This is a genomic window from Streptomyces drozdowiczii, assembly GCF_026167665.1.
In the GTDB taxonomy this organism is placed as follows: Bacteria; Actinomycetota; Actinomycetes; order Streptomycetales; family Streptomycetaceae; genus Streptomyces; species Streptomyces drozdowiczii_A.
Genome location: NZ_CP098740.1, coordinates 513,703 through 569,219, shown reverse-complemented (window position 1 = coordinate 569,219; position 55,517 = coordinate 513,703). Strand labels below are relative to the sequence as shown.

Annotated in this window: 51 protein-coding genes and 4 pseudogenes (1 of these 55 running past the window's edge); 30 read left to right on the top strand and 25 right to left on the bottom strand. The window is 72.2% G+C overall.

The genetic code is table 11. The features are described from left to right. Nucleotides 1-578: the 3' end of an ammonium transporter gene (locus NEH16_RS02595; RefSeq protein ID WP_265538878.1), read on the top strand. It extends 772 nt beyond the left edge of the window; 578 of the gene's 1,350 nt are visible here — the last part of the coding sequence; its start codon lies off the left edge, out of view; the stop codon is at nucleotides 576-578. A 4-nt stretch (nucleotides 579-582) separates the two neighbouring features. Here the strand turns inward: NEH16_RS02595 and NEH16_RS02590 are convergent, their stop codons facing one another. Beyond that, nucleotides 583-1,986, bottom strand: coding sequence for a lipase maturation factor family protein (locus NEH16_RS02590; RefSeq protein ID WP_265538877.1), 1,404 nt, complete (start codon nucleotides 1,984-1,986; stop codon nucleotides 583-585). Nucleotides 1,987-2,457: 471 nt separating this feature from the next. Here NEH16_RS02590 and NEH16_RS33600 point away from each other — a divergent pair. Both NEH16_RS33600 and NEH16_RS02585 read left to right on the top strand, forming a co-directional pair. Beyond that, nucleotides 2,458-2,805, top strand: a pseudogene (locus NEH16_RS33600) (DUF6777 domain-containing protein); the annotation flags it as partial. Nucleotides 2,806-3,071: 266 nt separating this feature from the next. Beyond that, nucleotides 3,072-3,254 (top strand): hypothetical protein, encoded by a 183-nt coding sequence (locus tag NEH16_RS02585; protein WP_265538876.1) that lies wholly within the window; start codon nucleotides 3,072-3,074, stop codon nucleotides 3,252-3,254. 63 nt (nucleotides 3,255-3,317) lie between these two features. Here NEH16_RS02585 and NEH16_RS02580 read toward each other — a convergent pair whose 3' ends face one another. Further along, entirely contained in the window at nucleotides 3,318-4,751 is a 1,434-nt protein-coding gene (locus tag NEH16_RS02580) for a carotenoid oxygenase family protein (RefSeq protein WP_265538875.1), read from the bottom strand. Nucleotides 4,752-4,929: 178 nt separating this feature from the next. Between NEH16_RS02580 and NEH16_RS02575 the strand changes: the two genes are divergently transcribed. Continuing rightward, nucleotides 4,930-5,526, top strand: a complete 597-nt coding sequence (locus NEH16_RS02575) for a hypothetical protein (protein ID WP_265538874.1) — start codon at nucleotides 4,930-4,932, stop codon at nucleotides 5,524-5,526. A gap of 125 nt (nucleotides 5,527-5,651) precedes the next feature. After that, on the top strand, nucleotides 5,652-6,704 hold the full coding sequence (locus NEH16_RS02570; RefSeq protein ID WP_265538873.1) for a chitinase: 1,053 nt from the start codon (nucleotides 5,652-5,654) through the stop codon (nucleotides 6,702-6,704). 71 nt (nucleotides 6,705-6,775) lie between these two features. Here NEH16_RS02570 and NEH16_RS02565 read toward each other — a convergent pair whose 3' ends face one another. Beyond that, nucleotides 6,776-8,143: an FAD-dependent oxidoreductase gene (locus NEH16_RS02565; RefSeq protein ID WP_265538872.1), complete on the bottom strand. Its 1,368-nt coding sequence runs from the start codon at nucleotides 8,141-8,143 to the stop codon at nucleotides 6,776-6,778. A 271-nt stretch (nucleotides 8,144-8,414) separates the two neighbouring features. Between NEH16_RS02565 and NEH16_RS02560 the strand changes: the two genes are divergently transcribed. The 10 genes and pseudogenes from NEH16_RS02560 (at nucleotide 8,415) to NEH16_RS02515 (ending at nucleotide 19,062) form a co-directional block, all read left to right on the top strand. Next, complete coding sequence (locus NEH16_RS02560) at nucleotides 8,415-10,481, top strand: SpoIIE family protein phosphatase (protein WP_265538871.1); 2,067 nt, start codon at nucleotides 8,415-8,417, stop codon at nucleotides 10,479-10,481. 150 nt (nucleotides 10,482-10,631) lie between these two features. Next, nucleotides 10,632-12,010, top strand: a pseudogene (locus NEH16_RS02555) (wax ester/triacylglycerol synthase family O-acyltransferase). Between the two features lie 117 nt (nucleotides 12,011-12,127). Beyond that, entirely contained in the window at nucleotides 12,128-13,111 is a 984-nt protein-coding gene (locus NEH16_RS02550) for an aldo/keto reductase (RefSeq protein WP_265547034.1), read from the top strand. Nucleotide 13,112: 1 nt separating this feature from the next. After that, entirely contained in the window at nucleotides 13,113-13,424 is a 312-nt protein-coding gene (locus NEH16_RS02545) for an L-rhamnose mutarotase (protein ID WP_073967252.1), read from the top strand. 1 nt (nucleotide 13,425) lies between these two features. Continuing rightward, nucleotides 13,426-14,283: an amidohydrolase family protein gene (locus tag NEH16_RS02540; protein WP_265538869.1), complete on the top strand. Its 858-nt coding sequence runs from the start codon at nucleotides 13,426-13,428 to the stop codon at nucleotides 14,281-14,283. 33 nt (nucleotides 14,284-14,316) lie between these two features. Then, nucleotides 14,317-15,177: an Fpg/Nei family DNA glycosylase gene (locus NEH16_RS02535; RefSeq protein WP_265538867.1), complete on the top strand. Its 861-nt coding sequence runs from the start codon at nucleotides 14,317-14,319 to the stop codon at nucleotides 15,175-15,177. 38 nt (nucleotides 15,178-15,215) lie between these two features. Next, a complete protein-coding gene (locus NEH16_RS02530; protein ID WP_073967249.1) occupies nucleotides 15,216-15,971 on the top strand; it encodes a LytR/AlgR family response regulator transcription factor in 756 nt (251 codons plus the stop codon). A 64-nt stretch (nucleotides 15,972-16,035) separates the two neighbouring features. After that, on the top strand, nucleotides 16,036-16,398 hold the full coding sequence (locus tag NEH16_RS02525; RefSeq protein WP_073967248.1) for a hypothetical protein: 363 nt from the start codon (nucleotides 16,036-16,038) through the stop codon (nucleotides 16,396-16,398). Then, entirely contained in the window at nucleotides 16,395-17,876 is a 1,482-nt protein-coding gene (locus NEH16_RS02520; RefSeq protein ID WP_265538864.1) for a cation acetate symporter, read from the top strand. The genes NEH16_RS02525 and NEH16_RS02520 overlap by 4 nt, the downstream gene beginning before the upstream one ends. Next, nucleotides 17,873-19,062, top strand: a pseudogene (locus NEH16_RS02515) (sensor histidine kinase). Before NEH16_RS02520 ends, NEH16_RS02515 begins: the two are co-directional and overlap by 4 nt. 11 nt (nucleotides 19,063-19,073) lie before the next feature. Here NEH16_RS02515 and NEH16_RS02510 read toward each other — a convergent pair. From NEH16_RS02510 to NEH16_RS02500, 3 genes are all read right to left on the bottom strand, one after another. Further along, complete coding sequence (locus NEH16_RS02510; RefSeq protein ID WP_265538862.1) at nucleotides 19,074-19,580, bottom strand: hypothetical protein; 507 nt, start codon at nucleotides 19,578-19,580, stop codon at nucleotides 19,074-19,076. Between the two features lie 133 nt (nucleotides 19,581-19,713). Continuing rightward, nucleotides 19,714-20,271 (bottom strand): sigma-70 family RNA polymerase sigma factor, encoded by a 558-nt coding sequence (locus NEH16_RS02505; RefSeq protein ID WP_265538861.1) that lies wholly within the window; start codon nucleotides 20,269-20,271, stop codon nucleotides 19,714-19,716. Nucleotides 20,272-20,454: 183 nt separating this feature from the next. After that, nucleotides 20,455-20,916, bottom strand: a complete 462-nt coding sequence (locus NEH16_RS02500; protein ID WP_026171102.1) for a universal stress protein — start codon at nucleotides 20,914-20,916, stop codon at nucleotides 20,455-20,457. 163 nt (nucleotides 20,917-21,079) lie between these two features. Here NEH16_RS02500 and NEH16_RS02495 point away from each other — a divergent pair, with 163 nt between their 5' ends. After that, the gene (locus tag NEH16_RS02495; RefSeq protein WP_265538858.1) at nucleotides 21,080-21,922 is read left to right on the top strand and encodes a polysaccharide deacetylase family protein; all 843 of its coding nucleotides are present in this window, start codon (nucleotides 21,080-21,082) and stop codon (nucleotides 21,920-21,922) included. Between the two features lie 9 nt (nucleotides 21,923-21,931). Here the strand turns inward: NEH16_RS02495 and NEH16_RS02490 are convergent. Then, nucleotides 21,932-22,590: pseudogene (locus NEH16_RS02490) on the bottom strand (class F sortase). Between the two features lie 313 nt (nucleotides 22,591-22,903). Here NEH16_RS02490 and NEH16_RS02485 point away from each other — a divergent pair. Further along, the gene (locus NEH16_RS02485; RefSeq protein WP_265538856.1) at nucleotides 22,904-23,560 is read left to right on the top strand and encodes a hypothetical protein; all 657 of its coding nucleotides are present in this window, start codon (nucleotides 22,904-22,906) and stop codon (nucleotides 23,558-23,560) included. Between the two features lie 94 nt (nucleotides 23,561-23,654). Here NEH16_RS02485 and NEH16_RS02480 read toward each other — a convergent pair whose 3' ends face one another. Together NEH16_RS02480 and NEH16_RS02475 are read right to left on the bottom strand one after the other, a co-directional pair. Further along, nucleotides 23,655-24,209 carry a hypothetical protein gene (locus NEH16_RS02480; protein WP_265538854.1) on the bottom strand — a complete coding sequence of 185 codons (555 nt, stop codon included), beginning with the start codon at nucleotides 24,207-24,209 and terminating at the stop codon, nucleotides 23,655-23,657. 162 nt (nucleotides 24,210-24,371) lie between these two features. After that, nucleotides 24,372-25,142, bottom strand: coding sequence for a DUF4239 domain-containing protein (locus NEH16_RS02475; protein WP_265538852.1), 771 nt, complete (start codon nucleotides 25,140-25,142; stop codon nucleotides 24,372-24,374). 1,136 nt (nucleotides 25,143-26,278) lie between these two features. Between NEH16_RS02475 and NEH16_RS02470 the strand changes: the two genes are divergently transcribed. Together NEH16_RS02470 and NEH16_RS02465 are read left to right on the top strand one after the other, a co-directional pair. Then, on the top strand, nucleotides 26,279-27,097 hold the full coding sequence (locus NEH16_RS02470; protein WP_073967238.1) for an SAM-dependent methyltransferase: 819 nt from the start codon (nucleotides 26,279-26,281) through the stop codon (nucleotides 27,095-27,097). Further along, nucleotides 27,094-29,268 carry a putative bifunctional diguanylate cyclase/phosphodiesterase gene (locus NEH16_RS02465; RefSeq protein WP_265538849.1) on the top strand — a complete coding sequence of 725 codons (2,175 nt, stop codon included), beginning with the start codon at nucleotides 27,094-27,096 and terminating at the stop codon, nucleotides 29,266-29,268. Before NEH16_RS02470 ends, NEH16_RS02465 begins: the two co-directional genes overlap by 4 nt. Nucleotides 29,269-29,321: 53 nt before the next feature. Here NEH16_RS02465 and NEH16_RS02460 read toward each other — a convergent pair whose 3' ends face one another. Then, nucleotides 29,322-30,224 (bottom strand): LysR family transcriptional regulator, encoded by a 903-nt coding sequence (locus tag NEH16_RS02460; protein ID WP_265538847.1) that lies wholly within the window; start codon nucleotides 30,222-30,224, stop codon nucleotides 29,322-29,324. A 94-nt stretch (nucleotides 30,225-30,318) separates the two neighbouring features. On the opposite strand from NEH16_RS02460, the gene NEH16_RS02455 reads away from it, so the two are divergent. The 3 genes from NEH16_RS02455 to NEH16_RS02445 are packed head-to-tail and all read left to right on the top strand — an operon-like array spanning nucleotide 30,319 to nucleotide 33,720. Next, entirely contained in the window at nucleotides 30,319-31,026 is a 708-nt protein-coding gene (locus NEH16_RS02455) for a succinate dehydrogenase (protein WP_073967235.1), read from the top strand. Between the two features lies 1 nt (nucleotide 31,027). Next, nucleotides 31,028-32,977 (top strand): fumarate reductase/succinate dehydrogenase flavoprotein subunit, encoded by a 1,950-nt coding sequence (locus tag NEH16_RS02450; protein ID WP_265538844.1) that lies wholly within the window; start codon nucleotides 31,028-31,030, stop codon nucleotides 32,975-32,977. After that, the gene (locus NEH16_RS02445) at nucleotides 32,974-33,720 is read left to right on the top strand and encodes a succinate dehydrogenase/fumarate reductase iron-sulfur subunit (RefSeq protein WP_265538842.1); all 747 of its coding nucleotides are present in this window, start codon (nucleotides 32,974-32,976) and stop codon (nucleotides 33,718-33,720) included. The genes NEH16_RS02450 and NEH16_RS02445 overlap by 4 nt, the downstream gene beginning before the upstream one ends. Before the next feature lie 55 nt (nucleotides 33,721-33,775). Here the strand turns inward: NEH16_RS02445 and NEH16_RS02440 are convergent, their stop codons facing one another. Then, entirely contained in the window at nucleotides 33,776-35,545 is a 1,770-nt protein-coding gene (locus tag NEH16_RS02440; protein WP_265538841.1) for a glycosyl hydrolase family 18 protein, read from the bottom strand. Between the two features lie 247 nt (nucleotides 35,546-35,792). Next, nucleotides 35,793-38,207 carry an excinuclease ABC subunit UvrA gene (locus NEH16_RS02435; RefSeq protein ID WP_265538839.1) on the bottom strand — a complete coding sequence of 805 codons (2,415 nt, stop codon included), beginning with the start codon at nucleotides 38,205-38,207 and terminating at the stop codon, nucleotides 35,793-35,795. A gap of 72 nt (nucleotides 38,208-38,279) precedes the next feature. Here NEH16_RS02435 and NEH16_RS02430 point away from each other — a divergent pair, with 72 nt between their 5' ends. Further along, nucleotides 38,280-38,765, top strand: a complete 486-nt coding sequence (locus tag NEH16_RS02430; protein ID WP_265538837.1) for an LNS2 domain-containing protein — start codon at nucleotides 38,280-38,282, stop codon at nucleotides 38,763-38,765. A gap of 36 nt (nucleotides 38,766-38,801) precedes the next feature. On the opposite strand, the gene NEH16_RS02425 is transcribed toward NEH16_RS02430, so the two are convergent. Next, nucleotides 38,802-39,017: a dodecin gene (locus tag NEH16_RS02425; protein WP_073967229.1), complete on the bottom strand. Its 216-nt coding sequence runs from the start codon at nucleotides 39,015-39,017 to the stop codon at nucleotides 38,802-38,804. A 201-nt stretch (nucleotides 39,018-39,218) separates the two neighbouring features. Here NEH16_RS02425 and NEH16_RS02420 point away from each other — a divergent pair, with 201 nt between their 5' ends. Then, nucleotides 39,219-40,475, top strand: coding sequence for an extracellular solute-binding protein (locus tag NEH16_RS02420; protein ID WP_265538834.1), 1,257 nt, complete (start codon nucleotides 39,219-39,221; stop codon nucleotides 40,473-40,475). Nucleotides 40,476-40,532: 57 nt separating this feature from the next. On the opposite strand, the gene egtD is transcribed toward NEH16_RS02420, so the two are convergent. Genes egtD through egtA form a run of 4 tightly spaced genes read right to left on the bottom strand, consistent with a single transcriptional unit; the run spans nucleotide 40,533 to nucleotide 44,894 of the window. Beyond that, nucleotides 40,533-41,495: an L-histidine N(alpha)-methyltransferase gene (gene egtD / locus NEH16_RS02415; RefSeq protein ID WP_265538832.1), complete on the bottom strand. Its 963-nt coding sequence runs from the start codon at nucleotides 41,493-41,495 to the stop codon at nucleotides 40,533-40,535. Further along, entirely contained in the window at nucleotides 41,492-42,247 is a 756-nt protein-coding gene (gene egtC, locus NEH16_RS02410; protein ID WP_265538830.1) for an ergothioneine biosynthesis protein EgtC, read from the bottom strand. Before egtC ends, egtD begins: the two co-directional genes overlap by 4 nt. Beyond that, complete coding sequence (egtB, locus tag NEH16_RS02405; RefSeq protein ID WP_265538828.1) at nucleotides 42,247-43,581, bottom strand: ergothioneine biosynthesis protein EgtB; 1,335 nt, start codon at nucleotides 43,579-43,581, stop codon at nucleotides 42,247-42,249. The genes egtC and egtB overlap by 1 nt, the downstream gene beginning before the upstream one ends. Next, nucleotides 43,578-44,894, bottom strand: coding sequence for an ergothioneine biosynthesis glutamate--cysteine ligase EgtA (egtA, locus tag NEH16_RS02400; RefSeq protein ID WP_073967224.1), 1,317 nt, complete (start codon nucleotides 44,892-44,894; stop codon nucleotides 43,578-43,580). Before egtA ends, egtB begins: the two co-directional genes overlap by 4 nt. Nucleotides 44,895-45,041: 147 nt before the next feature. Between egtA and NEH16_RS02395 the strand changes: the two genes are divergently transcribed. Next, nucleotides 45,042-45,869: a TIGR02452 family protein gene (locus tag NEH16_RS02395; protein ID WP_265538825.1), complete on the top strand. Its 828-nt coding sequence runs from the start codon at nucleotides 45,042-45,044 to the stop codon at nucleotides 45,867-45,869. Nucleotides 45,870-45,915: 46 nt separating this feature from the next. On the opposite strand, the gene NEH16_RS02390 is transcribed toward NEH16_RS02395, so the two are convergent. After that, nucleotides 45,916-46,380: a type II toxin-antitoxin system PemK/MazF family toxin gene (locus NEH16_RS02390; protein WP_073967222.1), complete on the bottom strand. Its 465-nt coding sequence runs from the start codon at nucleotides 46,378-46,380 to the stop codon at nucleotides 45,916-45,918. Nucleotides 46,381-46,509: 129 nt separating this feature from the next. Here NEH16_RS02390 and NEH16_RS02385 point away from each other — a divergent pair, with 129 nt between their 5' ends. Then, on the top strand, nucleotides 46,510-46,845 hold the full coding sequence (locus NEH16_RS02385) for a hypothetical protein (RefSeq protein WP_073967221.1): 336 nt from the start codon (nucleotides 46,510-46,512) through the stop codon (nucleotides 46,843-46,845). Between the two features lie 34 nt (nucleotides 46,846-46,879). Here the strand turns inward: NEH16_RS02385 and trxA are convergent, their stop codons facing one another. Continuing rightward, entirely contained in the window at nucleotides 46,880-47,266 is a 387-nt protein-coding gene (gene trxA / locus NEH16_RS02380; RefSeq protein WP_073967220.1) for a thioredoxin, read from the bottom strand. A 119-nt stretch (nucleotides 47,267-47,385) separates the two neighbouring features. Between trxA and NEH16_RS02375 the strand changes: the two genes are divergently transcribed. Next, nucleotides 47,386-48,822 (top strand): dihydrolipoyl dehydrogenase family protein, encoded by a 1,437-nt coding sequence (locus NEH16_RS02375; protein ID WP_265538821.1) that lies wholly within the window; start codon nucleotides 47,386-47,388, stop codon nucleotides 48,820-48,822. Between the two features lie 49 nt (nucleotides 48,823-48,871). Here the strand turns inward: NEH16_RS02375 and NEH16_RS02370 are convergent, their stop codons facing one another. Together NEH16_RS02370 and NEH16_RS02365 are read right to left on the bottom strand one after the other, a co-directional pair. Continuing rightward, entirely contained in the window at nucleotides 48,872-49,750 is an 879-nt protein-coding gene (locus tag NEH16_RS02370) for a glycoside hydrolase family 16 protein (protein ID WP_265538819.1), read from the bottom strand. Between the two features lie 171 nt (nucleotides 49,751-49,921). After that, entirely contained in the window at nucleotides 49,922-50,524 is a 603-nt protein-coding gene (locus NEH16_RS02365; protein ID WP_265538817.1) for a histidine phosphatase family protein, read from the bottom strand. Between the two features lie 261 nt (nucleotides 50,525-50,785). Here NEH16_RS02365 and NEH16_RS02360 point away from each other — a divergent pair, with 261 nt between their 5' ends. After that, on the top strand, nucleotides 50,786-51,001 hold the full coding sequence (locus NEH16_RS02360; RefSeq protein WP_265538815.1) for a CbtB domain-containing protein: 216 nt from the start codon (nucleotides 50,786-50,788) through the stop codon (nucleotides 50,999-51,001). A gap of 32 nt (nucleotides 51,002-51,033) precedes the next feature. After that, nucleotides 51,034-51,804: a CbtA family protein gene (locus NEH16_RS02355; RefSeq protein WP_265538813.1), complete on the top strand. Its 771-nt coding sequence runs from the start codon at nucleotides 51,034-51,036 to the stop codon at nucleotides 51,802-51,804. Nucleotides 51,805-51,860: 56 nt separating this feature from the next. On the opposite strand, the gene NEH16_RS02350 is transcribed toward NEH16_RS02355, so the two are convergent. Together NEH16_RS02350 and NEH16_RS02345 are read right to left on the bottom strand one after the other, a co-directional pair. After that, complete coding sequence (locus NEH16_RS02350; RefSeq protein ID WP_265538811.1) at nucleotides 51,861-52,355, bottom strand: GNAT family N-acetyltransferase; 495 nt, start codon at nucleotides 52,353-52,355, stop codon at nucleotides 51,861-51,863. A 51-nt stretch (nucleotides 52,356-52,406) separates the two neighbouring features. Then, the gene (locus NEH16_RS02345; protein ID WP_073967216.1) at nucleotides 52,407-52,754 is read right to left on the bottom strand and encodes a tetratricopeptide repeat protein; all 348 of its coding nucleotides are present in this window, start codon (nucleotides 52,752-52,754) and stop codon (nucleotides 52,407-52,409) included. A 122-nt stretch (nucleotides 52,755-52,876) separates the two neighbouring features. Between NEH16_RS02345 and NEH16_RS02340 the strand changes: the two genes are divergently transcribed. Beyond that, nucleotides 52,877-53,842, top strand: coding sequence for a pirin family protein (locus tag NEH16_RS02340; RefSeq protein WP_265538808.1), 966 nt, complete (start codon nucleotides 52,877-52,879; stop codon nucleotides 53,840-53,842). Between the two features lie 284 nt (nucleotides 53,843-54,126). Here NEH16_RS02340 and NEH16_RS02335 read toward each other — a convergent pair whose 3' ends face one another. Both NEH16_RS02335 and NEH16_RS02330 read right to left on the bottom strand, forming a co-directional pair. Then, entirely contained in the window at nucleotides 54,127-54,789 is a 663-nt protein-coding gene (locus NEH16_RS02335) for a choice-of-anchor M domain-containing protein (RefSeq protein ID WP_265538806.1), read from the bottom strand. Then, a complete protein-coding gene (locus NEH16_RS02330) occupies nucleotides 54,786-55,331 on the bottom strand; it encodes a choice-of-anchor M domain-containing protein (protein WP_265538804.1) in 546 nt (181 codons plus the stop codon). Before NEH16_RS02330 ends, NEH16_RS02335 begins: the two co-directional genes overlap by 4 nt. Nucleotides 55,332-55,517 lie beyond the last annotated feature (186 nt).

Below are 55,517 nucleotides of genomic sequence, written 5' to 3'. Positions count from 1 at the left end.
TGGTCGAGAAGTGGCGCACGGGCCGGGTGACCACCATGGGCGTGGTGTCGTCGGCCGTCGCGGGCATGGTCGCCATCACCCCGGCGTGCGGCGAGATCAACACGCTGGGCGCGGTGGTCACGGGACTGGTCGTCGGGGCGGTGAGCGCGTACGCGGTCACCCTCAAGTTCCGCTTCAACGTGGACGACACGCTCGACGTGGTCGGGGTGCACGGCGTCGGCGGACTCATCGGCCTGGTCATGGTCGGCCTCTTCGCCACGGCGCGCATCAGCGGCAAGGAGGGCCTGTTCTACGGCGGCGGTTGGGGCCTCCTGGGCAAACAGCTCGTCGCGATCGTGTCCGTGATCGCGTTCTCGTTCATCCTGACCTGGCTCATCGCCAAGGCCGTCGACCTGACCGTCGGCTTCCGGGCGGGGGAGGAGTACGCCAACGTCCCGGGCGAGGAGGCGGAGCGCGCGTACGACTTCCGGACCGCCGAGCGCCTGGGCGCGCTGGCCTCCGAGCGGCGGGTGGCGAGCGACGACGAACTGGTCGAGCAGATCAGCCGGCTGCTGCGGGCCCGCGAGAGCGGGAAGTAGCCGCTCACGCCCTGGTCGGACGCAGGAAATCGCGGACGAGCGTGCGGTGCCACCAGCAGCCGGTGGCCCGCAGTTCGGACCAGGTGGTGAACCGGTAGCGGAAGACCCTGGCCCGCACCTGCGCGGGCGGGGCGTCCGGGAACGGGTTGTGCCGCAGCAGCCGCAGCGTGTCCCGGTCGTTCTCCAGCAGCCGCTCCACGAACGGCCCGAACCAGGACCTCGCGTACGCGGGGGAGAGCGCCGCGAACCACATCATCCAGTCGAGCCGCAGATGGTACGGGGCGAACTGGCGCGGCATCCGGCGCGGATCTCCCGGTTTGCCCCGGAAGCCGTACTCCTTCCACACCGTGCCCGGACGCACCACCGCGTCGTCCGTGCCCTCGACCACCACTTCGAGGCGGACCCGGCTGATACTGCCGAACGCGCCGTACGTGTTGACCAGGCGCAGCGGGTCGAAGGACCGGTTCATCACCTGGCGGCGCGAGACCAGATTGCGGGCCGGACGACAGCTGAGGACCAGGATCAGCGCGGTGACCGCGATGACCACCACCTCGTACCAGACGGGCGCCCCCCGCTGGGCGGGCGGTTCGGCCACCGGCGACCAGTCGATGGCCGGCAGCGCGAGCGTGATGGTCAGCCAGTTCAACCAGGCGAAGTTCCCCGAGAGCACCAGCCACAACTGCGTGACGATCATCAGCCCGGCCGCCGCGCTCGCCACCGGCTGCGGGGTGAACAGCAGCACCGGGACGAGCAGCTGGGTCACATGGTTGGCCGCCACCTCGACCCGGTGCACGGGCCGGGGGAGATGGTGGAAGAACCAGCTCAGCGGGCCCGGCATCGGCTGCGTCTCGTGGTGGAAGTCCAGACAGGTGAGGTTCCGCCAGCAGGCGTCGCCGCGCCACTTGATGAGCCCGGCGCCGAACTCCACCCGGAACAGCAGCCACCGCAGCAGCCAGAGCACCAGCACCGGTGGCGCCGTGCCCGCGTTCCCCAGGAAGACGGCGAGGAATCCCGTCTCGAGCAGCAGCGATTCCCAGCCGAAGCCGTACCAGACGCCGCCCACCTGCACGATCGACAGGTACAGCAGCCACGGCACCGCCCAGAGCGCCATCGCGGCCCCCAGCGGCACCTGGTTGTCCGCCCCGGCGATCAGCGCGACGGATACGGCGCACCCCGTCCAGGCGACCGCGGCGAAGAAGCGGTCGGAGTAGTGCAGCCGGAAGAGCCCCGGGGCGCTACGCCAGGACGTACGCCGCAGCTCCCCGGTCGCGGGCAGCATGCCGCGCTCCCCGATCAGCGCCCGGAACTGGAGCGCCGCGGTGAGGAAGGCGGTCAGGTAGACGACGGCGAGGGCCTTCTGGAAGACCAGCCGGCCGAGCCAGTACCCGTCAGCGGTGAACCACTCCATCGCTACCAGTATCGGCCGTGCGCCCGCCGCGCGCCGGATCTCTCCGGTCCCCGTCCGTTTGCGGCGGACCGGGAAGTGCGGCAGACATGAGGGGAGCGACCGGGAGACCGGTGACCAGGCAGGAGACCCGCCCGTGCCCTCACGCATACGACTGCGCCGCACTGTCCCCGCCCTGCTCTGCGCCGGCCTCCTCCTCGGCGCGGGCTGCGCCGGGGGCACCCCCGCCCGCCGCTCTGCCACGCGGACGGCCGACGCCGCCGACCTCGTCCTCCAGCCCGCGGCCGATCCCGGAACCGCACCCTTCACCGCCTCCACCGCGGGCGGCCCGGCCCTGCCCCCGGACGCCGTGCCGACCGGGTCACCCCGCTCCCCGTCGACGCCCGGGCAGGCGCTCAAGCGCACCGGATCGACGCCCGGCCTGTACGCCGGAACACGCGCCGTCCCTCCTGCGACGTGGAGGCGGAGATCCGGATGCTTGCCGTGGACCCGGCGCGGGAAGAGGCGTTCGCGCAGACCGTGTCCGTCGCACGCGAGAAGGTCGCCGGCTTCCTGCGCGGCCTGACGCCGGTCCTGCTGCGCGCCGACACCCTGGTCACCGGGCACGGCTTCCGGGACGGCTCCGTCACCGCCTACCAGGCCGTGTTGCAGGCCGGGACCGCGGTCATGGTCGACGCACGGGGGCTGCCCCGGGTCCGCTGCGCCTGCGGCAACCCGCTGGACCCGCCGGACCGCCCGGGTGACGCGACGGCCGGGACGGGGAAGCGGTGGGAGGGGTTCGACCCGGCGCGGACCGTCGTGGTCGAGCCCGCCGCCCGGCCCGTGGCGGAGCTGGTGATCGCCGACCTGGCCCACCACAGCTGGATCGCCCGTCCGGCCGGCGACGAGGGGACCGGCGACCGCGTTCCCGAGAAGCCGCCGCCCTACACCCCCGACACCGACATCACCGGCCCGCTCCCCGACGTACCGCCCCCGCCTCGAAGCGGCCGGAGAAGCCGTCGGAGCCCACGCCGTCGCGGTCTCCGGAGGACTGCCCGACGCCCGGCGTACCCACACCGGAGACGCCCACACCACCCGGTGAGCCGGCGGTGGCCGGCCGCGTACCCGCCCGGGTGCCGGGGGAAACGCGCTGCCCGACGCCGACCGGTGAGCCCACGGACGAGCCCTCCGAGGTGCCGCCGGTCCCGGACGAGCCGCCCGGGTCCGACGAGCCGCCGACGTCCATCCGGCTGCCCCGGGGCGCCGACGAGGGTCCGGCCGGGCGGTGGTGAGGGGCGGCGGGCCTCACCCCCGGCGGGCCTCACCTGTCGGCGGCCCTCACCTGTCGGCGGCCTTCACTCCTCGGTGGGCAGCCAGTTGCCGTGGAGGCCCAGGGGGACGCGGACCGGGATGCGGACCCGGGCCACCGGGCCCGACGCCGGGTCCTCGGACGGGATGACGAGCAGCCAGCTGGTCCCGTCGGTGCGGTCGGTGGCGTACGTCATCCAGTAACCGCCCTCGCCCGGCCCGGTGCCCGGGACGGGGGCGAAGACCGGCTCGCCCACCGACAGGTCCCCGGCCCGCCAGGCCACATGCGGGCCGGAGGGGTCGTTGCCGTCGTACCAGCGCAGCGTGTCGTACTCGCCGGGCAGCAGATCCAGGCTGCCGGAGTCCGAGGCCACGGCCAGCTGGTGGTGGCGCCTGCCGATCAGCCGGTCGTCGGTGCGCGGGAGCTCCATCCGGACGTCGTCCAGCACCGTCCGGCGCATCGTGCCCGCGACGGGATCGATGACCGCGCGCACCAGGCCCGCGTGGTTGGGTTCCGCCCCCTCGGCGGGGGCGCCCATGGACAGGCGGGTCCACTGCACGTAGTCCAGCACCACATCGCCGCCGCCGGGCTCGGTGTCGTACGCGTTGACCGTGTGCCACAGCCAGAAGGCGTCGTCCGACGCCCAGCGCACCGGGCCGCCGTCGCGCGGGATCAGGGCGAGACGGGTGCCGCGTTCGGGGCGCCAGTCGATCATCGAGCCGCCGTTCATGGCCGCCGCGATGTCGAAGAACACCGGTGCCAGCACGATCACCAGGAAGCGCGGGGTGATCGCCATGTCGTGGATCATCATCGGCTCGTCGACCCCGTCCACGGGGGTGGGGCCCCGGAGCACGCCGCCCAGGGGGCCGATCGCGGACCAGGTGAGGTAGGGCGGCTCCAGGCCGTAGCAGAAGACCAGCATCTCGCCCGTGACCGGGTCCGTCTTCGGATGCGCGGTGATGCCCGCCGGCAGCGCCCCGCCGAACGTCTCCTTGCCGACGGTCGCCAGCTCGGGCGTCATGAGGAACGGGCAGTCGGACTCGGCGAGCGCCAGGAGCCGTCCCGCGTGGCGCACCACGTTGATGTCCGGCATGTCGCGGAAGGTCCCGGCCAGCTCGGGGCCGACGTCCGGCTCCTGCGGCAGGATCATCGACTCGATGCCGCCCCAGAGCGCCCGCCCGGCCCGCTCCTCGGCCACCACGGCGGGTGTCCGGACGAACCGGTTGCGGTAGCGGGCCCGGCCGCCGGAGATCCACACGCCGTGCAGCATGCCGTCGCCGTCGATCGGGTAGAGGTACGAACCGATCGGCGTGAAGCGGGGATTGGGGCCGTTGCGCAGGAACACCCCGTCCAGCTCGCCGGGCAGCGCGCCCGACACTTCAAGGTCCGCCTCGTCGACCTCTTCGGTCACCGGGGCGAAGCGCCCCGAGAGGTGGACGACCCGGCTCGGGTCGAAGGCGTGTGCGGCATGTGCGGCCATGGCGGCCTCCCTTGCCGGGACGTGGAGGGCGCACCCGGACGGGGCCGGGCTGACTCCTCATTCAAGCCCCGGCCCGGGACCGCCGCAACGCGGTCGCGGAGTGCGGAGGGCCGCCCCCGGGCCCACCATGGAAGACGCGGCAGATCGCCGCGCCGGGCCACACCTTCGGAGGTGTCCGGTGTCCGAAACCCGCTCCGGGCGGCGGACGGGGAACCTGTTCTTCGCGTTCGCGCCCTGGATCATCTTCGTCGTCGTCGCCTCTCCCAGCACCTGGGAGTACGCCGCTCTGGCCGGCCTGGTGGCCGCCGTGGTGCTGAACCTGCCGGACATGCGCCGGGGTTCCTTCAAGATCCTGGAGGTCACCGGCATCGTCTTCTTCGCGCTGCTGAGCGTCCTGGCACTCTTCCTGGACCGTCAGGACCTGGACTGGGTCGAGAGGTACGCCCAGGTGCTGTCCAGCGCCGTCATCGCCGTGGTGGCGCTCGGCTCGCTGGCGTTCGTCCCGTTCACCGAGCAGTACGCGCGTGAGTCGACGCCCCGAGAGGTGTGGGGGACGCCGGTGTTCCGGCACGTCAACCGGGTGCTGACGCTGCTGTGGGGCGCCGTCTTCGCGGCCACCGCCCTGCTGGGACTCCTCGCGCTGCACACCTCGTCGGGGCGCGACTGGTTCAACTGGATCATCCCGGTGGTCCTGCTGGTGCTGGCGGTCCGGTTCACCGAGAGGTATCCGGACCGGGTGCGCGAGCGGTCCCGTGACGCGCACGCCTCCCCATGAAGCACAGCGGTGCCACTTTGGTCCAGACCTATTGACGGAAGGTCTGGACCACTTTACGTTGGGCGGCGTTCACGATTCCGCTTGCGTGTTGTCAGGGGCATGCCATTCCAGGAAGAGGTCCCGCCATGTTCGGTCGCACATCACGTCTGCTGGGGGTCGGCCTGGCGGCGGCCTGCATCGTCCAGATGCTCGTCGGCGCGACGCCGAGTTCCGCGCAGGAGGAGACCTGTGCGGTCAAGTCGAAGCCCGCGGGCAAGGTGCTCCAGGGCTACTGGGAGAACTGGGACGGCGCGTCCAACGGGGTGCACCCGCCGCTGGGCTGGATCCCCGTCACCGACAGCCGCATCCCGCAGCACGGCTACAACGTGATCAACGCGGCCTTCCCGGTCATCCGCTCGGACGGCACCGTCCTCTGGGAGGACGGGATGGACTCGACCGTCAAGGTGCCGACCCCTGCCGAGATGTGCCGGGCGAAGGCGTCCGGGCTCACCACCCTCCTGTCGATCGGCGGCGCCACCGCCGGCATCGACCTCAGCTCCACCGCCGTCGCCGACCGTTTCGTGGACACGGTCGTGCCCATCCTGAAGAAGTACAACTTCGACGGCATCGACATCGACATCGAGACCGGTCTGACCGGCACCGGTACCATCAGCCAGCTGTCCGCCTCGCAGTCCAACCTGATCCGCATCATCGACGGCGTCCTCGCGAAGATGCCGTCCAACTTCGGCCTGACCATGGCCCCCGAGACGGCCTACGTCACCGGCGGCAGCGTCGTGTACGGCTCGATCTGGGGCGCGTACCTCCCGATCATCAAGAAGTACGCGGACAACGGCCGGCTCTGGTGGCTGAACATGCAGTACTACAACGGCAGCATGTACGGCTGCTCCGGCGACTCGTACTCCGCCGGCACCGTGCAGGGCTTCACCGCGCAGACCGACTGCCTCGACAAGGGCCTCACCATCCAGGGCACCACGATCCGGGTGCCCTACGACAAGCAGGTCCCCGGTCTGCCCGCCCAGCCCGGCGCGGGCGGCGGCTACATGTCGACCGGCCTCGTCTCCCAGGCGTGGAACCACTACGGCAACAGCCTCAAGGGCCTCATGACCTGGTCGCTTAACTGGGACGGCTCGAAGAACTGGACCTTCGGCGACAACGTGAAGGCGCTCCAGGGCCGCTGACCCCGCAGACCCCCCTCAGGGCGACGGCCCCGCACCCCCCTTCCGGGAGGTGCGGGGCCGTCGCCGTGGTGTCAGTGGCCGGCCTCCGAGGCGTCCAGCATCGCCTCGCGCTCCACGACCTTGACGCGCTCGCGGTCCTGCTCGGCCCCGAGGGCGCGCTCGTGCGCGTCGAGCCGGTACCAGCCCTCTCGGGTGGTGTAGCGGATGCCGCGCTCCTCCAGGAAGGCGGTGACGGCCTCCGGCTCGGGCCGCGCCGGGGCGGGCAGCCGGCCGGCCGCGTGGTCCTCCAGGAGGCAGGCGACCGTCTCGTTGGCGTCGCCCTTGGTGTGGCCGATCAGGCCGACCGGGCCGCGCTTGATCCAGCCGGTGACGTACACCGACTCCATCGGCTCGTCGCCTTCGAGGACCCGGCCCGCGGCGTGCGGGACGGTGCCGGACGCGACGTCGAACGGCAGCTTCGGCAGCTCGCGCGAGTAGTAGCCGACCGCCCGGTAGACGCTCTGGACGTCCCAGTCGTGGAAGGTGCCGGTGCCGCGCACGTTGCCGGTCCCGTCCAGCTCGGTGCGCTCGGTGCGCAGACCGGTCACCCGGCCGTCCTCGCCGGTGATCTCGACGGGGGACTCGAAGAAGTGCAGGAAGAGCTTGTGCGGCCGGTCGCCGACGTCGCGGATCGCCCAGTTCTCCAGCGTGGAGGCGACCATGTTGGCCTGCTTGTTCCCGCGCCGGGTCTCGATCGAGCCCTCGTCGTAGTCGATGTCCTCGGGGTTGACGATGACCTCGATGTTGGGCGAGTGGTCCAGCTCGCGCAGCTCCATCGGGCTGAACTTCGCCTGCGCCGGGCCGCGCCGCCCGAAGACGTGCACCTCCAGCGCCTTGTTCGCCTTCAGGCCCTCGTAGACGTTGGCCGGGATCTCGGTCGGCAGCAGCTCGTCGGCGGTCTTCGCGAGTATGCGGGCCACGTCCAGGGCCACGTTCCCGACGCCCAGCACGGCGACCTTCTCGGCCTCCAGCGGCCAGGTGCGCGGGACGTCCGGGTGGCCGTCGTACCAGGAGACGAAGTCGGCGGCCCCGTAGGAGCCGTCCAGGTCGTGGCCCGGGATGTCGAGCGCCCGGTCCGCGTCGGCGCCGGTGGAGAAGATCACCGCGTCGTAGAACGTGCGCAGCTCGTCGAGGTCCAGGTCGTTCGGGTAGTCGACGTTGCCGAACAGGCGCAGCTGCGGCTTGTCCAGGACCTGGTGCAGCGCCTGCACGATGCCCTTGATGCGCGGGTGGTCGGGCGCCACGCCGTAGCGGATCAGGCCGAAGGGGGCGGGCATCCGCTCGAAGAGGTCGATGGAGACGCCCGGGTCGGCGGCCGCGTCGGATTTGAGCAGCGCGTCCGCCGCGTAGATGCCGGCGGGACCGGCTCCGACGATGGCGACGCGGACGGGGCGTGTCATGGCGAGCTGTTCCTTCGAACGGGCGAGCAGAAGCGGGGCCGGTTGGTAAGGCAAGGCTTAGTCGACCCCTCGCACACGTTAGCCGCTGCTCGGACTCGCTTTCGGGGCGGGGCGGCGTTACCGGGCGGTATTCGGGGCTCCCTCCGCGTGGGTGAGCCGGGAATCCTTGTGATGCGGCCCTCCGGCGCGCTCCGTAAATGTGTCCTATCGCACGTTCACCAAATGGACGGTTCAGTCGAAGAATCGGACAAATGGTGGCAGAGTGACGCACATGGATGATCGGGTAGCGGGTGCCCTGTCACTCCCGGACGACTGGCCCGCCCACCCGGATCTCAGCCTCGCCCTGAACCGAATGGGCAGCTTCGACTGGGATCTCGACAGCGGCCTCATGCACTTGGACCGGCCGGCCCTCGACGTGTTCGACATGAGGGCCGAGGAGTACGACAACCGGCCCGAGACGCTCGGGCTGCGCGTGCCGCCCGACGAGGGCGTCCGGCTGGACGCCATGGTCTCGGAGACGCTGAAGAGCGGCCGCAGCACCTACGGGGCGTACTTCCGCCTCCAGTCGCGCGACGGCACCCTGCGCTGGGCGCACACCCAGGGCTTCGTACGCCGCGACGACAGCGGCCGCCCCCGCCGGATCATCGGCATCGTCAGGGACGCCGGCCCGGAGCTGGCCGAGTCCGCCGCCCGCCGCGAGCTGGACGAGGAGCTGCGCCGCCGCACCAGCCTGGTCGACGCCACCACGGCCGCCCTGGCCCACGCCCGTACCGTCAAGGACGTCATCGAGGTCCTGAAGAACTCCGAGGGCCTGGCCCTGCTCGGCGCGACCAGCCTGGTCATGGGGCTCATCGAGGCCGGGCGCATCCATCTGGTGGCCGACGGCCCCGAGGGGTCGTTCGTGCCCGGCACCCGGTACACCCGGACGGACGAGCAGTACCCGATGAGCGAGGTCGTCCGCACGCTCGGCCCCCGCTTCATCGAGTCGGCCGAGGACTTCGCCACCTCCTACCCCGTCCTCTGGCCGTACATCAGCCACCTCGGCATCACCTCCGCCGCCTACCTCCCGCTGATCGCGCAGGCCCGCCCCATCGGCGCGCTCGGCCTTCTCTACAGCGGCAAGGACGGCTTCACCGCCGACGAGCGGAACCTGCTCCTCGCCCTCGGCAGCTCCATCGCCCAGAGCCTCCAGCGCGCCATGCTCTACGAGCAGGAGCACGATCTCGCCGAAGGGCTCCAGCAGGCCATGCTGCCGCGCCGGATCCCCGACGTGCCCGGCGCCCAGATCGCCGTGCGGTACCGCTCGGCCCGGCTCGGCCGGGACATCGGCGGCGACTGGTACGACGTCATCCCGCTGCCCGGCGGCCGGGTCGGCGCCGTCATCGGGGACGTGCAGGGCCACGACACCCACGCGGCCGCCGTGATGGGCCAGCTCCGCATCGTGCTGCGCGCGTACGCCGCCGAGGGGCACAGCCCCGCCACGGTCATGGCACGGGCCTCCGTCTTCCTGCACGAACTCGACACCGACCGCTTCGCGACCTGCACCTATGCCGAGGCCGACCTGACCACCGGCGTGGTCCAGCTGGTCCGCGCCGGACACGTCGACCCGCTCGTCCGCGACGCCGACGGCGGCTGCCGCAGGGTGCCGTCCGAGGGCGGGCTGCCGCTCGGGCTCTCCGCCGAATTCGGCCGGCTCGAATACCCGGTCGGCACGGTCGAGCTGGACCCCGGCCAGACCATGGTGCTGTTCACCGACGGACTGGTGGAACTGCCGGGCGCCGACCTGGACGAGGGCACCCAGCGGCTCACCGCCCTCGTCACCAACGGCCCGCAGGACCTCGATCAGCTCGCCGACCGCCTCTGCGCCTCCGTGGACGAGCGCGGCGGCGAGGACGACGTGGCGCTGCTGCTCCTGCGCCGCAAGGCCGCGCAGGCCCCGCAGCCGGGCGGCCGGCTCCAGCAGCACGTCGCCCAGAACGACCCCGAGGCGCTCAGCTCGGCCCGCCACATGATCCGCGCGGCGGTCCGGGCCTGGGGTGCCAAGGACCGGGCCGACGAGGTCGAGCTGGCCGCCGACGAGCTGGTCACCAACGCCCTGATGCACACCGACGGCGGCGCCATCGTCACGATCCGGGTCCTCACCGGTCCCGAGCGGCGGCTCCGGGTCGACGTCGAGGACCGGTCGAGCGCCCTGCCGCGCCGCCGGGAAGCGGGCGAGGCGGGGGTCTCCGGACGCGGCCTGCTGCTGGTCGACCAGCTCGCGGACGCCTGGGGCGTCGAGTCCCGGGGCACCGGCAAGTGCGTCTGGAGCGAATTCGTCGTTCCGCCACGCGACTGACCAGCCGGCCGGTACTCGCCCGTCCGGCCGAGAAGTTGCGCGCAATGAGAACGTAACTGAACGTAACGTGTCTGTACTTGACCGTGATGGACTGCCGGAGATTGACTGCGACCTGGTCGGTCTCCCGTCATTCGACGACATGAGGACCCGTTGGGCACTGAACTACTGGCACCCCTCGATCTCGCCTTCTGGCACCTCGAGTCCGCTGCCCACCCCATGCACCTCGGCGCGCTCGCCGTCTTCGCGCCGCCCCCGGGCGCGGACCCCGGCCCCGACGCGCTCCTCGGCCTCCTCGGCGCCCGCGCCGCCGCGATCCCCCGGCTGCGCATGCGGGTGCGCGACGTCCTGCTGCCCGTCGGCGGCGCGGCCTGGTCCACCGACCCGGAGTTCGACGTGCACCGGCACGTCCGGCGCGTACGGCTGCCCGCCGAGGCCACGGCACCCGGCGGCGCGGGCTTCATGGAGGCCGCCACCCGGCTCGCCGGAGAGCTGATGGAGCGGCCGCTCCGCAGGGGCCTGCCGCCCTGGGAGATGTACCTCATCGACGGACCGGACGGCGGCCCGTTCGCCGTGCTCGTCAAGCTGCACCACGCCCTCGCCGACGGCATGCGGGCGGTCGCCATCGGGGCCGGGATCTTCGACGAGATCGCCTCCGCGACCGCCCGCCCCCGCCCCGCCGCCCGGCCGCGCCCGGTCCCGCCCGGTCCTGGATGCCGGGCCCGCGACAGGTCGCCGGGCTGGCCCTCGGCCGGATCGAGGACCTGGGCCGCGCCTTCGGGGTCGGCGCCTCGCTGGTCCGGGCCGGCCGCCTCGACCCGCGCGGCGCACCGGTGCTCCGGGCCGGCTCCAGCGGGACCCGGCGGCTCGCCACGGCCGACCTCGACCTGGACGCCGTGCGACGCGTCCGCCGCGTGACCGGGGGCACCGGGAACGACGTACTGCTCGCCGTCGTGGCCGGTGCGCTGCGGCGCTGGATGCTGGAGCGCGGCGAGACCCCGCCGCGCGACGACCCGCGCGCCCTGGTCCCGGTCTCCCGGCGCCGACCGGGCGGCGCGGCCGTGGCCACCGGCAACCGGCTCTCCGCCTACCTCCTGGACCTCCCCGTCTCGGAGCCGGACCCCCGGGAGCGGCTGCGCGCGGTACGCGAGGCGATGGACCGGAACAAGGCCGCGGGCCCGCTGCGGGGCGCCGGGGCGGTCGCCGTGCTGGCCGATCAGCTGCCGTCGCTGGCCCACCGTTTCGGCGCCCCGCTCGCCGGGAACGCGGCCCGGATGCTCTTCGACGTCCTGGTCACCAGCGTGCCCCTGCCGCGCTCGCGCCTCTCGCTGGCCGGGTGCCCGCTGAGCGCCCTGTACCCGATGGCGCCGCTGGCCCGGGGGCAGTCGATGGCCGTCGCGCTGACGACGTACGGCTCGCGCGTGCACATCGGCATCGTGGGCGACGGCAAGGCGCTGCCCGGCCTGGACGGACTCGCGCGGTGCGCCGACGAGGAGCTGGAGGCGCTCCTCGCGGAGCTGATCAAGGCATAGATCGGACAGATCGGGGCCTGATCTCCGTAATTGGCGGTTGCAGGAGTGTTGACGCGCCCAAGTGATCCGATGAATATTCGCTGTGTGGCAGCGATCATCGGGGAGGGCGACGACACTATGCGGCGCGGCAGGCTGGGTGGCAGCGCGGTCGAGATCACCGAACTCTCCTTCGGCGCGGCCGCCATCGGCAACCTCTTCAGCGAAGTGGAACCGGAACGGGCGGCGGCCACCGTCGACGCCGCCTGGGACGCGGGCATCCGCTACTTCGACACCGCGCCGCACTACGGACTCGGTCTCTCCGAACGCCGCCTCGGGGAGGCCCTGCGCCACCGACCCCGCGACGCGTACACGCTCTCCACCAAGGTCGGCCGCGTCCTCGATCCGCTGCCCCCCGAGGAGACCGCCGCGTCCGACGGGCTCTCCGAGGGCTTCGCCGTACGCGCCACGCACCGCCGACGCTGGGACTTCAGCGCGGCCGGCGTCCGCCGCAGCATCGAGGACAGCCTCGACCGCCTCGGCCTCGACCGCATCGACATCGCCTACCTCCACGACCCCGACGACCACGCCGAGCCCGCCTTCCGCGAGGCGTACCCGGAACTGGAAAGGCTGCGCGCCGAAGGGGTCGTCGGGGCGATCGGCGCCGGGATGAACCAGAGCGCGATGCTCACCCGCTTCGTCCGCGACACCGACGTGGACGTCGTCCTGTGCGCCGGCCGCTTCACCCTCCTCGACCAGTCGGCCCTCACCGACCTGCTCCCGGCCGCCGCCGCGCGCGGCCGGAGCGTCGTCGTCGGCGGAGTCTTCAACTCCGGCCTCCTCGCCGACCCGCGCCCCGGCGCCACCTACGACTACGCCACCGCCCCGCTGAACCTCCTGGACCGGGCCCTGCACCTGAAGGGCGTCATCGAGGCCCACGGAGTCCCGCTGCGCGCCGCCGCCCTGCGGTACCCGCTCACCCACCCGGCCGTCGCCGGGGTGCTCGTCGGCACCCGCTCCCCGGACGAGGTGCGCGACGCCGCCGTACAGCTGAACCGGGAGATCCCGGACGCCCTCTGGGACGACCTGCGCGACCAGGGCCTGCTGCCCGGGAACGGACACTGACATGCGCATCGCCCTGCACACCAAGGTCCGCGCCGACCGCATCGCGGAGTACGAGAGCGCGCACCGCGAAGTCCCGCCGGAGCTGACCCGGGCGATCCGGGCGGCAGGCGCCGGCTCCTGGACGATCTGGCGCAGCGGCACCGACCTCTTCCACCTCATCGAGTGCGACGACTACGCACGCCTCCTCGCCGAGCTGGAGCAACTGCCCGTCAACGTCGCCTGGCAGGCCCGGATGGACGGCCTGCTCGACGTCGCCCACGACTACTCCGCCGAGGGCGCCGAAGCCGGGCTGCCCGTCGTCTGGGAGCTGTGAGATGACCGCCCGGCCCCGCATCGTGGACGCCCACCACCATGTGTGGGACCTCGCGGTACGCGACCAGGACTGGATCACCGGTGAGGCGCTGGCCCCCCTGCGCCGCGACTTCGCCCTCGCCGATCTGGAGCCCGAGGCCCGCGCGGCCGGGGTGAGCGCCACCGTGCTCGTCCAGACCGTCACCGCGGCCGAGGAGACCCCCGAGTTCCTGGCGCTCGCCGAGAGCAGCGACCTGGTCGCCGGGGTCGTCGGCTGGACCGACCTCACGGCCCCGGACATCGCGGACACTCTGGCCGCCCTGCGCGAACTCCCCGGCGGCGACCGGCTCGTCGGCCTGCGCCACCAGGTCCAGGGCGAACCCGACCCCGAGTGGCTGCTGCGGCCCGACGTGCTGCGCGGTCTGGCCGCCGTGGCCGACGCCGGGCTCGTCTACGACCTGGTGGTCCTCCCGCACCAGCTGCCCGCCGCGACCCGGGCCGCCGCCGCGCTCCCGGGTCTCGTCCTCGTACTCGACCACGCCGGGAAGCCGCCGATCGCCACCGGGCACACCCGGCCCTGGGCCGACGAGCTGCGGGCCTTCGCCGCCCTCCCCAACACCGTCTGCAAGCTCTCCGGACTCGTCACCGAAGCGGACTGGGACGCCTGGACCCCGGACGACCTGCGCCCGTACGCGGAGACCGTCATCGACGCCTTCGGGCCCGGGCGGCTCATGTTCGGCTCGGACTGGCCGGTGTGCCGCCTCGCCGCCACGTACGCCGAGGTCCTGGACACCGCCCGCACCCTGATCCAGGACCTGGGCGACGACGAGCGGGCCGCCGTGCTCGCCACCACCGCCGAACGGGTGTACGGCCTGCGGTAGGCGTCCCCGGCGCCGCTGCGGCAGGCTGGGAGCATGCCCGAACTGCCGGAAGTCGAAGCCCTGCGGCTCTTCCTCGACGACCATCTCGTCGGCAAGGAGATCGACCGCGTCCTGCCCGTCGCCATCAGCGTCCTCAAGACATACGACCCACCGCTCACCGCCCTGCACGGCGGCACGGTCACCGACGTACGGCGGCACGGCAAGTTCCTCGACATCGGCGTCGGCCCCCTCCACCTCGTCACCCACCTCGCCCGGGCCGGCTGGCTCCGCTGGAACGACGCCTTTCCCGCTGCCCCGCCGCGCCCCGGCAAGGGCCCGCTGGCGCTGCGTACCGTCCTCACCGGCGGCGACGGCTTCGACCTCACCGAAGCGGGCACCACCAAACGCCTCGCCGTTCACCTCGTGCACGACCCGGCCGAGGTCCCCGGGATCGCCCGCCTCGGACCCGACCCGCTCGGCCCGGAATTCGACCGGGACGCGTTCGCCGCGCTCCTCGACGGGGAACGCCGCCAGATCAAGGGCGCCCTGCGCGACCAGTCGCTCATCGGCGGCATCGGCAACGCGTACAGCGACGAGATCCTGCACGTCGCCAAGATGTCGCCGTTCAAGCTCACCGCGAACCTCACCGACGACGAGATCACCCGCCTCCACACAGCCATGCGCACCACCCTGGAGGACGCCGTCGCCCGGTCCGGCGGCGTCGAGGCGGGGCGCCTCAAGGCCGAGAAGAAGAGCGCGATGCGGGTCCACGGGCGCACCGGCCAGGCATGCCCGGTCTGCGGCGACACGATCCGCGAGGTCTCCTTCAGCGACTCCTCGCTCCAGTACTGCCCGACCTGCCAGACCGGCGGCAAACCGCTCGCGGACCGCCGCCTGTCCCGGCTGCTCAAGTAGGGGCGCGATCCGCGGGGCACGCCCTACACTCCGGCCTCATGCTCCGCGTACTCGCCGTCGACGACGAAGAACCCGCCCTGGAGGAACTGCTCTACCTCCTGCGCGCCGACCCCCGCATCCGCAGCGCGGAGGGGGCCACCGGGGCCACCGAGGCGCTGCGCCGCATCGGGAGCGCCGTCGACGCGGGGCCCGACGACCCGTCCGCCATCGACGTGGTCTTCCTCGACATCCACATGGCCGGGCTGACCGGCCTCGACGTCGCCCAGCTCCTCGCCGGGTTCGCCGCTCCGCCGCTCATCGTCTTCGTCACCGCCCACGAGGGCTTCGCCGTGCACGCCTTCGACCTCAAGGCCGTCGACTACGTCCTGAAACCGGTCCGCCGCGAACGCCTCGCCGAGGCCGTACGACGCGTCGCCGAACAGGTCCAGGACCGCTCGGCACCCGTCGTCCACGACACCGCGCAGGACCAGATAGCCGTCGAACTGGGCGGCGTCATCCGCTTCGTCCCGGTCGACGACATCGCCTACGCCGAGGCCCAGGGCGACTACGCCCGGCTGCACACCGACACCGGCAGCCACCTCGTCCGCGTCCCCCTCACCACCCTGGAGGAGCGCTGGCGCACCCGCGGCTTCGTCCGCATCCACCGCCGCCACCTCGTGGCCCTCGGCCGCATCGACGAACTGCGCCTGGACGCCGGCAGCATGAGCGTCCGCATCGGCACCGCGGAACTCGCCGTCAGCCGCCGCCACAGCCGCGCGCTGCGCGATCTGCTGATGCGGCGGACCAGCCGCTGACCAGCGGCTACCGCCCCGCGAACCCCTTCCCAGCGGGGCCGGGTGCCGCATACACTCCGGCCCCATGTCCGCAGAGCCCACACCCCGGCGCGAAGTGGTGACGGGGGAGCCCCGGCGGGTGCGCCCGCTGCCGCGCTACCGCACCCAGTCGGAGATCGACGAGCAGACCGCGCTCGGCGGCGCCTACGTCCGCTCGCTGATGCGGGGACAACTGCGGGCCGGACTCACCGCCTTCGCCGTCCTCGCCGCCGTCGTGGGCACCCTGCCCCTCGTCTTCGAGGCGCTGCACAGCTCCGCCGTCGTCTGGGCGGTCCTCGGCTTCGCCGCCTATCCGCCGCTCACCGTGCTCGCCTGGTGGTACGTGCGCCGCGCCGAGCGCAACGAGAGCGACTTCGCCCGGCTCGTGGAAGGCCGCTCCGCCCCGTGAGCCGCACGTACGCGGTGGCGGCCGTCGCCGTCGTCGTCCTGGCCACCGTCCTCGTCGGGGGCTTCGGCCTGCGGATCTCCCGTACCACCTCCGACTTCTACGTGGCCTCGCGCACCGTGCGCCCCCGGCTCAACGCGGCCGCCATCAGCGGCGAATACCTCTCCGCCGCCTCCTTCCTCGGCATCGCGGGCCTGGTCCTCGTGCACGGGCCCGACATGCTCTGGTACCCGGTCGGCTACACCGCCGGCTATCTCGTCCTGCTGGTCTTCGTCGCCGCCCCGCTGCGCCGCTCGGGGGCGTACACCCTGCCCGACTTCGCCGAAGGGCGCCTGGAATCCCGGCAGGTACGCAGACTCGTCAGCGTCCTCGTCGTCGGCGCCGGCTGGCTGTATCTGGTGCCCCAGCTCCAGGGCGCCGGACTCACCCTCAAGATCCTCACCGGGGCGCCCGGCTGGCTCGGCGACGTGCTCGTCGCCTCCGTCGTCGTGCTCGCCGTCGCGGCCGGCGGGATGCGCTCGATCACCTTCGTCCAGGTCTTCCAGTACTGGCTGAAGCTGACCGCGCTCCTCGTCCCCGCGATCTTCCTGGTGCTGGCCTGGCAGGGCGACGGACAGCCCCGGATCACCTTCGACGAACACCTCTCCACGTTCCGCGCCGACCACCCGCTGTACGCCACCTACGGCCTCATCGTCGCCACCTTCCTCGGCACCATGGGCCTGCCGCACGTCGTCGTCCGCTTCTACACCAGCCCCAACGGCCGCGACGCCCGCCGCACCACCGTCGCCGTCCTCGCCCTCATCGGCGTCTTCTACCTCCTGCCGCCCGTCTACGGCGCGCTGGGCCGGCTGTACGCCCCCGAGCTGATCCACGGCGGCGACGCGGACGCCGCCGTGCTCCTGCTGCCCGGCCGGGTCATCGGCGGACTCGGCGGCGACCTGCTCGGGGCGCTCGTCGCGGGCGGCGCGTTCGCCGCGTTCCTCTCCACCGCGTCCGGGCTCACCATGGCCGTCGCCGGGGTCATCACCCAGGACGTGCTGCCCTCGCGCGGGGTGCGTCACTTCCGGCTGGCCACCGTCCTCGCCATCTCCGTGCCCCTGGCCGGTTCACTGATGGTCAGCCGGGTCCCCGTCGCCGACTCCGTGGGCATGGCCTTCGCCGTCTCCGCGTCCTCCTTCTGCCCGCTGCTCGTCCTCGGCATCTGGTGGCGGCGGCTCACCCCGCCCGGGGCGGTCGCCGGCCTCCTGCTCGGCGGCGGCTCCGCGCTGCTCTCCGTCGCCATCACCGTCAGCGGCGCGGTCCGCCCGCCCGGCTGGCCGCACGCCCTGCTCGCCTGGCCCGCCGTCTGGTCCGTGCCCGTCGGCTTCCTCGCCATGATCCTGGTCTCCCTGGCCACGCCCGGCCGGATACCGCCCGGCACCAACGCCGCCATGACCCGCTTCCACCTGCCCGAAGCGCTCACCACCGGGAGGCACCGGTGACCGGGGCCGGATACGCCGCCGTCGTCGTGCTCGCCCTCCTGCTGTTCGCGGGGGCCTCCTGCTCGGCCGCCGCACCGCCCGGCCCGTGCGGACCAGCGACGTCGGCACGCCCGTCGAGCACGCCACCTTCGAGACCCTGCACACCGCGTCCCTGGCCGCGCCCCCGCTCCGCGCCGGGCTCACCGAGGACAGCGCCCGCCGGTCGGCGCGGAGGCTGCGCTCACTCCTCGGCACCGACGCGCTGTGCCTCACCGACCGCGACGGGGTCCTCGTCTGGGACGGCGAGGGCGACCACCACGGCCGCGACGTCATGGAACAGGTCGCGGGCGTCCTGGAGACCGGCCGCGACACCGCCTTCCACAGCGGCTGCGACGACCTGGACTGCCCGCTGAAGTGGGCCGTCGCCGTGCCGCTGACCGTCGACCACCGCGTCCTCGGCACCCTCGTCGCCTACGCCCCGCGCGAATCGGCCGTCCTGGCCCGGGCCGCCGGCGAGGTCGCCCGCTGGGTCTGCGTCCAGCTGGAACTGGCCGAACTCGACCGCTCCCGCACGCAGCTCATCGAGGCCGAGATCAGAGCCCTGCGCGCCCAGATCTCCCCGCACTTCATCTTCAACTCACTGGCCGCCATCGCGTCCTTCGTCCGCACCGACCCGGAGCAGGCCCGCGAACTGCTCCTGGAGTTCGCGGACTTCACCCGCTACTCCTTCCGCCGCCATGGCGACTTCACGACCCTTGCGGACGAGCTGCACTCCATCGACCAGTACCTCGCCCTGGTCCGGGCCCGCTTCGGCGAACGGCTCTCCGTCACCCTCCAGGTCGCCCCCGAGGTCCTGCCCGTCGCCCTGCCCTTCCTCTGCCTCCAGCCGCTCGTCGAGAACGCCGTCAAACACGGCCTCGAAGGCGCCGTCACCTCCAGCCGCATCACCATCAGCGCCCTGGACGCCGGGTCCGAGGCCGAGGTGGTCATCGAGGACGACGGCACCGGCATGGACCCCCAGCGGCTGCGCCACATCCTGCGCGGCGAGGGCGGCCGCTCGACCGGCATCGGCCTGCTCAACGTGGACGAACGGCTCCGCCAGGTGTACGGGGACGAGTACGGGCTCGTCATCGAGACGGGCATCGGGGCGGGGATGCGGATCACCGTACGGCTGCCGAAGTACCGCGCGGGGGTGCACGGGTCCTGACGGGCAGGCCCTCAGTACAGGTGCACCGCGAGATGCCCCAGCGGCAGGCCCAGCTGCCAGGCCGGGGTCCACACCCGCGCCTCCTCCTCGAGCCCCTCCTCGGCGCCCTCGTCCGGCTCCCAGGGCGGCAGCTGCCCGATCGCCTCCAGATCGGCGGCCAGCAGCTCGGTCTCCTCCAGCCACCGCCAGGCCGACCGGGCCAGCGCCAGATCCGCTTCGGTGCCGCCCGCCACCGGGGCGGCCAGCCGGGCGCGCACCCACTGGCGCCACGGAGTCCCGGACGCGGTGAGCAGCCGCAGCTCGTCCACCCGGGCGGCCGGCAGCGCCCCGGCCACCGCACCGTCCAGCAGGAAGACGGTCAGCGCCAGCGCGTCCCGCCCCGCCCGGAACTCCAGCGTCGTCGGCTCCATCAGGTCGCCGGAGCGCAGCAGTTCGTCGGCCAGGTACTCCGCGTACATCCAGGCCATCGGGACCGGCAGCTCGGCCGCGCCGGACCCCTCATGACGTTCCGGAGGCATCCCGTATCGCCCCATTCCCTCGGTCTCGGGCCCGTACGGCCGACGGGCCGCCCGGCCGATCGCCCACGCAGCATTGAACCGGGGGAGCGCGCCCCGCGTGGCCGGAAACGCGGGATCCGCCGCACCGGATGCGTCACACGCACGAGGCGCCGACGACCGTCCGTTCCCGGGACGGGCGGCGCGTGTAGCCGGGCAGATTACGGGAAAGCAGCCGCAGCGCGTAGTGCGAACGCGACTTGACCGTGCCCGCCGGTATCCCCAGCACCTCGGCCGTCTCGCCCACGCTCAGCCCCCGGAAGTAGATCTGCACCAGCACCGACCGGTGCTCCGGGCTCAGGGCGCGCACCGCCTCGCGCACATCGAGTGCCGCGACCGCGGACTCCGTCGTGTCGGCCCCCGCAGGGGCGCACTCCAGGCCGGCGTCGCTCACCTCGGCCGGGCGGGCCAACCGGGAGCGCCGGGCGTCGATCGCCAGTCGGCGGGCCACGGTGAACAGCCAGGGCCGCATCGACTCGTAGGGGCCGTCGAACGCCTCCGGGTGCTGCCAGGCCCGCACCAGCGTCTCCTGGAGCAGGTCCTCGGCCCGCTGCCGGTCGCCGAAGGTCAGCCCGAGCAGGAAGTGGAACAGGGCGGGGCCGTGTTCACGCTGGAGCTCCGCGAGCGCCCGCTCATCGGTCTTCGTCGTGGTCATGGTGAACGCCCTTCCCGCCAGGTCCGGCCTCGCTGCCGACCTGGCGTATACGAGCGCATTCAGGCCACGAGGAACAGGACAAAAGCCGCCCCGTGCGACGAGCGGTCGCTCAGAGCGGCGAATGGTGCGGTGAACGGTCGGGCGACACCCCGGGCGGGCTCACGGCACGACGGACGGGCAGGGCTACGGCACCACGGTGACCGGCCAGCGGCCGGCCTTCACCAGGCGGACGGCCACCGAACCGATGAAACGGTGCCCCGCCGACTCCGACGCGCCCACCACCACGGCGTCCGCCTTGAGTTCGTCGGCGGCGGTCACCAGACCGTTGTACGGGTCACCCCGGAAGGTGTGGAACTCCCAGCGCACATCCCATATGTCCTTCATACGGGCCGTCGACTGCCGGATCTCCTCCACCAGCCCCTCGGCCACCTCCGCGGTCGCGTCGCCGACCGGGGCCCCGAGCGCCGCGCCCGCCGCCAGCACCGGCTGGACGTACACCAGCGCCAGCATGGCCCGCTGCCGGCGCGCGAGCCCGGCCGCGTAGGCCGCCGCGCGCATGGACGACTCGGAACCGTCGAGGCCCGCGACGATCACTTTCGGTCCGTCTGTGCCACGTTCGAACTGGTGGGAGTGCTGATCTGTCACGGCAGTGAGGCTATCGGCTCGCCCCCAGGCTTTCGGCCCGGCCTCCCGGGGGCCGCGTCCAGCTCACCGGGGGTGCGGGGCTTTCCCCGCCATCCGGGTGCAAAAACCCCGGCGGCCGGTGTCGCTGAGGCGGACGGGGGGACGGGCGTGCGAGCAGTGGGGGATGAAGAGTGAGCACAGGCTGCCCCCGCGGAGAACGGTCCTGCGGCTGGCCGCGGGACTGGGAGCCGCCACCGCCGTGGGGCTCGTCGCCCGCGACCCCGGCACCTCCCCGGGCCGTCCGGCGACCCCCGCCGCAGGGGCGGCGGGACCCCCGGCCGCCGCCTTCCGGAGTCGGCCGCTCGCCTACCGGCTGCGGCCCATGACGGGACAGGCACCGCCCCGCTACCGACCCGCGACCCCGCCGGTCCGCACCCGGCCGTTCGAGCAGCTGCCGGACATCGGGCACGCGATGGTGCTGTCCTTCGACGACGGCCCCGACCCGCTCTACACCCCGCATATCCTGGACACGCTGCGCGAGCACGACGTACGGGCGATGTTCTTCCTCTGCGGGGAGATGGCGAACGACAACCGCGACCTCGTCCGCCGGATCTCCGACGAGGGGCACACCGTGGGCAACCACTCGTGGACGCACCCCCTGGTCACCAAGCTCTCCCGGGCCGGGGTCACCGACGAGCTGGGCCGTACCAGCGAGGTCATCGAGAAGATCACCGGCGCCGGGCCGCTCTGGTACCGGGCGCCCTACGGGGCCTGGAACCGCAACTCCTTCGAGATCGGCGCCGCGATGGGCATGGAACCGATGGCCTGGACCGTGGACACCCTCGACTGGACCGTGCCCGGCACCGAGACCATCGTCCGCCGGGTCAGGCAGGGCGCGGGCCCCGGGGTCGTGGTGCTCTCGCACGACGCGGGCGGCAACCGCGCGCAGAGCGTGGCCGCGCTGCGCCGGTACCTGCCGGAGCTGCTGGACGACGGATACCGGCTCACGGTGCCGCGGCGCCTCTGACGGGGAGGGTCAGCGGGTCTCCACCAGGCGGGCGAAGACCACGACGTTGCCGTCGTAGCCGTTCGCCTTGGTGTAACCGCCGCCGCAGGTGATGACCCGCAGCTCCGGCTGCCCGGTGTCCCCGTACACCCGGGCGCCGGGGAAGTCGTTCTTGGCGAAGACCTCGACCCCGTACACCTCGAAGACCGCGACCCGGTCGTCGCTGCGGTCGACCTCGATGTGGTCGCCCTTCTTCAGCGAGCCGAGCCCGTAGAAGACGGCGGGGCCCGCCTTGTTGTCGACGTGGCCGACGATGACGGAGGTGCCGGTCTGTCCGGGGGCGATGCCGTTCTGGTACCAGCCGGCCAGGTTGGGATCCTCCGGCGGCGGGGTCTCGATCCAGCCGTCGGGGTCGAGATTCACATCGATGACCGGTGCGTCGACCTGGATGTCGGGGATCGCCACGCGGGCGACGGGGGCGTACGGGAGCGGCTTGACGACCGGGCCCGCGGCGGGGGCTGCGGGGGCGTTGTTCTGGTGGCCCACCGATGCGGCGGCGACCGGCTGCGGGGGCCGGGGGAGAGGTCGGCCCCGTTGCGCATGAGTGCCAGACCGGAGAGCATCGCCAGGGCGAGCGCGCCCCACGGCGAGTGTCGGATCCGTTCCGGTCGCCAGTTGTCCCGGCCCATGGTTCTCCCTTCGTCGCGACGAGCAGAACGCTAGGCGCGGTGCCACCGGGCGGCGATCAGAGAAGGGCGAACGGGTGGCGGCACACCACCCGGATGCTTATCGGAGTAGCGCGCGGACAAAACTTCTGACGGCCCGTGACCTGGGGCTCCGTCAGCTCACCGGGCATTCGCACGGCGTGTCGGATCACCGGTCCGGAGCAGCGCCGAAATGCGGGCGATCAAGGTTCTGGTGAGGGTTCGTCATGGGAGGCGTTCTCGTCGATCCATCCCGGTGCACAGAGCCCCGGGGCGCTTCCCGGTGGAGGTTGGAACGATGCGTGCTACACGCGCTCTGGTGGTCGCGGCGGCCGCCGTCGCCGCCCTCGGGGCCGGCGCCCCGATGGCGACCGCCGGCGGAGACGTCGGGAACAACCAGAACAACAACCAGAACAACAATCAGAACAACGGCAACAACCAGAACGACTGGAACGACCAGGGCGGCTGGAACAACGGCAACAACAACGGCAACGGCAACGGCAACGGCAACGGCAACGGCAACGGGAACAACAACGGGAACGGCAACGGGCGCAACAACGGCCCGAACAACGTGACCGTCGACCCCGAGCGCGTGCACCAGGGCGCGTCCATGCAGGTCAGCGCCGAGGGCTGCGGCCGGGGCGGCAGCGTCTCGTCCAACGCCTTCCGCACCACCCGGCTCTCGGCCGGCCGGGTCGGCCAGGCCCGGGTCCGCATCTTCAACGACGCGACGCCCGGCACGTACAACCTGACGGTCCGGTGCGACGGTACCGACCGGACGGCGAGCCACCGCTTCACCGTGCTCGACAGCCGGGGCGCGCAGGGCGGGCTCGGCGGCTCGATGGCGGCCACCCCGGCGGAGATGGGCGTCGGCGCCGGTCTCGTCGCCTCGGCGGCCCTCGGCGGAGGCGTGTACCTCATGCGCCGCCGGAGGACGGGCCATGGGGCGGCCTGACCGTCAGGACGCTCCCGCCGGACCGATAACGAAGTCGCCCCGGGTCCTGTGACAGGACCCGGGGCGACTCCCATGGCACATCCGCTCGTACCGGTCAGTGCGACCGGCTCTCCCTGCGGCGGCGTACGTAGAACACGACACCGGCCCCGGCGGCCACGGCGAGCGCGGTGCCCGCCACGATCTCACCGGAGTTCACGCTGTCGATGCTGCCGCCGAGACCGCCCTGCACGCCGGCCGGCGAGGCCGTGGCCGCCGCCGTGCTGGTCGAGCTGGTCGTGGGCGTGCCCGTGGCCGCGCTGACGGTGAGATTCACCTTGGCCGTGGAGCTGGGCGTGGTGTTGCAGATGAACGTCACCTCGTAGGCGGCGCCCGGCTTGGCGTCCCAGTCGACGGTGGCCTGGGCGCTGCCGTTCATCGGGATGGTGACGGTGTCGAACACCCCCGAGGACGCCGTGGCCGTCGTGGAGCAACCCCGGGCCGCCAGGGTGACCTTGCCCCCGGGCGCGACCACCGACGGCGTCACGGTGTACCCGTTCCCGCCGCCCGACGGACCGCCCGCGGTCGCGGCGTACGCGGTCACGGCCGGGCCGGTCAGGGCGAGTGCGGCGGCGCCGAGCAGAGCGACGGGGGCGACACGTATTGCGCGCATGGTGAATCCTCCGGGTCCCCGAGGAGCAGCTGCGGAACGGATTTCCACAAAGCGTCAGAAATGCACCTCGAATGCCGCCCACGCTAGAAGTGGTGCATTTCGCCCGCGATCGGGGTCCGGCGAATGGGGCACCGCTGTCCCCCGGGCGGCGCACCCCCTCGGCTAGGGCCTGTCCGCCGCCCCCGGGAAGAGGTCGAGGAAGGGGGCGGCGGTGGCCGAGAATCCCCGTCCGAAGGGTGAGTCGAAGTCCCAGATCAGGAAGAGCAGGAAGGCGATCAGCACACTGAACAGCCCCGCGAGCAGGAGTTCCCGGAAGGTCCGGCGGATCTGGAGCGTGAAGATCAGCCCCACGGTCACCAGAGCGCCGATGACCAGCCCGAACCACACCACCCCGGGCATGGTGGCGCCGGCGCTCTGCCCCCGGGCGCTCCGTGCGTCGTCGGCGGCGGCCACCTGATCGACCAGCGGCTGATACGCCTGCCCCTCGTGGTCCGTCTTCGGCCGGTAGTCCGTGACGTCGTCGCGCACCCGGTCCAGCAGCTCGGTCCCGCGGTCGCTGAGCGTCCCGTGCTCGGTCATGGTCCGCCACTCGTCGTGCACCACATAGCTCACGTAGGCGTCCACGTCGGCCCGGATGCGGGTGCGCACCTCCTGCGGATAGACGGCGGAGCGCTCGCTCACCTCGTGCAGGGCCTGGGCCTCCTGGCGTACGTACTCCTGAGCGGCGCCCCGGCCCTCCCAGACGCCCGCGATGGCGAGGCCCAGCACGATCGCGTAGATCACTCCGATCATCATCGTCATGTACTCGATGACGTCAGGGGTTTCGGACGGGTCGTCGTCCTCCGGGAGTCTGCGGTTGCTGAGGACGGCGATGGTCAGGACGACGGCGGTGGCCGCGACCATGGCGAGTGTGAGGACGAGCCATTCCGACATGGGCGTCTCCGGGATTCATCGGGAACGGGGGCGCAGTACGGCGACGGCGAACACGCCGGGGGCCGTGATCATCAAGGTGAGCGTGACCAGGGAGGTGTGACGCTGCGGCGGCTTCCGCACCGGTCTGCGGTAGGCGGGGAGTGCGACGTGGACGGAGGGCGAGGGCCGTACCGACGGCGAAGGGCTCGGCTTGGGCTTGGGCGCAGGCTCGGGCTTCGGGGCAGGCGGCGGGGGAGGGGCGGTGGCGGAGGCGGCGGTGCCGGTACGGGCTCGGGCGCCGGGGGCGGCGGAGGAGGCGGAGGCGGTGGTGGAGGAGGCGGTGGTGCCGGTTTCGGCGGGGGCGGCGGTGGTGGGGGCGGCTTCGGTTTCGGCGTGGGCGTCGGAGTGGGCTCCGGCACCGGGCCGGCGAAGCAGCTGCCGTCACCGCTGACGGCCACGGCCGTACCGCCGTCGCCCTCCCCGATGGACGCGTACGCGCAGCTGTCGGCGGTCGCGGGGGTGGGGGCGGTCAGCAGCCAGGTGAGCGCGAGCGCCGTGGCCAGCCGCCAGAAGAGTGATCCGTACACGACCGGGAGCATGTTCCGGGCCGTGCGGCGGCACGCCGGACCCCCTCCGGATTCGCCTGATGGAGGGGACCTGGGATGCCCGGGGTTTGGCCCGGATGAAATGGAACAGGGGCGTGCCGGTCCCCGGCCTCCGGAAATGGCCGATTGTCGACCCTCTCCGCGGGAATGGCGCCAAAGGATGTGTCACCGGTCCCGCGCATTCCCGGCCTTGGTCCGGTGACGGTGAGACGCGCGCCGGTCTGCCGGAGCCCGGACGCCCCCGTACCGCCCCGAAGGCTTCCGGCCCGCGAACGCCAACGTCCAAGGGCCTCGCGGGACATGGTGCCCGGGTGTCGGTGACTCGGACCTCACTGACGTGCCAAAGTAGTCCGGGAGTGAACTATTCGATCTCTCTCGTTCGGCGAATGTGACGGGCAGCGACGAGTCGGTTGCACATGCCATGGGAGTGTGACCAATAACGGACGGCTAATTTCCGTTTCCGCTCGCTCTCTTGGCGGTCGATCAGTAGCCTCTGGTCCACACTGACCATGGACATGGCCGGATCGCCGTGGCGACTTGTTGGAGACATCGATGGAGCGTCCCGCCTGGGCACCGCAAGGCATAGACATTTCGGTGCCGAGCGTGTCCCGAATGTATGACTTCTATCTGGGCGGCTCGCACAATTTCGAGGTGGACCGGGAAGCGGCCCGGAAGGCCATGGAGTTCATGCCGGGACTTCCCAAGGCGATGCAGGCCAACCGGGCGTTTATGCGGCGTGCGGTGCGTTACGCGCTGGGCGAGGGCGTCACCCAGTTCCTCGACATCGGTTCCGGGATACCGACCTTCGGCAATGTCCACGAGGTCGCCCAGGCGATCGACCCCGCCGCCAAGGTCGCCTACGTCGACCACGACCCGGTCGCCGTCGCGCACAGCCAGGCCGTCCTGGAAGGCAACGAGGGCGCCACGATCTCCTCGGCCGACCTGCGCCGCCCCCAGGAGATCCGGGACAGCCCCGAGGTCGCCAAGCTCCTGGACTTCGACCGCCCCGTGGCGCTGCTCCTCGTGGCCGTACTCCACTTCATCGAGGACTCCGACGACCCGCGCGCCGCCGTCGCCGCGCTCCGCGACATGCTCGCCCCCGGCAGCCTCCTGGTCGTCACCCACGCCGCGTACGAGGGGATTCCGCTGCCCCGCGAGGAGGCCGGCGGCACGGTCGGCGTCTACCGGAACATCCGCAACCCGCTGGTCATGCGCACCCGCGAGGAGGTCGCCCACTTCTTCGACGGCTTCGAGCTGGTCGAGCCCGGCCTCGTCGCCATGCCGGAATGGCGCCCCGAGAACCCCGCCGCCCCCGAGAACGAGGACCCATACGCCTTCTCGGGCATCGCGGGAGTGGGACGCAAGGCGTGAGCATTCCCGCCCAGTCGTCCGGAGTCCCGGAGGCGGCGCCCGACGGCCCCGAGGACCGGCTCCGGAGGTTCGCCACCATCTGGAGCCGGGCCATCTTCCCGTTGACGGCCACCTCCCTGACCCGGCCCGAGTTCGAGCAGCACCTGCTGCCGCTGGCCCGTACCCTCAGCGAGACCCTGCACGCCCGCCCGTTCGACGCGGCCGCGGCCACCGGGGTCGGCGGCGCGCTCGTCGCCGCCCACTGCACCGACCCGGACGCGCTCAGCTCCACGCTCGGCGTCGTCGACTCGTACCTGGTGCTCTACTGCGGCAGCAACGGACCGGTGGCCCTCACCACCGAGGACAGCCGGTCCCGCTGCGCCCGCATCCAGCACGCGGTGGCCGCCGGCTTCACCCAGGCCCTGCGCGAACGGACGCTGGCCGAGCAGGAGGCCATCGCCCGCTCGGCGCTCGCCGCCCGCTCCCACGCCGAACAGGCCCTGCACGCCACCGAGGCACGCTTCCGCGCCGTCTTCAAGGACGCGGCCATCGGCATCGGGATCGCCGACCTCGACGGCAATGTGCTGGAGGTCAACGACACCCTCACCCGGATGTTCGGCGGCCTGGAGAACCACGTCCTGAGCCACCGCGTCAACGAGTGGGTCCACCCCGAGGACTCGCCCCAGGTCTGGAAGTACTACAACGAGCTGGTACGCGGCGAACGCGAGCACTACCGCGTCGAGAAGCCGTACTACCGCAACGACGGCACCGTCCTGTGGACCAACCTGACGGTGTCGCTGCTGCGCGACGCCGAGGGGCGGCCCGAATACCAGCTGGCGCTGCTGGAGGACACCACCGAGCGCCGCCTGCTCAACCTCCGCCTGCGCTACGAGGCGACCCACGACGCGCTCACCGGCCTGCCCAACCGGACGCTCTTCTTCGAGCGCCTGGAGAAAGCGCTCTCAGCCGGGGACGGAAGCCGCTTCGGCCTCTGCTACCTGGACCTGGACGGCTTCAAGGCCATCAACGACAGCCTCGGCCACGCCGCGGGCGACCGGCTGCTCGTGGAGGTCGCGGACCGCCTCCAGAGCTGCGCGACCGCCTCCGGCGAGATGGTCGCCCGGCTCGGCGGCGACGAGTTCGTGGCGCTCACGACGAGCTTCGACAGCCCCGCCGAGGTGGACGAACTCGCCTGCCGCATCCTCAGCGTCCTCTCCACGCCCATCCGGCTGGACGGACGCGAGCTGACGGTGCGCGGCTCGATCGGGGTCGTGGAGGGCCCCGCCGGGGAACGCAGCGCCGCCGAGGTGCTGCGGAGCGCCGACATCACCATGTACCGCGCCAAGTCCGCGGGCGGCAACCGCTTCGAGCTGGCCGACGCGGAGGCGGACGCCCGGGCCATCACCCGGCACGGTCTCACGACGGCGCTGCCGGCCGCCCTCGAACGCGGCGAGTTCTTCATCGAGTACCAGCCGCTCGTCCACCTCGGCGACGGTACGGTGCACGGCGCCGAGGCCCTGGTGCGCTGGTGCCATCCGCAGCACGGGGTGCTGGGGCCCGACCGGTTCATCACGCTGGCCGAGCACACCGGGCTCATCGTGCCGCTCGGCCGCTGGGTCCTGGAGGAATCGGTCCGGCAGGCCAACTTCTGGCAGGAACGGCACACCGACGGCGGCCCCCTGCGGATCAACGTCAACCTCTCACCGGCTCAGCTGCACCATCCGCAGCTGGTCGCGGAGACCGTGGAGGTCCTGGAGCGCTCAGGGCTCGAAGCGGGCGCGCTCTGCCTGGAGGTCACCGAGTCGGCGCTCATCGGGGCCGACGAGGACGTGCTGAAGCCGCTGCGCCAGCTCGCCGAGATGGGCGTCGACATCGCCCTGGACGACTTCGGCACCGGCTACTCCAACCTCGCGAACCTGCGCAGGCTGCCGGTGAGCGTCCTGAAGCTGGACCGGTCCTTCACCCAGGGCATGCAGCACCATCCGGCGGACCCGGTCGACCTGAAGATCGTCGAGGGGATCGTGTCGCTCGCGCACAGCCTCGACCTCGCGGTCACCGTGGAGGGCGTGGAGACCGGCGCCCAGGCCGAGCAGCTGCGGCAGCTGGGCTGCGACACGGCCCAGGGCTGGTACTACGCCCGCCCCGGCGCCCCGGACCGCATCCACTCGCTGCTGCTGGCCGACGCGGTGTGAGCCGGGCGGGCGCGGAGCCCCTTCGGGCGTCGACGGGATGTCCCGGATACGCCTCAGGGGCCCGCCGCGCCCGCCCGCCCCGCCAGCAGGACCCGCTGGAGCTCGCGGGCCGCGCGCGGCGGGGCCACGTCGCTGCGGTGCGCCAGCGCGATGGTGCGGCGCAGTCCGGGCCGGGCCAGCGGAGTCGTACGCAGGTCGAGACCGGCCCGGGTGGCGACCATGTTCGGGACGACCGCGATGCCCAGGCCCGCCCGGACGAAGCCGAGCACCGCGTCCATCTCGCCGCCCTCCACCGTGAACGACGGCTCGAAGCCCTCCGCCCGGCAGGCGGCCACCGTCAGCTCCCGCAGGTCGTAGCCGTGCCGGAACATCACCAGCGGCTCGCCCTCCAGATCCGCGATCCGGACCCGCCCGCCCCGGCCCGGCCGGGGGCGCTGCGCCGACGAGACGACCACCAGGTCCTCCTGGAGCAGCTCGACCGTGGTCAGCGCCGGTGAGGCCGCCGGCAGCGGCAGCACCACCAGGGCCAGATCGAGCGCCCCGCGCGCCAGCTCCCGTACGAGATCGTGCGAACCGCCCTCCTCCAGCAGCAGCTGGATGCCCGGGTGCAGGTCGTGGAAGGCGCGCAGCACCTCCGGCAGCAGGCCCGTGCACACGCTGGGCGTCGCCCCCAGCCTCACCCGGCCCCGGCGCAGCTGCGCCAGCTCCTGCACCTCGTGGCGCGCGGTGTCGGCGTCGGCCAGGATGCGCCGGGCCAGCGGGAGCAGCGCCTCGCCCGCGTCCGTCAGGGTGATGTTGCCGCGCGCCCGGCTGAACAGCTCGGCGCCCAGTTCGTTCTCCAGGGCCCGGATCTGCTGGGAGAGCGAGGGCTGCGAGACGTGCACCTCCTCGGCGGCGCGGGTGAAGTGCCGGGCCTCCGCGACGGCCACGAAATAGGTGAGCTGCTGGAACTGCATCACCCCACGCTACCCCGCTCGATAGGCTTCGGCTATGGAGATCAGCTGCTCGATGTGTTGGACTGATCCCCTCCCCGGGCCTAGCTTCGTGTCCATGGCATTGGCAACCCGGACGGACCGACGGCCGTCCATGACGCGCACGCTCTGGGACTCGACCGTCGGCAAGAAGGCGATCATGGCCGTCAGCGGACTGGTCATGCTCCTCTACCTGGTCGCCCACATGATCGGAAACTTGAAGATCTTCTTCGGGACCGACGAGTTCAACGGCTACGCGCACTGGCTGCGGGTGATGGGCGAGCCGGTCCTGCACTACGAGTGGGGGCTGTGGATCGTACGCGTCGTGCTCGTCGCCGCCGTGGTGCTGCACGCGGTCTCCGCGTACCAGCTCAGCAGGCGCGACCTGCGGGCGAGGCCCACCAAGTACGTGCACAAGCGGCCGCGCGCCAGCTACGCCACCCGGACCATGCGCTACGGCGGGGTCATCCTGGGGCTGTTCATCGTCTGGCACATCCTGGACCTGACGACCGGCACCGTGCACTCCGGCGGCTTCCAGTCCGGCCACCCGTACCAGAACGTCATCGACACCTTCTCCACCTGGTACGGCAACGTCATCTACATCGTCGCGATGCTCGCCCTGGGGCTCCACATCCAGCACGGGTTCTGGAGCGCCGCGCAGACCCTCGGCGCCGGCCGCGCGAGCCGCGACCGCGTCCTGAAGACCCTCGGCAACGTCCTCGCGCTGGTGCTGACGGTGGGCTTCATCTCCGTACCCGTCGCCGTCATGACCGGAGTCGTGAGCTGACATGAACGACTACACGCACTACACGACCGGCGAACCCGTCGCCGACACCAAGGCCCCCACCGGCCCCGTCGCCGAGCGCTGGGACACCCGCCGCTTCGAGGCCAAGCTGGTCAACCCCGCCAACCGGCGCAAGCACACCGTCATCGTCGTCGGCACCGGCCTGGCCGGCGGCTCGGCCGGCGCGACCCTGGCCGAACAGGGCTACCACGTCGTCCAGTTCTGCTTCCAGGACTCGCCGCGCCGGGCCCACTCCGTCGCCGCGCAGGGCGGCATCAACGCCGCCAAGAACTACCGCAACGACGGCGACTCGGTGCACCGCCTCTTCTACGACACCGTCAAGGGCGGCGACTTCCGCGCCCGCGAGTCCAACGTGCACCGGCTCGCCCAGATCTCCGTCGAGATCATCGACCAGTGCGTCGCGCAGGGCGTCCCCTTCGCCCGTGAGTACGGCGGCCTCCTCGACAACCGCTCCTTCGGCGGTGTCCAGGTCTCCCGCACCTTCTACGCCCGCGGCCAGACCGGACAGCAACTGCTCCTCGGCGCCTACCAGGCGCTGTCCCGGCAGATCGCCGCGGGCAACGTCGAGCTGCACTCCCGTACCGAAATGCTCGACCTGATCGTCGTGGACGGACGGGCGCGCGGCATCGTCGCCCGCGACCTCGTCACCGGCAGGATCGACACCTACTTCGCCGACGCGGTGGTCCTCGCCAGCGGTGGTTACGGGAACGTCTTCTACCTGTCGACCAACGCGATGAACTCCAACGCCACCGCCATCTGGCGGGCCCACCGGCGCGGCGCCTACTTCGCGAACCCCTGCTTCACACAGATCCACCCCACCTGCATCCCGCGCACCGGCGACCACCAGTCCAAGCTGACCCTGATGAGCGAGTCGCTGCGCAACGACGGCCGCATCTGGGTGCCCAAGGCCAAGGGCGACACCCGGCCGGCGAACGAGATCCCCGAGGACGAGCGCGACTACTACCTGGAGCGCCAATACCCCTCCTTCGGCAACCTGGTGCCCCGCGACATCGCCTCGCGCGCCGCGAAGAACGTCTGCGACGAGGGGCGCGGCGTCGGACCCGGCGGCCAGGGCGTCTACCTGGACTTCGCCGAGGCCATCGGGCGGATGGGGCGGGCCAAGGTCGAGGAGAAGTACGGCAACCTCTTCGACATGTACGCCCGCATCACCGCCGAGGACCCGTATGCGACCCCGATGCGGATCTATCCGGCCGTGCACTACACGATGGGCGGGCTCTGGGTCGACTACGACCTCCAGACCACGATCCCGGGCCTCTTCGCGATCGGTGAGGCCAACTTCTCCGACCACGGCGCCAACCGCCTCGGCGCCTCCGCGCTGATGCAGGGACTCGCCGACGGCTACTTCGTCCTGCCGTCCACCATCAACGACTACCTCGCCCGCAACCCGCACCACGACGACATCGACGCCTCGCACCCCGCCGTCGCGGAGGCCGTCGCCGAGACCGAGGACCGGCTCCACCTGCTGCTGGCCGTCGACGGCGACCGCACCCCCGACTCCTTCCACCGCGAGATCGGCGAACTCATGTGGGAATACTGCGGGATGGCTCGCAACGAGGAGGGGCTGCGCACCGCGCTCGCCCGGATCCCCCTGATCCGCGAGGAGTTCTGGCGCCGCATCAAGGTCCCCGGCACCGGCGAGGAGTTCAACCAGTCGCTGGAGAAGGCCAATCGCGTCGTGGACTACCTGGAGCTCGCCGAGCTGATGTGCCTCGACGCCCTGCACCGCGCCGAGTCCTGCGGCGGCCACTTCCGCGAGGAGTCCCAGACCCCGGACGGCGAGGCCGCCCGGCGCGACGAGGAGTTCTCCTACGGCGCCGCCTGGGAGTTCACCGACACCGGTGAGGCCCCCGTCCTGCACAAGGAAGACCTCGTCTTCGAGTACGTCCACCCCACTCAGCGGAGCTACGCATGAAGCTCACCCTGCGCGTCTGGCGCCAGAAGAACGCCGACGCCCCCGGCGCCATGTCCACGTACGAGGTGGACGGCATCTCGCAGGACATGTCGTTCCTGGAGATGCTCGACACCCTCAACGAGGAGCTGATCCTCGCGGGTGACGACCCCGTGGCCTTCGACCACGACTGCCGCGAGGGCATCTGCGGCGCGTGCAGCCTCGTCATCAACGGCGACGCGCACGGTCCGGAGCGCACCACCACCTGCCAGCTCCACATGCGTGCCTTCGACGACGGCGACACCATCGACATCGAACCCTGGCGCGCCTCGGCCTTCCCGGTCGTCAAGGACCTGGTCGTGGACCGTTCGTCCTTCGACCGGATCATCCAGGCCGGCGGCTACATCTCCGCCCCGACCGGTACGGCCCCGGACGCGCATGCCACGCCGGTGCCGAAGCCGGACGCCGACTTCGCCTTCGAGCACGCCGAGTGCATCGGCTGCGGCGCCTGCGTCGCGGCCTGCCCCAACGGTTCGGCGATGCTCTTCACCTCGGCGAAGGTCAACCACCTCAACGTGCTCCCGCAGGGCGCCCCCGAGCGGGAGACCCGGGTGCTCGACATGGTGGAGCAGATGGACAGCGAGGGCTTCGGCGGCTGCACGCTCACCGGGGAGTGCGCCACCGCCTGCCCCAAGGGCATCCCGCTGCCGTCGATCTCGGCCATGAACAAGGAGTGGCTGCGGGCGACCCGCAAGGCCCGCCGCTGAGCCGCTGCACGGCCGAGGGCCCCGGAGGCCGCCCGCCTCCGGGGCCCTCAGTGCGTCAGGACTTGGTGACGGAGAGGTCGTCCCCGTACACCGCGCCCTGGCCGTACCAGCCGTGCAGGTAGACCGTGACCGAGCCGCTGGAACCGGTGGTGAAGGTCACCGACTGCTTGGTGTAGCCGTTGAACAGCCCCCAGGTGCTCGCCGTCGCGCCGCCCCGGACACCGAGGTAGGCGTAGTTCCCCTGGACGTAACCCTGCAATGTGTACTTGGTGTTGGGGGCGAGGGTGAGCGTCTGGGCGCACTCGCCGGTCTGCGACGAGGTGGCCGCGACGGACAGCGCGTGCGTGCCGCCGTGCACCGGCGAGGAGACGACCGCGCCGCCCGCTTCGCAGGTCCACGGACCCAGCGCACCGGTCTCGAAGTCACCGTTGACCAGGGACCCCGTGCCGCCACCGGCACCGGGCACCGTCAAGGTGAACGAGGCCGAGTGGCTGAGGGTGCCGGAGGCGCCGGTCACGGTGACGGTGTACGTGCCGGGGGCCGCCGACGCCGAGGCGCTGAGCGTCAGCGTCGAGGAGCCGCCGGCCGTCACGGAGGTCGGGCTGAGCGAGGCGGTCACCCCGGCCGGGGCACCGCTCGTGGTCAGCGCGACCGTCTTGGCGGCGCCCGAGGTCACCGCGGTCTTCACGGTGGCGGTCGTCGACTTGCCCGGCTCGACGGTCGCCGACGAGGGGGTCACGGCCACCGAGTAGTCGTCGGTCACCGGGCCGCTGCCGCCGCCCGTGAACGGGGCGAAGGTGTGCGTGAAGTACCAGGTGTCCTGCGCGATGCCGGAGCAGGTGTCGCTCCCGCCGGTGCCCGGGCAGCCGCCGTTGTCGCGCTGGAGCGCCCAGAACGACAGGGTGCCGACGCCCTTGGAGACGGCCCAGTCGTACACCACGGGCGCGTTGGCCGTGGTGAAGGTCTCGGCGGGTCCGTAGTCGTCGATGCCGGGCATCTCGATGATGCCGGTCATGCCCCACAGCTGGGCGTCGGTCTTCGACGGGTAGAGCTTCGCCAGCTGGCCCTTCAGACCGGTGATCGCGGTCTTGGTGTCCGCGGCCATGTCGTGCGTGGCGCCGTCGTAGTAGTCGAACGTCATGAGGTTGACGACGTCGACCTGCGTGCCGTTGGACACCGCGTTCTTGAGCACCGCGAGACCGCTGCTCGCGAGTCCGCTGGTCGTGGTGGGCAGGGTGTACGAGATCTGGAGCGGGCGCCCACTGGCGGCGGCCCAGTCCTGGACCTTCTTGAGCGCCTTGTTGCGGCGGTCGATGCCGGCGCTGTTCGTCAGCGAGTTGTCCTCGATGTCCATGTCGAGGCGGGTCACGTCGTAGGTCGTGACGACCTTTTCGTACGCGGCGGCGATCGAGTCGACGTCGGTGCAGCTGTCGGCGATCTCGGTGCCGGTGTTGTCCGCGGTGTAGCCGCCGAACGAGGGGATGACGTCACCGCCGCGCGACCGCATCGTGGTGAAGTCGGCCCCGAACTCGGACTGGGCGATCGGCATGCTCGAATCGCCGTTCCAGTACGGGGTGCAGGAGCCGCGGGACTCCGTCTGGATGAACGCCATGGTCAGGTACTTGGCACCGGACGCCTGGGCGAGCGCGGCCGGGCTGTCGCCGTTCCACGCCTCGAAGTACGGGGCGAAGACATGGGCGGGCATGGGGGTGGCGGCGGTGGTGGCGGCCTGCGCTCCGGCGCCTGATCCGAGGACCAGACCTGCGGAAGCGACGGCGGTGGCCAAGGCGCTCAGGACGGCGCCGACTGTTCTTGGACGTCTCATGGGGCAGCTCCCAGCGGGGTGGGACAACGGGCGGATGCACGGCTCGGCCGCGCCCGGGGAGGGGCGCGGCCCGTTCCTGTGAGTCCCGGCCGGGGGTCACATGCCGCACGGCGGCGTACGACCGTGTGGCATGCCCATGATTGGTATGGACCAGATAACTGTCAACATTCTTTACTGTTTCATTTCCCTTCCCCGCGCTGCCCGCCAACCCGCTTGATGTACGCCGGAGTTGAGGGACGCCGACCCCTCAGGCGAGCCCCAGAGCCGCCCGCAGATAACCCGCCGTGCGGCTCTCCGGCGCCTCCGCCACCGCCACCGGAGGCCCCTCGGCCACGACCCGGCCACCCCGGTCGCCGCCGCCGGGACCGAGGTCGATCACCCAGTCCGCCCCCGCGACCACGGCCATGTCGTGCTCCACGACCACCACCGTGGAGCCGGCCTCCACCAGACCGTGCAACTGGCGCATCAGCACCTCGACATCGGCCGGATGCAGCCCCGTCGTCGGCTCGTCCAGGAGGTACAGCGTGTGGCCCCGGCGCGCCCGCTGGAGCTCCGCCGCCAGCTTGATCCGCTGCGCCTCGCCGCCGGACAGCTCCGTCGCGGGCTGCCCGAGCCGCAGATAGCCGAGCCCCACGTCCAGCAGCGTCCCCAGGCTGCGCGCGGCGGCCGGCGTCTCCGCGAAGAACCCGGCCGCCGACTCCACGGTCAGGTCCAGCACCTGGGCGATGTCCAGCCCGCGCAGCGTGACCTCCAGCGTCTCCGGGTTGTACCGCGCCCCGTGACAGTCCGGACAGGGCGCGTAGGTGCTCGGCAGGAACAGCAGCTCCACCGAGACGAACCCCTCGCCCTGGCACGTCTCGCACCGCCCGCCGGTCACGTTGAACGAGAACCGGCCCGCCCGGTACCCCCGCTCCCGGGCCAGCGGCGTGGCCGCGAAGAGCTTGCGCACCACGTCGAAGAGACCGGTGTACGTGGCCAGGTTGGACCGGGGTGTACGCCCGATGGGCCGCTGGTCCACCTGGACGAGCCGGTCCACCGCCTCCAGCCCCTCGGCGCGGGCGTATCCGATCACGGGCCGTTCCTGGTCCTCCGCGGCACCGCGCCGGTCCACCAGCGCCCCCGCCAGCACCTGCCCCACCAGCGTCGACTTGCCGGAACCGGAGACCCCGGTCACCGCCGTGAACACCCCCAGCGGGAACGCCGCGTCCACCCCGCGCACATTGTGCCGTTCCACCCCGAACAGCCGCAGCCACCCCGAGGGCGCGCGGACCTCGCGCGGCGCGGGCGGCGCGTCCGGGAAGAGGAAGCGTCGGGTGGCCGAATCCGCGACCCCGGCGAGCCCGGCGGGCGGCCCGCTGTGCAGCACCCGGCCGCCGTGCTCACCGGCCAGCGGACCCACGTCCACCAGCCAGTCCGCCCGCCGCACCACATCCATCTGGTGCTCCACCACGAAGACCGTGTTCCCGGCCTCCTTCAGCCGCCCCAGCACCGCGAGCAGCGCCTCGGTGTCCGCCGGATGCAGACCGGCCGACGGCTCGTCCAGGACGTACACCACACCGAAGAGGCCCGCGCGCAGCTGGGTCGCCAGCCGTAGACGCTGGAGCTCACCGGAGGAGAGCGTGGGCGCCGTGCGGTCCAGGCTCAGATAGCCGAGGCCCAGTTCGTTGACGGTCCCGATGCGGGCGAGGAGGTCCGCCGTCAGCACCCGGGCGGTCCCGTCGCCGCCCGCCGCCGCGAGCACACCGGCGAGTTCGGTGAGCGCCAGACCCGCGAGCTCCGCGATGGTGCGCCCCGCGAAGGTGACGGCCATGGCCTCCGGCCGCAGCCTGCTGCCCCCGCACACCGGACAGGGTTCGCTGCTCAGGAAGCGCTCGGCCTTCGCCCGCAGGGTGGCGCTCTTCGAGTCGGCGAACGTGTGCATCACATAGCGGCGGGCGCTCATGTACGTGCCCTGGTAGGGCCGTTGGATGCGCCCCGCCTCGCGCACCGGATGGACGGTCACCACCGGCTGCTCGTCGGTGAACAGGATCCACTCCCGGTCGGCCGGGTCCAGCTCCCGCCACGGCCGGTCCACGTCGTGGCCGAGCGCGTCCAGCACATCGCGCAGGTTCTTGCCCTGCCAGGCCCCCGGCCAGGCGGCGATCGCGCCCTCCCTGATCGACAGGCCCGGGTCCGGGACCAGCAGTTCCTCGCTCGTGCGGTGGACCCGGCCGAGGCCGTGGCAGCGGGGGCACGCCCCGGCGGCGGTGTTCGGCGAGAAGGCGTCCGAGTCCAGCCGCTCGGCCCCCTCCGGATAGTCCCCGGCCCGCGAGAACAGCATCCGCAGCGAGTTGGACAGCGTCGTCACCGTGCCCACGGACGACCGCGCGCCCGGCGCCGATCTGCGCTGCTCCAGCGAGACGGCCGGCGGTAGCCCGGTGACCTCGCCGACGGCGGGCGCGCCCACTTGATGGATCAGCCGCCGCGCGTACGGGGCGACGGACTCGAAGTAGCGGCGCTGGGCCTCCGCGTAGATCGTGCCGAAGGCCAGCGAGGACTTGCCCGAGCCGGAGACCCCGGTGAAGACGGTGAGGGTGTCGCGGGGGATGTCGACATCGGCGTTCCGCAGATTGTGCTCGCGGGCGCCTCGGACCCGGACGTACGGATCGTGGGGCGAGGTCATGGGGGAGAGGTCTCCGTGCTCGGTGGTCGTGCCGGTTGGCCGGGCCGGGCCGCCGCTTGGTTTGCTGGCCGCATGAGAAACGACGAACGGCCGGTGGCCGTGTTCGATCTTGACGGTACGCTCGCCGACACCGCGCACCGCCAGCACTTCCTGGAGGGCCGCCGGAACTGGCCCGCCTTCTTCGCCGCCGCCGTGGACGACCCGCCGCTCGACGAGGGCGTACGGCTGGCGCTGAGCAGCGCCGAGGAGTGCGAGATCGTCTACCTCACCGGGCGGCCGGAGCGGTGCCGCAAGGACACCGTGGCCTGGCTGGGCCGTACCGGGCTGCCCGAGGGGCGGCTGCACATGCGGCGCAACGACGACCGCCGACCGGCGCGCCGGACCAAGCTGGAGATCCTGGAGCGGCTCGGCCGCGACCGTACCGTGCGCATACTCGTGGACGACGACGAGCTGGTCTGCGACGCCGCCGAGCTGGCCGGATTCACCGTGGTGCGGGCCCGCTGGACCCCGGCCTCGCCGGCGCTGAAAGAGGCGCAGGAGCGCGAGGGGCGCACCTGAACCGGGCGCGTACGCGCGGGGCGACGGGCCCCCGCGTCACTTCGGGTCGTCGAGCCGGAAGCCCACTTTCAGGCCGACCTGATAGTGCGCGATCCGGCCATTTTCGATCTGCCCGCGCACCTGCGTGATCTCGAACCAGTCGAGATTGTGCAACGTTTCCGAGGCTCTTGCGACACCGTTGCGAATCGCCTCGTCCACCCCCTCCTGGGAGGTTCCTACGATTTCGGTGACGCGATACGTGTGGTTCGACACGGTTTGACTCCTCTCGTCCCTACCAAGGTGCCCTACCTCGGCCCGGTTCGCGAGGGATCGCGGCCATCGCGCGGGTCCGTGACCGCGCTTGACCAAAGTATTGGTCCATACCAAAATCCAGCCACGCCCGTGCGAGCGCAGCCCGCAGTCCCCCACACCGGGTCCGCAAATTTCGTCCTGCCGTTCCGCAGAAGGTGAATCGTGAAAAACCGCATGCTCGTCGGAGCTGTCGCCCTTGTTTCCACTGTTGCGCTGGGTGGCTGCGGCGTGATCCCCGGCACCGGCGGCTCCGACGGCAAGAAGGTGACGATCTGGCTGATGAAGGACAGCGTTACCGCCGACTTCCTGGACCGTTTCAAGAAGTCGTACGAGGACGAGCACTCCTCGGTCGAACTGGAGTTCAAGATCCAGGAATGGGGCGGCATCGGCCCCAAGGTCCTGGAGGCCCTCGCCGGCAAGGAGACCCCCGACGTCATCGAGGTCGGCAACACCCAGGTCGCCCAGTACGCCGAGAGCGGCAACCTGCGCGACCTCACCCTCGAATCCATGCGTGACCTGGGCAGAGAGGACTGGCTGCCCGGTCTCGCCGAGCCGGGGAGCATCGGCGGCGTCCAGTACGGCATCCCGTGGTACGCGGCCAACCGCGTGGTGATCTACAACAAGGACATCTTCGCGGACGCGGGCATCAAGAACCCGCCGAAGACGCGCGCGCAGTGGATCGCCGACACCGGGAAACTGAACCGCGACGGAATCCAGGGCATGTATCTGCCCGGCCAGAACTGGTACGTTCTCGCCGGATTCATCTGGGACGAGGGCGGCCAACTCGCCGACGACCGGGACGGCGACTGGGCGGGCGCTCTCGACACGCCCGCCGCGCTCAAGGGCATGGACTTCTATTCCGAGCTCCAGGCACTGGGCAACGGGCCCAAGGACGCCGACGAGGAAAAGCCCCCGCAGGCCGATGTGTTCGCCGAGGGAAATGTCGCCCAGATCATCTCCACCCCCAGCACGGCGACCCTGATCGAGAAGAAGAACCCCGAACTCAAGGGCAAGCTCGGCTACTTCCCGATTCCCGGCAAGACCGCCAAGGCGCCCGGCTCGGTGTTCACCGGCGGCTCCGACCTCATCGTGCCGCAGAAGTCCAACCAGCGCAGCGCCGCCTACGAGGTCATCAAGGCGCTGGCCGGGGCCAAGTGGCAGGAGGACCTGGCCAAGACGATGAGCTACGTCCCCAACAAGCCCGCCCTGGCCCATGTCATCGAGGGCGAGGAGAGCACCGCCGCGATGGCCGAGGGCGCCACGCGCGGCCACGCCACCCCCAACTCCCCGCAGTGGGCCGCGGTCGAGGCCGACAACCCGATCAAGGCGTACATGACGGCGGTCCTCCAGGGCGGTGACCCGGCGACCGAGGCGAAGACCGCCTCCGACAAGATCACCGCGGTGCTCGCCGGCAGCTGACCCCCGGCGCGGGTACGGGACCGGCCGGCGCCGGCCCCGTACCCGTACCGCGGACGGTCAGTCCACCGTGGACAGGGACAGCGCGAACCTGTCCTCGGAGTCCGTCCACCAGTGGGCCAGACGGAGCCCCGCCGCGGCCAGCTCGCCGCGCACCCCGTCCTCGCGGAACTTCGCGGACACCTCGGTGCGCAGCTCCTCACCCGCCTCGAACGGCACCACCAGATCCAGCTCCGGAATCTTCACCGTCAAGGACCGGCGGGCGCGCAGCCGCATCTCGATCCACTCCTCACGCGGATTCCACCGCGCCACATGCGCGAAGTCCTCCGGCACGAAGTCCGCGCCCAGCTCCCGGTCGACGACCGACAGCACGTTGCGGTTGAACGCCGCCGTCACCCCCGCCGCGTCGTCGTACGCCGCGACCAGCACCTCCTCGTCCTTCACCAGGTCCGTGCCGAGCAGCAGCGTGTCCCCGGGCGCCAGCAGATCGCGTACCGACTTCAGGAACACCGACCGCTCGGCCGGCAGCAGATTGCCGAGGGTGCCGCCGAGGAACGCCACCAGCCGGGGCCCGGGCGTCTCCGGCAGCGTGAGCCCGGCCGTGAAGTCGGCGATCAGCGCGTGCACGGACAGCCCCGGCCGCTCCTTCAGCAGGGCCTCCGCCGCCCCGCGCAACGCGCTCTCGCTGACGTCGACCGGCACGTAACTGTGCAGGTCCGCCAGCGCGTCCAGCAGATGGCGGGTCTTCTCCGACGATCCGGAACCCAGCTCGACCAGGGTGCGGGCGCCGGACGCGGCGGCGATCTCACCGGCCCGGTCGATCAGGATCTCCCGCTCGGCGCGCGTCGGGTAGTACTCGGGGAGCCGGGTGATCTCCTCGAACAGTTCGCTGCCGCGGGCGTCGTAGAACCACTTGGGCGGCAGCGTCTTCGGGCGCCGGGACAGGCCGTGCAGCACATCGGCGCGCAGCGCCGCGTCCGTCGCGTCCTCGGGCAGGGTGCGGGTCAGCAGGAAGGGCTTCACGCTCGGGGCTCCTTCAGCGGGGTCAGCAGGACGTCTCCGGCGGTCGCGGTCAGCAGGGTGCGGTCGGGCACCTCGGACCAGCGGGGATCGTCGTCGTACGGCTCCGAGGCGACGACCGTGTGCCGGCCGGGCTCGGTGAGATGCCACAGGGTGTCGCCCCAGGCGGTGGCCACGAGGGAGCGGCCGTCGGTGAGCAGCAGGTTGAGCCGGGAGCCCGGCGCCGCCTCCGCCACCTCCGGCACGGTGTCCGCCACGGCCTGCGCGAGCGGGTCGCCCGTCGCGAGCCGGTGCCGCACCAGGGCCCAGACCAGGGCGGAGTCGCTGCGCGCCGCGAGCCGCAGCAGCTCGGCCGGGGGCAGGGTCGCCGCCACCGAGGCCATCGAACCGGGCCAGCCCCGCACCGCCCCGTTGTGGCTGAACAGCACCCGGTCCGCGGCGAACGGCGCCGCGGCCGCCTCGCCGTCCGGATCGGCGCCGGTCGCGTCCCGGACCGCGGCGAGCAGGGCGTGGCTGCGGACCACCCGGACCAGGTCGGCGAAGGTCTGGTCGCCCCAGACGGGGCCCTGGCGGCGGTAGCGGCCCGGGACCGGGTCGCCCTCCGCGTACCAGCCGACCCCGAAGCCGTCCGCGTTGACCGTGCCGTGGCGCTGGCGGCGGGGCTCCCAGGACTGCCGTACCAGGGAGTGCGCCGGGCGCGACAGCAGCTCGCCCAGGGCGACCGGCGGCCCCAGGTAGGCGATATGACGGCACATCAGAGATCCCTCGCGGTCCGGAACCCGGAGAAGATCTGCCGCCGGACCGGCAGGTCCCAGTTGCGGAACGTGCCCCGGCAGGCCACCGCGTCCACCGCGAACGAGCCGCCCCGCAGCACCTTGTGCTCCGGGCCGAAGAACACCTCCGAGTACTCGCGGTACGGGAACGGCGTGAACCCCGGATACGGCAGGAAGTCGCTCGCCGTCCACTCCCACACGTCACCGATCAGCTGACCCGCCCCGCACGGCGCCCGCCCGGCCGGATACGCCCCGGCGGGCGCGGGCCGCAGATGGCGCTGCCCCAGATTGGCCCGCTCCGGTGTCGGGTCCTCGTCGCCCCACGGATAGCGGCGCGAGCGCCCGGAGACGGGGTCGTGGCGCGCCGCCTTCTCCCACTCCGCCTCGGTCGGCAGCCTGCGGCCCGCCCAGCGCGCGTACGCGTCGGCCTCGTACCAGCTGACGTGCACCACCGGCTCGTCGTCCGGCACGGGCTCGGTCACCCCGAAGCGCCGCCGCAGCCACTGCCCGGCGTCCCGGTGCCAGAACAGCGGGGCGCGCAGCTCGTGCTCCCGGACCATCGCCCAGCCCTCGGGCGCCCACCACCGCTGCTCGTCGTAGCCGCCGTCCTCGATGAACGCCCGGTACGCGCCGCACGTCACCGGAGCCGTGTCGATGACGAACCCGGGAACGTCCCGCCGGTGTGCCGGGCGTTCGTTGTCCAGGGCCCACGGCTCGGCCGACGTGCCCATCGTGAACGGACCGCCGGGCACCAGGACCTCGGCGGGCAGCGCCAAGGCGTCGTCCGCCGCGCGCGGCGGCTCCGGGGCCGTCAGCGCGGCAGGTCCCGTACGCAGCTGATGCGTGATCAGCATCGTCTCGTCGTGCTGCTGCTCGTGCTGGGCGATCATCCCGAAGGCGAACCCGGCCCTGACCAGCGCGGGTCCGTCCCCGAGCGGCGCGGACTCCAGCACGTCCAGCGCCCTGCCGCGTACCTCGGAGGCGTACGAACGGGCCTCGTCGGGCGCCAGCAGCGGCAGGGTGGGCCGGGTGGCGCGCGGATGCTCGAAGGCGTCGTACAGTCCGTCGATCTCCGGGCGCATCGCCTCCCGCCCCGCCACACCGCGCAGCAGCCACAGCTCCTCCTGGTTGCCGATGTGCGCCAGGTCCCAGACCAGCGGCGACATCAGCGGCGAGTGCTGGGCGGTCAGCTCGTGGTCGTCCACGCTGTCGGTGAGGAGCGCGGTGCGCCTGCGGGCGGTGAGCAGCGCGGCGAGCGCGTGCTCGCGCAGCGCCTCGGCGTCCCCGGCGTGCGGGGGCGCGGGGGATTCGGTCATGACAGGGTCCCCTTCGGATGGGCCGGGCGGCGCGCCCCGCCCGTGGTGAGCAGGTCCCGCAGGTCGTCGGCGGGGCATCTGCCCCGGGCGACATAGCGGTCGTGGAAGCCGGCGACCGCGTCCCGTACCGCGACGCTCGCGCCCAGCCGGGGCAGCGCCTCCAGGGCGAGCCGGAAGCAGAGGTCCGCCGCCTGGCGCAGCTCCGGGTCGGCCAGGCCGTCGCGGGCGGCCGCGGTCCACAGCGGATTGCGCGGAGCGGCGCCCGCCCCGGCCGTCTCGGCGAGCGGCTTCACGGTCCGGTACACCGTCTCCGCGGTTTCCGGGTCGTCGAACAGGGCGGTCGTGACGGCGAGGGGCACGATCCAGCCGTCCTCACCGGGCTGCGCGTCGATCATGCGCAGCTCCAGGTGCCCGCGCGGCCGGGCCGGCGGGAACAGCGTGGTGATGTGGTAGTCCAGGTCGCTCCGGTCCGGGCGTCCGGGCTCTCCGGACCGGATCCAGTCGCGGAACGTGAGCCCGTCCGGCACCTGCCACGGCCCCTCGCCCCGCACGCACAGCACGGGGGTGTCCAGGACGTGCGCGGCCCAGGCGTCCCGGGGCGGCAGCAGCCCGTCGGGGGCCAGTGTCCGCTTCGGATCCAGGTCGGCCCACAGCGCCTGGCGGGTGGACCGCCAGGGCGTCGGCGCGCCCTCCCGGTACGGCGAGTTGGCGAAGGCCGCCACCAGGACGGCGCCCAGCAGGTGGGCCAGCTGCCAGCGCCGCGCGTACCCGAGCGGACCGGGCTCCTCCTCCCCGGCGTCCAGGCAGACCTGGACGGAGGCGGTGGTGCACATCATGGCGCGACCGGCCGGGCCCCACCGGTCGAGGGCCTGCTCCATGGCCTCGTACCGGGGCTCGCGCAGGAGCCGGCGCGGGGTCTGCCAGGGATCGACGCCCAGTCCGGCCGGGGCGAGGCCCAGCCCGCCGAGGGCGGCGCGCACGGCGGTGAGATCGGCGGCGGTGTCCTCGACACACGCCATCAGGGAAGCGGCGGGGCGCGAGCTGAGTTCCAGCTGGCCGCCGGGTTCGAAGGTCAGCGCCGCGCTCAGGGGCAGCGCCCGGACGGCCGTCGCGGCCGCCTCCAGCAGCTCGGGCGGGACGGTGCGACGCGGTTGGTCGCGGTCGTGCAGGAGCCATTCCAGCTCGACGCCCACCGTGCGCGGCGGCCCCGTCTTGAAACAGATGCCGCGCAGTAAATCCTCCGCCTCGCCCTCACCGAGGGGCGGGGCCTGACCGGGTGGCGGACCATGGCCGCCGGGTGTCTCGGATGACATGCCGGGCCTCCTTGTTCCGGTGCGTCCGTCCTACCCAAACCGCTGCTGAGGCATCGCACAAGAGCGCCTTCTTCGCCGGAAATTCGATTGCGTGTCCGGGAGAAGAACGCCGATCATGCCCCGTATGCACCATAAGGGGGAGGGCTCATGAGCGCCCGGCTGCGCGGAATCGCGCGCGAAACGGAGGCCATCGTCCGGGCGGGTTCCTACCGCGCCGGAAACGGCCGCGACATCAGCATCGAGAAGGGTGTGGCGGCCGCCCTCGCGGGTACGCGGCTGTACGGCCCCGAGCCGGTGGAGGCCGTCCCCGACCGGGACCGGACCCCGGTCATCGAGGTCACCGGCGAGAGCAGCCTCCAGGCGGCCGCCCGGATGACCCGCGAACGCCCCGGCGAGGTCGCCGTCCTGAACTACGCCTCCGCCCGCAACCCCGGCGGCGGCTTCCTGAACGGCGCCCAGGCGCAGGAGGAGGCCCTGTGCCGAAGCTCCGCGCTGTACGCCACGCTGCTGCGGGCGCCCGGCTTCTACGCCCACCACCGCGGCGAACGCGACGCGTTCTACACCGACCGGGTCATCCACTCGCCGGGTGTGCCGGTCTTCCGCGACGACCGCGGCCGGCTGCTCGACGCCCCGTACACGGCCGGTTTCCTCACCTCGCCGGCCCCCAACGCCGGGGTCATCCGCGCCCGGACCCCGCAGGAGGCACACCGCATCCCGGCCGTACTGGCCGCCCGGGCCGAACGGGTGCTGGAGGTCGCGACGGTGGGCGGCTACCGCAGGCTGGTCCTGGGCGCCTGGGGCTGCGGCGTCTTCCGCAACGACCCGGCGGAGGTGGCGGGCGCCTTCCGCGCGCTGCTCACCGGGGAGGGCCGCTTCGCGGGCCACTTCGAGGAGGTCGTCTTCGGCATCCTCGGCCGCGACGAGGATGCGCCCACCCGGGTGGCATTCGACCGGGTGTTCGCCGACCGGGGGTGACCCTCACCCTCAGGTCGAGGGTGAGGGTCGGGCCCGGCGGGAGCCCTCACGCCCAGCCGTAACGCTCCCTCAGCCGCCCGGCGACCAGGTCGAACCTGGCCCGGTCCAGGGCGCACGCCTCGCGCCGCATCCCGTCCTCATGGACCCGCAGGACCCGGTCCAGGTCCACCCAGGACGGACGCCCCGAGCTGTCCCAGGGGCCCGCGCCCAGCGCCACCCACTCCCGGTCCATGTCGTGCTGCTTGCTGGAGAGCTGCACGGCCAGCAGCGTGCCCTTCGCCTCCCGCGCCACGACCAGGACCGGCCGGTCCTTGCCGCGCCCGTCGTTCTCCTCGAACGGCACCCAGGTCCAGACGATCTCCCCGGGGTCGGGCGCGCCGTCCCGGTCGGGGGCGTACGAGGTGCGGACCGGGCCCACCTCGCGCGGATCGGCCTCGGCGGTGGCCGTGGAACCGGTCCGGCCCGGGAAGGCGGCCGGCTCGTCGTAACTGTCGCGGTGCTGGATCGTCATCGCCACACCCTAGGCGGTCCGCCCGGACAGCCTGAGCGCCGGTGTGTCGCGACGGTCCGGAAGGCTGCCCGGCGCCATGAGTCAGTCACCCCGACGACGTGCGCGGCGCACCGCCCAGGCCCTAGCGTCATGACCATGAGCGATCCGCAGAGCTACGAAATCCTCATCGTCCCCGAATACACCGACGACAAGGCCCCCGCGGCCGGGGAAGGCGCGACGGGGGCCAGCGTCAGGGGCGCGGCGGCCAGGGGCTCCGACGGCGGGGGGCCGGGCGCCGCCATCCGGTCGGCCGTGGTCACCGCCACGGGTGAGACGGGCGAGACCGGCTACCCCCGGTACGCAGGCGACGGCATGGTGGCCGACATCGACCCCAGGACCAAGGCCGTCGAGGGCCTGCTCGTCGACGGCTCGGAACTCGCGTACGGGCTCTCGGCCCGGGTCGCGGAGCGCGGCACGGACACCTGAGGCCGCCCTGCCGTGAAAGGGAGGGGCGGCGGCCCTACTGCTGCCCCTCCGCCTTGCCCTTCTGCTGCTCGGCCTCGACGGCCTTGCGGACCTCGTCCATGTCCAGGTTCCTGGCCTGGCCGATGACGTCCTCCAGGGCCGCCTCCGGCAGCGCGCCGGGCTGCGCGAAGACCGCCACGTTGTCCCGGACGATCATCAGCGTGGGGATCGACCGGATGTCGAAGGCCGCCGCCAGCTCCTGCTGCGCCTCCGTGTCGACCTTGGCGAAGACCAGGTCCGCGTGGCGCTCGGACGCCGCGTCGTACACCGGGGCGAACTGCCGGCACGGGCCGCACCAGGAAGCCCAGAAGTCGATCAGGACGAACTCGTTGTCGCTGACGACCTGGTCGAAGTTTTCCTTGGTGAGCTCTACGGTGCTCATGCGTTGCTCCCTCTTCCTGTGCCCGTATGAGACGTGTCCGGGTCAACGGTGCCCGTTCTCGTGCTATTCCGTGCCTGCCCATGTGGCCGACGCCCACACCCCCCGCCAGAATGGGGCGCATGACACATGCAGCGGAGCCTGTCGCGTACGACGTCGTGGTCATCGGAGCCGGTCCGGTGGGAGAGAACGTGGCCGACCGGGCCCGGGCCGCCGGGCTGACCACCGCCGTGGTCGAGTCGGAACTGATCGGCGGCGAGTGCTCCTACTGGGCGTGCATGCCGAGCAAGGCGCTCCTGCGCCCCGTCGTCGCCCGCGCCGACGCCCGCCGCGTCCCCGGACTGAGCGGCGCCGTCCAGGGACCGCTGGACGCCGCCGCCGTCCTCGCCCACCGCGACGAGTACACCTCGCACTGGAAGGACGACGGCCAGGCCGCCTGGCTCGACGGGATCGGCGCCGACATCTTCCGTGGCCACGGCCGGCTGACCGGTCCCAAGCAGGTCACCGTCACCGCGCCGGACGGCACCGAACACCGGCTCACCGCCCGGCACGCCGTCGCCGTCTGCACGGGCAGCAGGGCCGTGGTCCCCGGCCTCCCCGGCATCGAGGACGCCCGCCCCTGGACCAGCCGCGAGGCGACGAGCGCCAAGGAGGTCCCCGGCCGGCTCGTCGTGGTCGGCGGGGGAGTCGTCGGTGTGGAGATGGCCACCGTGTGGAACGCGCTCGGTGCGAAGGTCACCATGCTCGTACGCGGCGAGGGGCTCCTGCCCCGCATGGAGCCGTTCGCCGGTGAGCTGGTCGCCGAGGCGCTGACCGAGGCCGGAGCGGACATCCGTACGGGCGTCTCGGCCACCGCCGTACGCCGCGCGGGTGGCGGAGGACCGGTCACCGTGGAACTCGACAACGGCGAGAGCGTGGAGGCCGACGAGGTCCTCTTCGCCACCGGCCGCGCCCCGCGCACCGACGACCTGGGCCTGGAGACGGTCGGCCTGGAACCCGGCTCCTGGCTCACCGTGGACGACACCTGCCTGGTCGAGGGCACGGACTGGCTCTACGCGGCCGGCGACGTCAACCACCGCGCGCTCCTGACCCACCAGGGCAAGTACCAGGCCCGCATCACGGGCGACGCGATCGGTGCCCGCGCGCAGGGCAAGCCGCTGGACACCGCCCGCTGGGGCGCCCACGCGGCGACCGCCGACCACGCGGCCGTCCCGCAGGTCGTCTTCACCGACCCGGAGGCCGCGTCGGTGGGCCTCTCCCTGGCCGAGGCGGAACAGGCCGGCCACCGGGTCCGCGCCGTCGACTACGACCTCGCATCCGTGGCCGGGTCCGGCCTGTACGCGGACGGCTACAAGGGCCGCGCCCGCATGGTCGTGGACCTCGACCGCGAAGTCCTGCTGGGCGTCACCTTCGTCGGCCCCGGCATCGGTGAACTGCTCCACTCGGCGACGATGGCGGTCGCGGGGGAGATCCCCGTCGCCCGCCTGTGGCATGCGGTCCCGTCGTACCCGACGATCAGCGAGGTGTGGCTGAGGCTGCTGGAGACGTACCGGGGGTAGGGATGATCCGCAGGTCCCGCCGGGCGACGGCCCGGCGGGACCTGCGCGATCAGGCCGGAGGCGCGCTGTCGCTGGTGGTGACGCGGACGTGGTCGACGACGAGTTCGCTGGGGAAGGCGGTGTTGCCGTCGGGGTCGCCGGGCCAGTAGCCGCCGACCGCCAGGTTGAGGATGAGGAAGAAGGGCTTGTTGAAGGCCCAGGCGTTGCCGTTGGTGTCGGCCGGGGTGCGGTGCTGGTAGACGTTTCCGTCGACCGACCAGGTGATGGAGTCGGGGGCCCAGTCGATGGCGAAGGTGTGGAAGTCGTCGGCGAATGCCTGACCGTCGGGCAGGGTGTAGCCGGCGCCGATGCCGCCGGAGCCGGAGTAGCCCGGTCCGTGCAGGGTGCCGTGGACGGTGGAGGGCTCGAAGCCGACGTTCTCCATGATGTCGATCTCACCGGAGTTGGGCCAGCCGACCTGCCCGATGTCGTCGCCGAGCATCCAGAAGGCGGGCCACATGCCCTGTCCGCGCGGGATCTTCATGCGCGCCTCGACATGCCCGTAGGTCTGGGTGAACTTGCCCGAGGTGTTCAGCCGTGCCGAGGTGTACTCGCAAGTGCCGTACCAGCACTGGTAGTTGGAGGGGTTCTCCTTGCGGGCGGTGATGACCAGGTGGCCCTGGCCGTCGAGTGCGGCGTTGTTGTTGCCGGAGGTGTAGTACTGCCGCTCGTGGTTGTCGACGTTGTCACCGGTCTCGATCTGCCATTTGCTGCCGTCCACGGCCGAACCGGCCGGTCCGTCGAACTCGTCGGAGAACGTCGTCGCGGCGGCGGAGACCCTTTCCGGTTGCCTGGGGGCGCCCGACGCGAGGCCGGACGTGGTGGCGACCAGGGCGAGAACCGAGAGAGCGGGGACCAGGAGACGCCTGGTCAGGTGGGGGGAGTTCATGAACGTTCCTTCCCGTGCGGGACGGGGACATGCGATGCGTCATGCATATGACAAGTGGGGGCATGACCATCGCGTGGGGGATGATGGTGCTTTAGTTCACTACGTGATTTAAGAAGTGAACCATCGGGGTGTCAAGGCTCCGGTACGGACGACAGTTCTTGCACGTCCGGCTCAGGGCGCCCCCCGGTCCGCTGCCCGCTCGCCGGGCCCACCGGCGAGCGGGCGTCCGACGCGGAGGTTCCAGCGCCCCGAGCGGCCGGTCAGCTCCGTCAGAGCGAGCGGGGCGACGTCGAGGCGCCAGAACGCCTGCGGAGGCAGCGCCAGCGCGTGGACCACGGCCGCGCGTACCAGGGACGGTTCGGTGACGGCCTGCACCCGGCCCTCACCGCTCAGCGAGTCGAGCCAGGCCCCCGCCCTGGCGCACAGGGCGAGCAGCGACTCGCCGCCGTGCGGGGCGGCGGACGGGTCGGCCAGCCAGGCCGCCACCCCCTCCGGCTCCCGCGCGCTCACCTCGTCCAGCCGGGCCCCCGACCACCGCCCCAACTCCCAGTCCTGCAAAGCGGGTTCCTCCGTCGAGCGCAGACCCAGCGCCTCCGCCGTCCGGAGGCACCGCTCGGACGGCCCGTGCACCGCCCGGTCCGCGTCCGGGACGTGCGGCGCGGCCAGCCGGGCGGCCCGCACGCCCGACGCGTCGAGCGCGGCGTCACCGGCGAACCGGGCCTCGCGCAGCCCCGCGTTCATCGCCGGTGAGATCAACATCACCCGTACCGTCATGACCACCCTCAACTCCCGGAACATCGGCCCCACGGCCAAGCACACCATGGCATCCGGGCCCCGCGGACGGCTTGTAAGGGGCATGGCGGCGCCCGGTGTCCAGGGGGTATGGTCGCGGCGACATGACGAGGGTGTGACGGAAGTCCGGTGAGAATCCGGCACGGTCGCGCCACTGTGTACCCGCGCACGCGGGAAGTCAGACCCAGCACCTTCGTCTCAGGCACCACGATCGGGACGCGTGTTCCCACAGGAGGTTCTGCCATGGCGCAGACTGCTGCCCCCGCCACCGGCGCATCCGCCGTCACCCCCATCTCCCTGAAGGCCATCGCCCCTTGGGCGGTCTTCTTCGGCATCCTCATGCTGGTCCTGCTCTACTTCGTCGGCGCCGAGCAGGGCGCCACGGCCGTCATCTCGGGCGAAGGCGTCCACGAGTGGGTCCACGACGGGCGCCACCTCCTCGGGTTCCCCTGCCACTGAACGTCCTACCGGCTGATCCAGGGGAATCCCACATGAACTCCATATCCGTCAGAGCCCTGTTGGTCCGCGGCATGCTGGCCGGCCTGGTCGCGGGCGCGCTCGCTCTGGTCGTCGCCTACTTCCTCGGTGAATCCCGCGTGGACGCGGCCATCGCGCTCGAAGAGGCGGCCCACAGCGCGCACGGCCACGACCACGGTGCCGGCGAGGAACTCGTCAGCCGCGGCATGCAGTCCACCGCGGGCCTGGCCACCGGTGTGCTCGTCTTCGGCGTCGCGGTCGGCGGCATCGCCGCGCTCGTCTTCTGCTACGCGCTGGGCCGCATGGGCCGGTTCGGGCCGAGGGCCACGGCCGCGCTGATCGCGGGTGCCGCGCTGCTGAGCGTGTACCTCGTGCCGTTCCTGAAGTACCCGGCCAACCCGCCGGCCGTCGGCAACCCCGACACCATCGGCAAACGCACCGCGCTGTTCTTCCTCATGGTCGCCCTCAGTGTGCTGCTCGCGGTCGCCGCCGTCATCGTCGGCAAGCGGCTGGCCCCCCGCCTGGGCAACTGGAACGCGACGGTCGCCGCAGCGGCCGGTTACGTCCTGCTGATCGCCCTCGCCTATGTGTTCCTGCCCTCGTTCAACGAGGTCGGCAAGGACTTCCCGGCCACGCTGCTGTGGCAGTTCCGGCTGGCCACGCTCGCGGTGCAGGCCACGCTGTGGACCACCTTCGGCCTGGTCTTCGGCCACCTCACCGAACGGCTGCTGGTGCCGAGGACCGACGCGCTCGCGGGCGGCCGGACGGCTGCCGCCCTGGGCTGACGCCCGCCGCAACGGTTCGAGCCCGCCGGGTGGCCACCGGCGGGCTCCGCCCGTTGCTACGCCGCCCACTCGGCCAGGTAGTACTTCAGCGAGGCGTCCTCACCCACGAGGCGCATCCCGGCCGCCGTCATGACGCGCTGCGAGGGGACGTTGTCCGCGTCGGCGTCCCCGCGCACCCGGGCGACGCCCTGTTCCCTGGCGAACCGGAGCAGCGCCCGGAGCGCCTCGGAGGCGTAGCCCCGTCCGCGCGCCGACTCCACCAGCCCGTAGCCGATGGTCACACCGCCCCGGTCGTCGGGCGCGCCGTGGAAGCCGATGCCACCGATGACCAGGCCGTCGGTGCGGAGCCGTATCCCGTACGAGCAGAACGGGCTGGGATCACCGGTGTCCGCGCAGGTCGCGAGGTAGCGCGAGGCGGCCCCCCGCTCACCGGGGGAGGGGTAGCCGGGCGCCCAGCGCGCCCCGGCCGGGGGCGAACCGGCGGCGACGTGCTCGGCGTCGGCGGGGGTCATCGGGTGCAGGACCAGACGCGGCGTCTCAAGATCGGTCATGGTCCTGTGGAGTATCACGCGGCCGTGGCTCCAGGCACCCGAAATACATGTCTACGCGGGCCCGAGGTCACCGGACAGCGCGGCGGCGAGGCGCAACTGCGTGTCCGCCTCGGCCTGCCGCCCCTGGCGCTCCAGGGTCCGGCCGAGCATCAGGCGGGCGTAGTGCTCCACCGGATCGCGCTCCAGAACCGCGCGAAGCTCCGTCTCGGCCCGGCCGAGGCTCGCCGAGTGGTAATAGGCGCGGGCCAGCAGCAGCCGGGGCGCGACCTGCTCGGGGACCTCCGCGACGAGTCCGTCCAGGATGCGGGCGGCGGTCGTGTACTCCTTCGCGTCGAAGAAGAACCCCGCACGCTCCCAGCGCTCGGCGGCGGTGCCGAACTCGTAGTAGCCGTCGCTCATGTCGTCTCCTCGGTCGGATGGTCGTCCGGTCCGCACAACACCCCTAGGTCGTTTAACATTCCACTAATCGTCCGGCGTGGGCGTCACCCGACCCCCACTCGCAGCGGAATAGGTTGAGCGCCATGAGCAATCTCGATCGCCAGGCCGTCCCCACCGTCTGCGGGGGCCGGGGTTTCGTCGTCGCGGAGCCCGTACGTGAACTGCTCGCCCCGCGCAAGGTGCGGCTCGGCGAGTCCACGGAGGTCCGCAGGCTGCTGCCCAACCTGGGCCGCCGGATGGTCGGCGCCTGGGCCTTCGTGGACCACTACGGCCCCGACGACATCGCCGACGAACCGGGGATGCAGGTGCCGCCGCACCCGCACATGGGCCTCCAGACGGTCAGCTGGCTGCACGAGGGCGAGGTCCTGCACCGCGACAGCCTCGGCAGCCTCCAGACGGTCCGCCCGCGTGAACTGGGCCTGATGACCTCCGGCCGGGCGATCAGCCACTCCGAGGAGAGCCCCAAGCAGCACGCCGCCCTGCTCCACGGCGCCCAGCTCTGGGTGGCGCTCCCGGACGCGCACCGCTTCACCGAGCCCCACTTCCAGCACCACAGCGACCTGCCCACGGTCACCGCCCCCGGCCTCACGGCCACGGTGATCCTGGGCGACCTCGACGGCGCCACCTCGCCCGGCACCGCGTACACCCCGATCGTGGGCGCCGACCTCTCCCTGACCCGGGGCGCGCGGGCCCGCCTCCCCCTGGACCCGGACTTCGAGTACGCCGTGCTCTCGATGTCCGGCGAGGCCGAGGTCGACGGCGTCCCGGTCCTCCCCGGCTCCATGCTCTACCTCGGCTGCGGCCGCACGGACCTCCCGCTCCGCGCGGAGTCAGACGCGGGCCTGATGCTCCTGGGCGGCGAGCCGTTCGAGGAGGAGCTGATCATGTGGTGGAACTTCGTGGGCCGGACCCAGGACGAGATCGCCCGCGCCCGCGAGGAGTGGATGGGCGGCGACCGGTTCGGAACCGTACACGGCTACGACGGGCCGCCGATCCCGGCCCCCGCACTGCCTGACGTGGCGCTGAAGCCGCGGGGGCGGGTGCGCTGAGCTGTGTTTGACCAGCCGTTCACCGGTGCGGTCGCGCGCCACGCACGTCGCCCGCGAGTGCGGAGATGAGTCCGTAGGCGGCGCGTCGGATCTTCAGGATGGACGGAGGCATGTGCGCATATCCCCTCGATGCATGCGGCAGGCGTCCGGGGCGGAGCCCGGCGGCCAAGTGTAGATGAATGTCGTTTTCATTGCTGCTGGGGTGTCGCGGTCGCGTCGATGTGCCGGACCCGCGCGGGCCGGCCGCGATCGGCGACCGGCCCGCACGGAGAGGGGTGGCGGAGTCAGTTGGTGACCTGGAAGGTGTAGGTCTTGGCGCCGGTGGTGACCGTCCGGCCCGTCGAGGCCAGGACGCCGCTGACGCTGAAGGTCACCTTGTAGGTGCCTGCGGCGTCGAAGCCCCAGTTGACATGGGTGTGGGCTCCCGTGCTCACTGACAGGGAGTCAGGAAGTCCGTCGCCGCTGTCGAAGAGGACCGTCGGGGTGCTGCCCGACGCGGTGTAGACGCTGAAGCCGGCCGGCCCGCTGACGCCGGTCAGCGAGAACGTCAACTTGTCGTTCTGGAACGTCCCGCTCGGGACGCCCGTGGTGTTCCAGCCGGCCCACAGCAGCCCGCTGGTCTGGCTCTGCGGCAGGATCCACGCTGTTCCCCCGGTACCGAGGAAGGCCCAAGGGGTCGTCGAGGGGACGTTGGTGCGCTTGGCGGCCACCGGCACGCTCAGGGTCACGTCCGCGGGGGCGCGCTCGACCGCGCTGGCGGTCGTCTCGTCCAGCAGATCGAGCGTGAGGGCTCCGGAGGCGTAATCCACGTCCAGTGCATCGACGTGACCGCTGGTGAGGGTGACGGGAGCGGCGTGTGCGGGCGAGCCGACCGCGAGGAGGAGCGCGGCCGCGGCAGCGAGGACGCCGGCGCTCCGGGCGTGGCGGGACTTGAGGGCGAGTGTCACTTCCGCACCTCGAAGGTGTACGTGACCGTGCGGGAGGAGACCGGCGATCCGTCCGCGGCCAGGTGTGCGGCCGCCTTGACCTTGACGGTGTAGGTACCGGCCTTGGTGAATGCCCAGTTGGCATGCGTATGTTCGCCCGCCCGCACCTCCACCGTGTCGGGCAGCCCGTCACCGCTGTTGACCAGTACGGTTTCCGGCTCGCCGAAGACGTCGTCGGTGTACACGGCCAGGCGGCCCGGCCCCTGCACCGACAGGAACGAGACGTCGACCTCGTCGTCCTGGAGGATGCCCGTCTCCAGTTCCTCGGCGCCGAAGCCGGCCCACAGCAGGTCGGGGTTCTGCACCTCCGGCAGGATCCAGACCGGCTTTCCGGCCGTTCCGAGGAATGCGTAGGCGGAGTCGGCGGGGATCGTGGTCCTCGCGCCGGGCAGGGCGCGCAGGGTGACGTCCTCGGGTGCGTACTCGACTTCCTCGGTGCCGCTCTCGTCGTGCACGGCTATGTCGAGCGAGCCGTCCTCGTAGGCGAGACCGACGACGTCCACATGTCCGTGCTCCAGCGGGATGGGGCAGGCCGCCTGGGCGGGCCCCCGGCCATCAGGAGGCCCGTCACGGCGGTGGCGCCGATGAGCAGGCGGAGAGAGGTTTTGCGCACAGCTACTCCCTTCGGGGTGCCCGAGTGGGCACCGAGGTTGGTAACGATAATCATATTCATGTAGCCATGCAAGAGC

Excerpts from the sequence above, each read along its gene's own strand:
- NEH16_RS02375 (WP_265538821.1), top strand. The coding sequence starts at position 47,386 with ATGACACATGCAGCGGAGCCTGTCGCGTACGACGTCGTGGTCATCGGA.
- egtB (WP_265538828.1), bottom strand. The coding sequence starts at position 43,581 with ATGACCGAATCCCCCGCGCCCCCGCACGCCGGGGACGCCGAGGCGCTG.
- NEH16_RS02535 (WP_265538867.1), top strand. The coding sequence starts at position 14,317 with ATGCCCGAACTGCCGGAAGTCGAAGCCCTGCGGCTCTTCCTCGACGAC.
- NEH16_RS02545 (WP_073967252.1), top strand. The coding sequence starts at position 13,113 with ATGCGCATCGCCCTGCACACCAAGGTCCGCGCCGACCGCATCGCGGAG.
- NEH16_RS02480 (WP_265538854.1), bottom strand. The coding sequence starts at position 24,209 with ATGCGCGCAATACGTGTCGCCCCCGTCGCTCTGCTCGGCGCCGCCGCA.
- NEH16_RS02390 (WP_073967222.1), bottom strand. The coding sequence starts at position 46,380 with ATGACGATCCAGCACCGCGACAGTTACGACGAGCCGGCCGCCTTCCCG.
- NEH16_RS02355 (WP_265538813.1), top strand. The coding sequence starts at position 51,034 with ATGAACTCCATATCCGTCAGAGCCCTGTTGGTCCGCGGCATGCTGGCC.
- NEH16_RS02395 (WP_265538825.1), top strand. The coding sequence starts at position 45,042 with ATGAGCGCCCGGCTGCGCGGAATCGCGCGCGAAACGGAGGCCATCGTC.
- NEH16_RS02450 (WP_265538844.1), top strand. The coding sequence starts at position 31,028 with ATGAACGACTACACGCACTACACGACCGGCGAACCCGTCGCCGACACC.
- NEH16_RS02360 (WP_265538815.1), top strand. The coding sequence starts at position 50,786 with ATGGCGCAGACTGCTGCCCCCGCCACCGGCGCATCCGCCGTCACCCCC.
- NEH16_RS02565 (WP_265538872.1), bottom strand. The coding sequence starts at position 8,143 with ATGACACGCCCCGTCCGCGTCGCCATCGTCGGAGCCGGTCCCGCCGGC.
- NEH16_RS02525 (WP_073967248.1), top strand. The coding sequence starts at position 16,036 with ATGTCCGCAGAGCCCACACCCCGGCGCGAAGTGGTGACGGGGGAGCCC.
- NEH16_RS02370 (WP_265538819.1), bottom strand. The coding sequence starts at position 49,750 with ATGAACTCCCCCCACCTGACCAGGCGTCTCCTGGTCCCCGCTCTCTCG.
- NEH16_RS02445 (WP_265538842.1), top strand. The coding sequence starts at position 32,974 with ATGAAGCTCACCCTGCGCGTCTGGCGCCAGAAGAACGCCGACGCCCCC.
- NEH16_RS02365 (WP_265538817.1), bottom strand. The coding sequence starts at position 50,524 with ATGACGGTACGGGTGATGTTGATCTCACCGGCGATGAACGCGGGGCTG.
- NEH16_RS02345 (WP_073967216.1), bottom strand. The coding sequence starts at position 52,754 with ATGAGCGACGGCTACTACGAGTTCGGCACCGCCGCCGAGCGCTGGGAG.
- NEH16_RS02550 (WP_265547034.1), top strand. The coding sequence starts at position 12,128 with ATGCGGCGCGGCAGGCTGGGTGGCAGCGCGGTCGAGATCACCGAACTC.
- NEH16_RS02460 (WP_265538847.1), bottom strand. The coding sequence starts at position 30,224 with ATGCAGTTCCAGCAGCTCACCTATTTCGTGGCCGTCGCGGAGGCCCGG.
- NEH16_RS02475 (WP_265538852.1), bottom strand. The coding sequence starts at position 25,142 with ATGTCGGAATGGCTCGTCCTCACACTCGCCATGGTCGCGGCCACCGCC.
- NEH16_RS02440 (WP_265538841.1), bottom strand. The coding sequence starts at position 35,545 with ATGAGACGTCCAAGAACAGTCGGCGCCGTCCTGAGCGCCTTGGCCACC.
- NEH16_RS02495 (WP_265538858.1), top strand. The coding sequence starts at position 21,080 with ATGAAGAGTGAGCACAGGCTGCCCCCGCGGAGAACGGTCCTGCGGCTG.
- NEH16_RS02560 (WP_265538871.1), top strand. The coding sequence starts at position 8,415 with ATGGATGATCGGGTAGCGGGTGCCCTGTCACTCCCGGACGACTGGCCC.
- NEH16_RS02455 (WP_073967235.1), top strand. The coding sequence starts at position 30,319 with ATGGCATTGGCAACCCGGACGGACCGACGGCCGTCCATGACGCGCACG.
- egtA (WP_073967224.1), bottom strand. The coding sequence starts at position 44,894 with ATGTCATCCGAGACACCCGGCGGCCATGGTCCGCCACCCGGTCAGGCC.
- NEH16_RS02540 (WP_265538869.1), top strand. The coding sequence starts at position 13,426 with ATGACCGCCCGGCCCCGCATCGTGGACGCCCACCACCATGTGTGGGAC.
- NEH16_RS02485 (WP_265538856.1), top strand. The coding sequence starts at position 22,904 with ATGCGTGCTACACGCGCTCTGGTGGTCGCGGCGGCCGCCGTCGCCGCC.
- NEH16_RS02435 (WP_265538839.1), bottom strand. The coding sequence starts at position 38,207 with ATGACCTCGCCCCACGATCCGTACGTCCGGGTCCGAGGCGCCCGCGAG.
- NEH16_RS02570 (WP_265538873.1), top strand. The coding sequence starts at position 5,652 with ATGTTCGGTCGCACATCACGTCTGCTGGGGGTCGGCCTGGCGGCGGCC.
- NEH16_RS02590 (WP_265538877.1), bottom strand. The coding sequence starts at position 1,986 with ATGGAGTGGTTCACCGCTGACGGGTACTGGCTCGGCCGGCTGGTCTTC.
- NEH16_RS02580 (WP_265538875.1), bottom strand. The coding sequence starts at position 4,751 with ATGGCCGCACATGCCGCACACGCCTTCGACCCGAGCCGGGTCGTCCAC.
- NEH16_RS02470 (WP_073967238.1), top strand. The coding sequence starts at position 26,279 with ATGGAGCGTCCCGCCTGGGCACCGCAAGGCATAGACATTTCGGTGCCG.
- egtC (WP_265538830.1), bottom strand. The coding sequence starts at position 42,247 with ATGTGCCGTCATATCGCCTACCTGGGGCCGCCGGTCGCCCTGGGCGAG.
- NEH16_RS02340 (WP_265538808.1), top strand. The coding sequence starts at position 52,877 with ATGAGCAATCTCGATCGCCAGGCCGTCCCCACCGTCTGCGGGGGCCGG.
- trxA (WP_073967220.1), bottom strand. The coding sequence starts at position 47,266 with ATGAGCACCGTAGAGCTCACCAAGGAAAACTTCGACCAGGTCGTCAGC.
- NEH16_RS02350 (WP_265538811.1), bottom strand. The coding sequence starts at position 52,355 with ATGACCGATCTTGAGACGCCGCGTCTGGTCCTGCACCCGATGACCCCC.
- NEH16_RS02430 (WP_265538837.1), top strand. The coding sequence starts at position 38,280 with ATGAGAAACGACGAACGGCCGGTGGCCGTGTTCGATCTTGACGGTACG.
- NEH16_RS02510 (WP_265538862.1), bottom strand. The coding sequence starts at position 19,580 with ATGCCTCCGGAACGTCATGAGGGGTCCGGCGCGGCCGAGCTGCCGGTC.
- NEH16_RS02505 (WP_265538861.1), bottom strand. The coding sequence starts at position 20,271 with ATGACCACGACGAAGACCGATGAGCGGGCGCTCGCGGAGCTCCAGCGT.
- NEH16_RS02530 (WP_073967249.1), top strand. The coding sequence starts at position 15,216 with ATGCTCCGCGTACTCGCCGTCGACGACGAAGAACCCGCCCTGGAGGAA.
- NEH16_RS02385 (WP_073967221.1), top strand. The coding sequence starts at position 46,510 with ATGACCATGAGCGATCCGCAGAGCTACGAAATCCTCATCGTCCCCGAA.